Source organism: Actinophytocola sp. (assembly GCF_035762905.1).
GTDB lineage: Bacteria > Actinomycetota > Actinomycetes > Mycobacteriales > Pseudonocardiaceae > DASYTH01.
In genome coordinates, this window is record NZ_DASUCC010000133.1 from 1 (window position 1) to 57,671 (window position 57,671).

A 57,671-nucleotide genomic window follows, 5' to 3' on the forward strand; every position below is an offset into this window, starting at 1 on the left:
GGCTGAGTGAACTCCGTCTCGTTGACCAGCACCGCGTCCGGGCCGTCCTCGCCGGCAAGAAGCACATCGCCGAGCGCCCGGGACAGATGCGGGTCGAGCGCCGCGCACACCTCGTCGAAAGCCGCCCGGAACACCGGGAACTCCGCATACAGCCCGCGCCCCATGCACAGCCGCTGGCTGCCCTGACCGGTGAACAGCATCGCCAGGCGCCCATCGGTGACCCGGCCGGCGATCAGATCCGGATGAGCCCGACCGTCGGCGTGCGCCCGCAACGCCTGGACCGCCTGCGCCGGCCCGGCCGCGGTGATGCCGGCCCGGTGCTCGAGGTGCGCCCGGTGCCGGGCGGCGGTGTGCGCCACGTCGGCCAGGTCCAGCTCCGGCCGGGCCGCCAGGTGGTCGGCCAGCCGGGCGGCGTTGCGGGCGCGGGCCCGTTCGGTCCGGCCGGACACCGTGATCGTGACCGGGCGGCCGGAATCCGGCCGGGCGGCACCGGAAACGGCGGCCCAGTCGACGGCGTGCCCGGCCCGGCTCAGCCGGATGACCAACTCCTCAAGGCACTGCCGGCCCGGCCGGTCCCGCCGGACGGCCGGCAGCACGGTCGCGCCGGTGCGTTCCAGCGAATGCCGGGCGACCGGGTGCGGGGCGATCTCGACCACGTGGGTTCCGCGCGCGGCAAGGGCTTCGGCCGCCCGGTCAGCAACATCGGCTGACACATGTTGCGGGCCCAGTAGCCTGCGTCGAGGTCGGTGCCGGCGACCTCGGTGCCGAGCACGGTCGAGTGGAACGCGACGTCGGCCGGCCGGGTGTCCAGCGGGCCGAGCCGGCGCACCAGTTCCTCGGCCAGGTCCCGCATCAGCGGGCTGTGGCAGGCGTAGTCGATGTTGACCCGCAGCGTGCGCACGCCCCGCCCGGCCAGCTCGCGTTCCACCGCGGCGATCGCGTCCAGCGGACCGGACAGGCAGACCTGGTCCGGCGCCAGGTATCCGGCCAGGTGCACCCGGTCCAGGCCGGTCGCCGCCTCCGGGGCGAGGTCACAGACCAGCAGGGTTCCGGTGCCGGCGGCGCGTTCGGCGACCAGCGCGGACCAGGTGGTGATCAGCCGCGCCCCTTCGTCGAGCGGCAGCGCGCCGGCGACCACGGCCGCGGCAACCTCACCGACGCTCTGGCCACACACGAGATCCGGGGCCGGTCCCCAGGCACGCAGCGTCCGGGCAAGGGCGACCTGCACGGCGAACAGCACCGGCTGGACGACGTCGGTGCGGTGCAACCGGGACCGCCGCTCACCGGCGAGCAGCTCGGCGATCACCGACCAGCCGGCGTGCCGGCGCACGGCGCGGTCGCACTCGTCCAGCGCGGCGCGGAAAGCGGGCTCACCGAACAGGTCCCGGCCCATGCCGAGCCACTGCGAACCGTGCCCGGAGAAGAAGAACGCCAGCGCGGCGGGCTCCCCGGCCGGCACCGTGCGGTCGGGGGGCAGTTCTCCCCTTCGGTACGGCGCCTCCTCGAGCGCGACGTGTGCGTTGGTCCCGCCGAACCCGAAGCTGCTCACCCCGGCGTAGCGGCGGTCCGCGACCGGCCACGGCGCCCGCTCGGTGACCACCCGGATCCGGTTGCGGTCGAAGTCGATCCGCGGGTTGGGCTCGTCGAAATGCAGGCTGGCCGGCAGGATGCCGTGGTGCAGGGCCAATGCGGTCTTGATCAGCCCGAGGACGCCGGCCGCCGGCTCCAGGTGACCGAAGTTCGTCTTGGCCGAGCCGACCCGCAGCGCCTCGGTCCGCCCGGCGGCGAACACGGTGCCGAGCGCGTCGGCCTCGATCGGGTCGCCGAGCGGCGTCCCGGTGCCGTGTGCCTCCACATAGGACACTCGCTCCGGGCCGATTCCCGCGTCCCGCCAGGCTTCCCGGATGACGTCCACCTGAGCCCGCGGGTTCGGTGCGGTGAGACCGTTGGAGGCGCCGTCGTTGTTGACCGCGCTGCCGCGGATCACCGCGTACACCCGGTCGCCCGCGGCCAGCGCATCGGACAGCCGGCGCAGCACCACGACACCGCAGCCCTCCGCCCGGACGTAGCCGTTGGCGCCCGCGTCGAAGGCCCGGCACCGGCCGTCCGGGCTCAGCCCGCCGAACTTCGTCATCGCCACCGTGGTGTTCGGGTGCAGCATGACGTTCACGCCGCCGGCCAGCGCGAGGTCACTCTCCCCGCGCCGCAGGCTCTGCACGGCGAGATGCGTTGCGGTGAGCGAGGAACTGCACGCGGTCGTGACCCCGAGCACCGGGCCCTGCAGGCCGAGCGTGTAGGCGATCCGGGCCGGGATGATCGAGTTGTCCCAGCCGGTGGCCGAGTGCGTGCCGATGGACTCCGGATCGGCGCCGGTGGCCAGGTGGTACTCCTGCGCCATGGTGCCGAGGAACACGCCGGTGCGGCTGCCGGACAACCCGTCCGGGGCGATCCGGGCGTCCTCGAGCGCGGCCCAGGCGACCTCGAGCGCCATCCGCTGCTGCGGGTCCATGTGCGCCGCCTCGGCCGGCGACACCCGGAACAGCCCGGCGTCGAAACCCGCGACGTCGTCGAGGAAACCGCCCCGGCGGGTGACCATCTTGCCCGCGGCGCGCGGGTCCGGGTCCAGCCACTCGGCGGCGTTCCACCGGTCCGCCGGCACCTCGCGGATCGCGTCGATGCCGTCCAGCAGGGCCTGCCACAGCTCCGCCGGGTTCGCCACGCCGCCGGGCAACCGGCAGCCGAGGCCGACGATGGCCACCGGTTCCCGTTCCAGGTCGGCGAAACCGGCCGGCGCCGCCCCGGCCGGCCGGTCGTCCCCGGTCAGGTGCGCGGCGAGGCCGGCAACGGTCGGGTACTGCCAGACCACCCAGTCCGGCACCGGCCGGTCCAGCCACCGCGACAGGAATCCGGCCAGCGCGACGATCCGGGCCGAGTCCAGACCGAGATCGCGCAGCGGTCGGTCGGCGGCCACCGTCTCCGGCGGCACGTCCAGCAGTTCGGCGATGTGGCCGCGGAGCCGGACGGCGAGGTCCTCCGCGCTGGGCCGGGCAGTGCTCATCTACGCGTCCTTGGTGGTCGGTCCGGGCGGGTGGTCAGCGCGCCGGTTCCGGGCTGAGCGGGCCGGTTCCCCCGTACTCCCGGCGCAGCTGCGGGCTCAGCGTGCGGGTACCGGCGATCCGCGCGTAGACGCCGACCGCCTCCGTCGGGGTGCGCCGCATCGTGGCGCGATCCACCGCGTACAGCCCGAACCGCGGCGTGTATCCGGCCAGCCATTCGAAGTTGTCCAGCAGGCTCCAGTGGTAGTAGCCGCGCACGTCGACGCCCGCGGCGCGGGCCCGGCCGATCGCCTCCAGCGCGCGGACCACGAACTCGGCGCGGCGCTTGCCGGACGCCGAGGCGATGCCCGACTCGGTGACCATCAGCGGCAGGTTCGGGAACCGGCGGCCGAAGTCGGTCAGCACCGGGTAGAGGCCCTGCGGGTCGGACTCGTAGTTCATGTCCGGCACGAAGTAGCTCGGGTCGAGTGCCGGATAGCACGGCGGCACCCCGCACACGTTGACGTTGATCACCGGCAGCGTGTTCGGGCCGGGCTCGGCGCCCGGATCGGACACGCCGGTGCGGTCGTAGAGCTGGATGCCGAGCCAGTCGAGGGTGTCGCGCCACTCCGGGTGCCATTCGTCCGGCCGGCCGTCGTAGTCGGCGTCGAACGTGCCGGCCCGCACCGAGGTGAGGAAGCTCAGCTCGAAGAACCAGCGGAACCGGTCGAGTGCGGCGCGGTCCCGCGGCTCGGTGCTGACCCGGCCGTCGCGCACCGCGACGTACTGCTTGACGCTCGCGGTCAGTCCGACGCCGGCCCGCCGGTCCACCGCCTTGATCGCCCGGTACATGGCGGCGTGCGCGGCGATGTAGTTGCGCACCGCGGGCACGAACCGGCCGGCGAAGTTGGCGGTGTTCAGGTCCGCCTTTCCGGGCGGCCCGGCGCCGAACGCGTGCGAGAACAGCAGGTAGATCATCGGCTCGTTGAGCGTGACCCACTCGTGCACCCGGTCGCCGAACCGCTCGGCAAGCAACGTGGCGTGCTCGGCCATCTCCCGGACCACCAGCGGGCCGCCCTCCGGGTGCTCGAGGCCGCACAGGTTGGTGTCGCCGGGACCATCGGCACAGCCGGGATCCTCCGGATCGTCCACCCACACCGGGTTGGCGAAGTGGTGGATGACCACCACCGGCCGGATGCCCCTGGCCAGCAGCGCGTCGATCACCCGGCCGTAGTGGACAAGCGCCGCCTCGTCGATCCGGCCGCGCCGGGGCTCCACCCGCGCCCACTCGATGCCGAACCGGTAGGAGTCCACCCGCAGCGCCGCGAGTAGGTCGATGTCGCTCAACGCCAACGTGTAGCCGTCGACGCCGTCGCCGACGAACGGGCTGCGGCCAAGGCCGCCGTCGGCCGCCGGCAGGGTCCACCGGTACCAGTCGGTGTTGGTGTTGCGGTCCTCGGTCTGGGTCGCCGACGCCGACACCCCGAACCGGAACGAGCCCGCGCCCCACGGTGCGGACGGCGAGCCGATCCGCGGGAAGCTGATCGCCGCCCGGCCGGACCCGGTCTGCTCGTCGGCGCTCACCGGAGTGGTCAGCAGGCCGGGTAACAGGACCACGGCCGCCGCCATGATCAGTCGCTGCACGATGAAATCCAATCGCTAGACGGAAAGGGCGTGCGTCACCCGCCGCCCGAGGAGGGGCGGCCGGAACGGGCCCTGATGGGATCGCGGAAGCGGCCGGGACCTCAGCCGAGGCTGGTCAGCCTGGCCTCCACGGCGTCTGCGGCCACCCGCGGGCCGTCGACCGCACGGATGGCGTCGCGCATCCGGGCGAGGTTCTCGGTGATGGCGGCGTCGCCGGCCACCGCCGCGGCGGCGTTGCGCAGACTGTCCACTGTGGTCTCATCGGCGGCCAGGTGCCGGCCGAGGCCAAGCTCCTGGACCCGCATCCCGTTGGCCTTCTGCTCGTTCATCTGCGGGATCACCACCATGGGCACGCCGTAGTACAGCGCCTCCATGGTGCTGTTCATGCCGCCGTGCGTGACGAACAGCGTCGCGTGCTCGAGCACGTCGAGCTGCGGAACGTGCCGGCGCACCGTGAAGTTCGCCGGCACCGCGCCCAACTCGGCGCTGTCGGCGTGGTCGCCGGCCGCCATCACGACGTCCCATTCGGAGCCGCCGAACGCCGCCATGGCGATCGGGAAGAACTCCGGCCAACCGGTCGCCGCGGTGCCGAGCGAGATGAGCAGCACCGGGCGGTCCGGGTCGGCCGGCCGCCAGCTGCCCTGGAAGGCGCTGCGATCGGTCAGGCACGGGCCGGCGAACACCCAGCGCTCGTCGAAACTGTCGCCCTCGTAGTGGAACTCACGGGGCAGGAAGATGATGTTGTGGTCGGCCACGTCCTGGAAGAAGGCCATCGGATCGGCCGGCAGGTTGAACTCGGGCAGCACATTGGTGAGCTTCCCGAGCATTTCCATGACCTTCTCGTCGGAGAACTGCGCCAGCGGGTAGGTCGCCGCGATGTTGAACTTCTCGTGCACCCCGTAGGTGGGCCAGGTGCGCACGGTCGGAATGTCGTTCCGGGCCGCGAGGAACCGGGCGCCCCAGGCCATGAAATCGTGCACGATCAGATCCGGCCGGTCCTGCTGGTAACCCGGCTCCAACTGCTCGACAACGGTCAGCGCCTCGTCCAGCGTGCGCAATCCCTCACCCTGCAACGCCTCCGCGGTGAACGGGCTGCGGTAGAAATCGCCGAACTCGGACCGGTACCGCACCGGCTCGGCCCCGGCGGCTTCGATCGCCGGCACGAAATGGTCGGTCGCCGTGGCGGTGACCCGGTGCCCCCGCCGGACCAACTCGGCGACCAGGCCCAACGTGGGGTTGAGGTGGCCGACCGCCGGGAAATTGACGAAACCAATGTGCGCCATGACTCTCCTTGACTGTGCTCGGTTCCTTCGCGCGCGGATCGAAGCACTCAGACGTTATCCCGGAGCGGCGCGGAACGCACTTCCGGTCGGTAATCGTAGAAACCCCGCCCGCTCTTCTTTCCGAACAGCCCGCTCTCGACCATCCGGGTCAGCAGCGCGGGCGTCACGTAAAGCGGCTCCTTCGTCTCCTCATAAAGCCCGGCGGCGACCGCGGCGAGCGTGTCCAGCCCGACCAGGTCGGCCAGCCGCAGCGGTCCCATCGGATGGGCGCAGCCGAGCACCATGCCCTTGTCGATGTCCTCGGCCGTGGCGTGGCCGGACTCCAGCATTCGGATCGCGGACAGCAGGTAGGGCACGAGCAGCGCGTTGACCACGAACCCGGCCCGGTCCCGGCTGCGGATGACGTCCTTGCCGAGCACGTCCCGGACGAACGTCTCGGCCCGGGCCAGCGTCCGCTCCTCGGTCAGCAGCGAGCCGGTGATCTCCACCAGCGGCAGCGCCGGAACCGGGTTGAAGAAGTGCATCCCGACCACCTGGCCCGGCCGCTCGGTGGCGGTGGCCAGCTTGGCGATGGACAGCGAGGACGTGTTCGAGGCCAGCACCGCCTCCGGGTCCCGCACGATGGAGTCGAGCTGGGCGAACAGCTTCAGCTTGGTCGGCTCGTCCTCGGAGACCGCCTCGATGACCAGCTCGCGGTCGGCCAGGTCGTGCAGGTCCGTGCTGAACGTGATCCGGCCGAGAATCTCGTCCCGCGCCGCCATGCTGAGCTTTCCCTTGGCCACGGCCCGATTCACCGAGCTGGTCACCCGGGTCCGCCCGGCGGCGAGGGACCGGTCCGAGGAGACCGCGACCAGCACGGTGCGGCCGGGCTTGGCACACACCTCGGCCAGACCGGCGCCCATCAGCCCGCACCCCACCACACCCACCCGGGTGAGCGCCGGAGCAGTGCCCGATGGTTCGGTCACGCTGCCACCTCCCGCACTCCGTACCCGGCCAGCGGCTCGTGCCAGCGAAGGAGGCTGTTGCCCACCGCCATGCCGCCGCCGAATCCGGCCAGCAGCACCAGGTCGCCGTCGTGCAGTGCGCCCGCGCGCACCGCGTGGTCCAGCGTGACCGGCAGCGACGCGGCCCCGGAGTTGCCGAACCGCTCCAGGGTGGTGTGCAACCGGGCGCCGGTCAGCCCCATGTCCTCGGCGAGCCGGGCGAGCAGCACCCCGTTCGCCTGGTGCGGAACGAAATGCGCGATCTCCTCGGGCAGCGTGCCGGTCCGGCGGAGCAGCTCCTTGATCGACAGCGGCACCTCGGCGGAGACGAACTCGGTGACCGCGCGCCCTTTCATCCGCAGGTAGTGCTTGCCGGCGTCGACGGTGGCGTGCGTCGGCGGCAGCTCGCTGCCACCTCCCTCGAGCACCAGCAGGTCCGCCCGGTGCCCGTGGCCGGTCAGGTCCGAGTCCACGATCCCGTACCGCGCGGGCACCGGACCCAACACGGCCGCACCCGCGGCGTCGGCGAGCAGCACCGCGGTGCTGCGGTCGGCGGGGTCGGTGAACCGCGACCACGCATCGGTGCCCACCAGCAGTGCGTGGCCACCCCGGCGCGTCGCCAGCATCGCGTGCGCGACCGCAAGGGCATGCACGAAACCACTGCACCCGATGTTGATGTCGAAACAGGTCGCCCGGTACGCGCCGAGACCGGCCTGCACCAGACAGGCCACCGGCGGCATCGGGCTGTCCCCGGTCGACGTGGCCACCACGATCACATCGAGCTGCTCGGCCAGCAGGCCGGCCGCCGCCAGCGCCCGGCCGGCGGCCAGCAGCGCCATGGCCGACGGCGTCTGGCCGGCGGCCATGTGCCGGCGCGACCGGATCCCGGTCTTCCGCTCGATCCACTCGGTGGTGACGCCGAACCGTTCGGCCAGCTCGGCATTGGTCAGCTCGATCTCGGGCACCTCGGATCCGGTGCCGATGATCCCGAACGCCGCTGTGTGCATCACGCCCCCCTCAACAGGTTCATCTGGTCCTCGCCGATTCGCGCGCGCTTGTCCGGGTCGGTGACGCCGAGGCCCGGCTCGGGCGCCAGGCACAGCACACCGACCTTGCCGACGTGCTCGTTGCACTGCACCAGCCGGGCCGCCTCGCCGATCTCGGCAAGCGGGTAGCTGCGCGAGAGCATCGGCATGATCCGGCCCATGTCGATGAGCCGGTTGCTCTCCCACTGCTCCTGCAGGTTGGCGCCGTGGCTGCCGATCACCCGCTTGAGCTTCATCCACAGGTACCGGTTGTCGTACCGGTGGTGGTATCCGGTGCTCGACCCACAGGTGACGATCGAACCGCCGCGGCGCAGCACGAACATCGAGATGCCGAACGTGGCCGCGCCGACGTAGTCGAACACGATGTGCGGGTCCTCGCCGGTCTCCCGGCGGATGATCGTCCCGAGCCGCTTGCCGGCCGCGATCACCTTGGCCGGGTCGGTGCCGTCGTCCTCGCCGATGCCGAACTCGGCCCGGTTGATCACGACGTCGCAGCCGATCTTTCTGAGCAGCTCGGCCTTCTCCTCCGAACCCACCACGCCGACGGCGATCCCGCCGCCGTGCCGGACCAGCTGCACGGCGTAGACACCGAGACCGCCGGTCGCGCCCCAGATCAGCACGATGTCGCCCTGCTTCATCCGGGCGCCGCGGTCGCTGACCAGCATCCGGTAGGCGGTGCCCGCGCACGCGGTGGTGGACGCCGCCTCCTCCCAGGTGAGATGCGCAGGTTTGGGCACCAGCTGGCTGGCCCGCACGACCGCGTAGTGCGCCAGGCCACCGAAGTTGGTCTCGTAGCCCCAGGCGCGCTGCCCCTCGCCGAGCATCGCGTCGGCCTGCGTGGCCGCCTCCTGGTCGTCCACCTGGACCGGGCTGACCCCGACGTGGTCGCCGATCTTCCAGCGCCGCACGCCGACCCCGGCCCGCACGATCACGCCGGCCGCGTCCGAGCCGAGCACGTGCTGCGGCTGGTCGTGCCGCGCCTCCCAGCGCCCGCGTTTCCCGTACGCCTTCAGGAAGTCGAACGTCGGCAGGGGCTCGAAGGTCCCGGACCACACGGTGTTGTAGTTGATCGAGCTGGCCATGACCGCGACCAGCACCTCGTCCGGCGCCAGCTCGGGCATCGGCACCATGCCGACGTGCAGCGACTTGCGCACGTCCTTGTCCGCCACGTCGAGGAACATGTCGACGTCCTCGACGTGGGTGTGCGCGGCCAGGTACTCGGCGGGGACCGGCAAGGCGGCCAGCTCCTCGGCGGGTGCGCCAAGAAGGACGGCCTCGGACAGCGGATCCATGACAACCATTTCCTTCGTCAGATGGGGATGTCGGTCAGACCGGGGACTCCATGCCGAGCGCGCGCCGGAGGAACACCATCTGGCCGGCGTGAAAGGAGTCGTGCATCTGGGTGAGGGCGAGCGCCTTGCCCAGGGTGCGGAACTGCTCGGCGTACTCGCCCATGTTCTCGTCGGGCAGCATCGCGGTGCGGCGGGCGAAGTCCTCCGCGGCGAGGCCGGCGGCGAACTCCCGGATCCGCTCATGGGCCGCCCGGAAGATCGCGATCATCTCGGCCAGCGGCGGCACCTGCTCGAAGTCGGTGTCGGCGCCGTCGGCGAAGTTGTCCGAGAACCGGTCGGTGACGGCCTTCGGGGTGCCCTGGTGCAGGGTGGAGAAGTAGTCCTTGGCACAGGCCAGATGGCCGAGGAACCAGACCAGCGGCTTGTGCCCGTCCGGCGCCAGGAACGCGGTCGCCTCGTCGAAGCCCTCGGTGAGCGCGAGAACCAGGTCGAAACCCACGTCAAGGGCGGCGACCAGGTGCGCGCCGACCAGCGGCTGGACCGGTGTTGCGGTGGACAGTGTCACGTGCTGCGCTCCTTTCTTCAGTCCGGGGAATGGAAGTCGCTGCGGCCGGGGGCGCGCGCCGCGTCGAGCCGGGCCCGCGCCTCGGCGAAGGTGGGCAGCTCCGACCTGGCCGTCGCGGTCCAGTGGGTGCCCTCCCAGTCGAACATCAGGCCCCTGGTGCGCCGGGCCGCGCGCAGGTGCGCGGGCGAGCGCAGGAACCCGTCCAGCGCGGCCTTGTCCCGCCACAGCACCAGGTTCCGCGACGCGTTCCACGACTTCGCCGACACCGCAAGGGTTGCCGCCAGCAGGCCGTCGCGTTGCCAGAGCTCCTCGAGGATGTCCTTGTTGAGCTGCGGCCCGATCTCCTCGTGCCCGGGCTTGGGCCAGCCGACCGAGGTGGCCACCAGGTAGGACTCGGGCAGCGGGCCGCGCAGCCCGCCGGTCGCCGGGTCGATCGCCGGCCCGGCCCACGGGACGACGACCTGGAGGTCGGACTCGTCACCGGCGGCGAACTCGTGCAGCGAGCTGGGTAGGTTCGACACGGCCGCTCACTTCTTCTTGCGGCGCACGAAAAGCCGCTTCAGCTCGGCGACCTGCAGGTGCAGCACGCCGAGATCCGGGCTGCGCTCGATCTCCAGTTCGGGCAGCACCGGCAGCACCGCGCGCAGCAGGGCGCGCAGCTCCAGCCGGGCCAGGTGCGAGCCGATGCACACGTGCTCGCCCTGGCCGCCGAACGCCACGTGCGGGTTCACCGTGCGGGTGATGTCGAACCGGTACGGGTCGTCGAAGACCTCGCCGTCCCGGTTGCCGGCCGGGAACCACATGGCCAGCGTCTCGCCCTTGCGGATGCGCTGGCCGCCGATCTCGGTGTCCTCGGTGCAGGTGCGCACGGCGCTCACCGCGATCGTGGTCCAGCGCAGGATCTCCTCGGCCGCGCGGTCCACCAGACCCGGGTCCTCGACCAGCATGCGCAGCTGCTCGGGGTGCTCGAGCAGCGCCTGGATGCCGCCCGCGGTCGCGTTGCGCGTGGTGCTGATGCCGGCGACCAGCAGGTTGTGGACGGTGTAGAGGATCTCGTGGAACTCGAGCGGCCGGCCCTCGACGACGCCGGTGGCCAACCGGCTCAACACATCCGTCCCGTTCGGGTCGCCCTCGGCCATCCGGCGCTGGATCAGCGTGGCCACGTACTGGTTGAGCGCGCCGATGTTGCGCCGGAACGCGGCCTCGGCGTCCTCGCCCTCCAGCCAGAACTCCGGGTCGGCGGCGGCGGTCATGCCCTGCGTCCAGTTGAACAGGTCGTCCCAGTCCTCGACCGGCGCGTTGAGCAGCTCGCAGATCGCGGCCACCGGCAGGCGGGCGGCCAGGTACTTGGCGACGTCGGCGCTGCCGTGCTCGTCGATCCGGTCGGTGAACTCCTTGACGTAGGTGGCGGCCAGCTCGGCGAACCGGTCCTCCAGCTCGCTCACCGCCTTGGGGGTGAAGCACGGCGCCAGCACCTTGCGCAGGTGGCGGTGCCGCGGCGAGTCCATCACCGGCAGCACCGACGGGTCGGCCGGATCGTGGCCGAACATCTGGGCCCGCTGCTCCAGTTCCACCTCCAGCATCTCCACCGCCTCGGGGGTGAAGATGGTGACCCGCTGGGCGCTGGAGAAAAGCTTGGTGTGCCGGGAGATCGAGGCGATGTCGGCGTGCCTGGTGACCACCCAGAACGGCTCGAACCCGGGCCGCACGTACCAGAACATCGGCGCCTCACGGCGCAGCAGTTCCCACTCCGGGTAGGGATATCCGTTGGCCGCGTAGGCCGCTTCGTCGGTGATGTCGAGCGTGTCGAGTGAGAGCATGTTCGGTCTCCGTCAGGGTTCGGTGTGGGTGGTCAGAAACGAGACGATGGCGCCGACCGTCTCGGCGCGCTGCTCCGGCTCGGCGAAGTCGGGGTTGAGCGACAGCGCATTCGGTGCCTCGGCGGTGATCCGCTTGGCGAGCAGCTCGGGATGCGCGGCGTCGTTGCCCGGCAGCACCAGCACCGGCGGGCAGCTGGCCAGCCACTCCTCGGGAACCGAGAACAACGCCGACCCGGCCGGCCAGATGCCGTCCCGGAACCGCAGCACCCGGACGATGTACCGCTCCCGCCGCCCGGCCAGGATCTCCTCGCGGAACAGCGGATCGGTGTTCAGCTTGGCGGCGAACGGGCCGGCGCCCGGGTTCTCGGCGAACCGGCCGTCCAGGACGGCCGACTCCAGCACCGCCGCCAGCCCCTCGGCCCGCGGCAGGCGCATGGCCTCGTCGTACTGGCTCAGGTAGGTGCTCAGGCTGTTCACCCCCGACACGATGCCGACCGGCTCCTGGGCGACGATCGCGCGCACCCGCTCCGGGGCGTCGTGCGCCAGCCGCCAGGCCTGGGCGGTCGCGCTGCCGGCGGCGACCACGTGCGCCTCCTCGATGCCGAGCGCATCGAGCACGGCCAGCTGGTCGGCGACGATCCGTTGGTAGCAGAAGGGTTCCGCGGGCGCGCTGCTCCGTCCGGCGCCGCGCTGGTCCAGCGCGATCACCTGGAAGTGTTGGGACAGCTCGGTGACCGGGTGGTAGAAGTTGGTGTCCCAGCTGCCGATGCGGCTGTCCGGGCCGCCAGGTGCCAGCAGCAGGACCGGGAACCCGGTGCCGTGCACCTCGTAGTACAGCCGGGCACCGTCGGGGCGTTCGATCTCAGGCATGGTTCTCCTCGGTGGTGGTGGCGATTCGTGCGATCGCGGACAACAGCTCGGCGGCCATCGCCTCGGCGTTGACGATCGGTGCGGCGTGCGTCCCGTCGATCCGGGCCGGCACGAACGGGCCGGTGGTCAGCTCGCGCCAGACCGCGAGCGAGCCCGCGGGCAGCACCGGGTCGCGGCTGCCCTCGACGGCGACGACCGGCACGCCGAGCGCGGGCCGCCGGAAGCCGTCCAGCGCGGCCCGGTGGCTGTCGGCGAGGGCGGTGTCGGCGCGCAGCCGGTCGACGTACTCGCCGAGCAGTTCGTCGCTGGTGCGCACCTCGTCGGGCAACAGGCCGTCGAAGGCGGCGGCCAGGTCGGCCAGGTCGACCCCGTCGAAGTCGCCGGTCGCCTCGGCCAGCCGGCGCAGCCCTTCGGTCGGTTCGGCCAGCGGCGGCAGCCCGCAGGCGACCACGAGGGCCACCGGCGGCACCGCGGGCCGGTGCGCCAGCCGGTGCGCGATCTCCCAGCACAGCCAGGAACCCTGGCTGTGCCCGAACAGCACGACCGGGGCGTCCAGCCGGCCGGACAGCGCGGCGGTGACGTGGTCGGCGGCGGCCATCATGTCGCGCTCCGGCGCCTCGCCGGCCCGGGCCTCGCGGCCGGGCAGCGCGACCCCGAGCAGCTCGACGTCGTCCGGCAGGTGCCGGATCAGCGGCACGAACCCGCCGGTCGTCCCGCCCATCCCGGCCACGGCGACGATCCGGGCCCGGGGCCGGTCGGCCGGTTTGAGCACCCGCAGCCACGGGTTCGACACCGGCCCGGCGGGGACCGGGTTCGCCATGGCCGGCAGCAGCTCGCCGAGCAGGTGCCCGGCGATGCCCGCGCAGCTGGCCTGCCGCAGGATCACCTCGGTGGTCACCGGCAGGCCGGTCCGGCGGGTCAGCTCGTTGCGGACCGTCACCGCCATCAGCGAGTCCAGGCCGAGCTCGTGCAGCGGCTGCTCGTCCGGGATCCGTGCCGCGGCCAGGCCGAGCACGGCCGCCGCCTCGGTCCGGACCAGCTCGGTCAGCGTGTGCGCGCGTTGCCCGGCGGGTTGGGCGGCGAGCGCGTCGCGCAGCGCCCGCCCGGCCGACGGGTCGGCGGCCGGCACCGGGTCCGGCGCCGCCTCGGCGATCTCGTCGAGCAGCGGCCGGGGCCGGGCCGCCGCGTACACCGGGGCGAACCGCGACCAGTCGATGTCGGCGACGCCGAGCGCCGCCGCCGCGCCGCCGAGGGCCAGCTCGAGCGCGTCCAGCGCCAGCTCCGGCGGCATCGACCGCAGGCCGCGGGACCGGGCGGTGCGCTCGGTGTCCGCGTCGACCATGCCGCCGCCGGCCCAGCCGCCCCAATGCAGCACGGTCGCCGGGAGCCCGGCGGCCCGGCGGTGCCGGGCCAAAGCGTCCAAGTAGGTGTTGGCCGCGCCGTAGCCGGCCTGTCCGGCGCCACCCCACAGGCTCGCGCCGCTGCCGTAGAGCACGAACGCGTCCAGCGGGTGGCCGGCCAGCGCCTCGTGCAGGTGCCGGGCGCCGAGCACCTTCGCCGCCGCCTCGTCCGCCGCGGCCGCCGGGGACAGCGTCGCGATCGGCGCCAGCCGGGACACGCCGGCCAGGTGGGCGACGAAGGTCAGCGGGCCGATCCGGGCGAGCAGCGCGGCCACCTGGGCGCGGTCGGTGACGTCGCACGCCTCGACGGACAGCCGCACGCCCTGGCCGGCCAGCTCCGCGTGCAGCCGCTCGGTCTCGGCGGTCGGGGTGCCGCGCCGCGAGGCCAGCACCACCCGCTCGACGCCGCGGGCGGCGAGCCGCCGGGCCAGGTGCACCCCAAGCGCCCCCTGGCCGCCGGTGATCAGCGCGGTGCCGCTCGGCCGCCAGGCCGGGCCGGGCACCGGCGTCGCCCGCCGCAGCCGGCGCACGAACCGCCCGGCCGGGCGCAGCGCGACCTGGTCCTCGTGGTCCCCGGCGAGCACCGCCGCGACAAGCTGGTCGGCCCAGCCGTCGTGCGGCTCGATCGGCAGATCGACGGTGCCGCCCCAGCGCACCGGATCCTCCAGCGCGGCGACCCGGCCGAAGCCGGACACCAGCGCCTGCCCGGGCCGGGCGACGCCCTCGACGCCGTCGGTGTCCACCGCGCCGCACGTGACCGTCCACACCGGACAGTTCAGGCCGGCGCCGGCCACGTCCTGCAGCAGGGTGAGCGTGGCGTTGAACCCGGCGGTGAGGCCGCCGGCCGCCGGGGTGTCGTCCAGCGAGCCGAAGCCGAGGATCCCGGCGGGCGGGTCCGGCAGCGCGGCAAGCGCCGCCCGGACGCCGGTGCCGGGCAGCCGGCGCACGCCGGCTCCGGCCGCGCGCAGCGCCCGCTCGGCGGCCTCGACCATGCCGGGGTCGCGGTCGGTGCCGGCCAGCAGCCAGACGCCGTCCGCGCGGCCGGCGGGCGCCGGTGCGAGCCGCCAGATGTCCTGGTACAGCAAGTGGTCCGGCCCGCTGCCGGCAGCCGGCCCGGCGAGCCAGAAGCTCCGGCGTTGGAAGGCGTAGCCGGGCAGGTCGGCCACGGCGGCCGGGCCGAACGGGGCCAGCGCGGCGCGCCAGTCCGCGCGGTACCCGTGCACGTGCAGCCCGCCGAGGTTGCGCAGCAGCTCGGCGCGTCCGCCGTGGCCGCGCCGCACGCTGCCGGCCACCAACGCCCGCCCGTCGCCCTCGGTGAGCGGCATGGCCAGCACCGGGTGCGGGCTGATCTCGAGGAACACGTCGTGGCCGGTGTCCAGCAGCCGCCGCTGCGCCAGGTCGAGCCGGACCGGCTCGCGCAGGTTGCGGCACCAGTAGCCGGCGCCGAGCGCAGCGCCGTCGAGCAGGTCGCCGGTCACCGTCGAGCAGAACGGAATCCGGGCCGGTCGCGGCGTGATCCCGGCCAGCTCGGCCTCGATGCCGGGCAGCAGGGCGTCCATGTGGTGGCAGTGCGAGGCGACCGGCGCGGCCAGCTTGCCGCACACCACGTCCTCGTCGTCCAGGGCGAACAGCAGATCCTCGACCGCATCGGGGTCACCGGAGATCGCCACCGAGCCCGGGGTGTTCACCGCGGCCACCGAGATCCGCCCGGCATACGGGGCGATGCGCTCCCGCACCGTGTCCAACGGCAGCTCCACCACGGCCATCGCGCCGACGCCGGCCACCCGCTGCAGGGCGGCGGCGCGCACCGCGATGATCCGCGCGCCCTCCTCAAGGGTCAGCGCGCCGGCCACCACGGCGGCGGCGACCTCGCCCTGGCTGTGCCCAAGCACGGCGTCCGGGTGCACGCCCAGCTCCGCCCAGGCGGCGGCGAGCGCGACGTACATGGTGAACATCAGCGGCTGCACCACGTCGAGCCGGTCCAGTTCGGCCTCGTCGCCCTCGGCGAGCAGCGCCGCCACCGAGCGGCCGGTTCGCGGGCCGAATGCCGCGTCGCAGGCCCGGACCGTCGCGGCGAAGGCAGGCGACTCGGCCAGCAGGGCCCGGCCCATGCCGGCCCACTGCGCGCCCTGGCCGGGGAAGACGAACACGGTCCGGCCCCGGGCGACGGCGCTGCCCCGGATCAGGTCGGCGTGCGGGCGGTCCGCGGCCAGCGCCCGGAGTGCCTCGGCCGCCCGGGCCGGGTCATCGGCGTGCACCACGGCCCGCTCGGCGAACTGCGCACGCCGCACGGCGGCGGTGTGCGCGACGTCCAGCACCGGCACCTCCGGCCGGCGCTCCAGCCAGCCGGCCAGCGAGGCCGCCGCCGCGCGCAGGGCCGCGCCGTCCCGGCCGGACAGCACGATCGGCAGCGCACCCGGCACCGGCGACACCGGCGCGACCGGCGGGGCCTGCTCGATCACCACGTGGGCGTTCGTGCCGCCGATGCCGAACGAGGACACCCCGGCGCGGCGCGGCTCGTCGCCCGCCCAGGCCCGCCGCTCGGTGTTGACGAAGAACAGGCTCGGGTCGAGACCCAGCTCCGGGTTGGGGTGCTGGAAGTGCAGGCTCGGCACCAACTCGCCGTGGTGCACGCACAGCGCGGCCTTGAGCAGCCCGGCCAGGCCCGCGGTGGCGTCCGCGTGCCCGATGTTGGTCTTCACCGAGCCGAGCGCGCACGGCTCGTCCCGCTCCGCCGCGCCGAACACCTGCTGCAGCGCCTGCACCTCGATCGGGTCGCCGAGCGCGGTCGCCGTGCCGTGCGCCTCCAGGTAGCCGATCCGCTCCGGGCCGACACCGGCCGCCGCCTGCGCCGCCGCCACAGCCGCCGCCTGCCCGGCAACGCTCGGCGCGGTGAACCCGGCCTTGACCGCGCCGTCGTTGTTGACCGCGCTGCCCCGGATCACGGCATAGATCCGGTCCCCGGCGGCCTGCGCGTCGGACAGCCGGCGCAGCACCAGCGCGACCACGCCGCTGCCGAACACGGTGCCGTTGCCCTTCTCGTCGAACGCCCGGCACCGGCCGTCCGGCGAGACCACCAGCCCCTCCTGGTGCACGAACCCGGCGACGATCGGGATGGTCAGCGACGAGGCGCCGACCAGGGCCAGGTCGGACTCGCCGCGCAGCAGGCTCTCCCGGGCCAGGTGGGTGGCGACCAGCCCGGTGGAGCACGCGGTCTGCACGGTGAGCGCCGGGCCGCGCAGGTTGAACCGGTGCGCGATCCGGGTGGCCAGGTAGTCGTTCCTGGTGCCGATCATGGTGCGGTAGAAGGACGACATGTCGGTCGCCTCGGCCTGCGGGTAGCCGCCGTAGCCGGTGCCGGCGAACACCGAGACGCTCCCGGCCACCTCGCCCGGCACGATGCCGGCGTTCTCGAAGGCCTGCCAGGACACCTCGAGCAGCAGCCGGTGCTGCGGGTCCATCGCCTCGGCCTCGGCCGGCGAGTAGTCGAAGAACTCGGCGTCGAACTCGTCGGCCCCGGCCACCACGGCCCGGGCCCGGACGTAGTCGGGGTGGGTGATGTCGTCGCGCACCCCGGCGGCGATCAGCTCCGCGTCGGTGAAGTGGGTGATCGACTCGACGCCGTGCACCAGGTTGTCCCAGAACGCCGCCACGTCCGGCGCGCCGGGCAGCTTGCCGGCGACGCCGACGATGGCGACCGCGTCCCCGGCGTGGTCGGCGGGTGCCGGCGCCGGCATCGGTCGCTCGGTGGGCGTGCCGCGCAGGTAACCGGTCAGCTGCCGCACGGTCGGGTACCGGAACAGCGTGGACAGCGGGAACTCGCGGCCGAGTTCGGCGCAGATCCGCTCGTGCGCGGCCAGCGCGGTCATCGAGTCCGCGCCCAGGTCGAAGATCCCCTTGTCCGGGTCGATCGCCGGCCGGCCGAGCACGCCGGCCCAGGCGCCGGTGACGATTCGCTCGAGGTCGTCGCCGCCGGAGGTGCCGGCCGGTTGCGCCGCCGGCAGCGGGAGCCGGGCGACCGCACCCTTGTCGATCTTCTTGTTCGGCGTGTGCGGCAGCTCGTCCAGCACGATCAGGTGCGCGGGCACCATGTAGCCGGGGAGTCGGTCGGCGAGCAGTTCCCGGGGACCGTCGGCAGGGTCCGCGCCCGGCACCGCGGTCCAGTACAGGAACAGGGCGGGCTGGCCGGCGGCGTCCGGGCGGACCACGGCGGCGCACTCGGCCACCGCCGGGTGCTCGCCGGCGACCGACTCGATCTCACCCAGCTCGATTCGGTGCCCGTGCAGCTTGACCTGGGAGTCGGTCCGGCCGCAGAACTCCAGGGTGCCGTCCGCCCGGTGCCGCACGATGTCCCCGGTGCGGTACATCCGGGCGTCCGGGTCGCCGGCGAACGGGTCCGGCACGAAGCGCTCGGCGGTCAGCTCGGCGCGGCCGAGGTAGCCGCGGGTGACCGCGCGCCCGCCGATGTGCAGCTCGCCCCGGAAACCCCTGGGCACCGGCCGGCCGGTGCGGTCCAGCACGTAGAGCCGGTTGCCGAACAGCGGCTGGCCCAGGCTGACCTCGCCGGGCCGGACGGTCCATGCGGAGGACCACACGGTGGTCTCGGTCGGCCCGTACATGTTGGTCAGCTCGCCGTCCAGCAGCCCGGTGAGCTTGCCGGCCAGGCCCCGGTCCAGGGGTTCCCCGCCGACCAGCATCCGGTCCAGGCCGCGCACCAGGGCCCGGCCGTCGGCGTCGGCCAGCAACATCCGGGCCAGCGAGGGGGTGCATTGCAGGTGGGTCGGGGCCAGGTGTGCGTAGCGGGCCCACTCGGCCGCGCCGCCCTCGGCGATCACCACCCGGTAGCCGCGGGTCAGGGTCCACAGCAGCTCGAGCGTGGAGATGTCGAACGACAGGCTGGTGACCGCCAGCCAGGTGTCCCCGGGTCCGCCACCGACCCGCTCGTCCATGGCCCGGCAGAAGGTGGCGAACTGGTCGTGCTCGACCATGACGCCCTTGGGTTTGCCGGTGGACCCCGAGGTGTAGATGACGTAGGCCAGGTCGCTCGGCGCCGGGCCGGTGCGCTCCGGCGGCGGCCCGGCGACCGCGCCGTCCGGTTCGACGACGGCCACGCCGAACACCCCGGTGTCCTGGGAGATGACCACGCGCACCCCGCTGTCGGTGACCACGTGGTCCAACCGGGCCTGCGGGTAGGCGGGATCCAGCGGGACGTAGGCGGCCCCGGCGAGCCAGGTCGCCAGCACCGCGACCACCAGGTCGGCCGAGCGCGGCAGGTGGATGCCCACCAGGGACCCGGCGCCGACGCCCCGCTCGCGCAGCCGGCCGGCCAGGCCACCGGCCAGCTCGAGCGTCTCCCGGTAGGTCAGCAGGCGCTCGCCGGCCACCAGCGCCACCGCGTCCGGCGTGGCCCGGGCCTGGTCGAGAATGCGGTGCACGGCAAGGGGTTGCGCGCCGTCGGGTTGGGCCGCCTGCCGGGTCCAGCGCTCGAAGGCGGCGCGATCCTCCGCGCCGAGCAGCTCCAGCTCGGCGATCGGCCGGGCCGGGTCGCGGACCAGATCGGCGAGCAGGGTGGCGAAGTTCTCGGCCATCCGCCGGGCCGAGTCCGCGTCCAGCACGTGGTCCCGGTACTCCAGCTCGCCGGCCAGCCCCGGGCCGTGCGGCGCGAGGGTCAGGCCCAGCTCGGCCTTGGCCACGCCGCGCGGGGTGCCGGTGATGCTGGTGTCGTCCGACGGCACCCAGGCGTCCGGGCCGGTGCCGAACGCCGGCAGCTCGGTGGCCCGGAAGTTGAACAGCACCCGGAACAGCGGGTTCTCCTCGCCGGTGCGCGCCCCCGCGGCCGCCCGCACCACCTCGGTGAGCGGCACGTCCTGGTGCTCGGCCAGCCGCCGGACCCGGGCTCCGGTGGCCGCGAGCAGTTGCGCGAACGTCGGGTTTCCGGTCAGGTCACAGCGCAGCGGCAGCGTGTTCACCAGGAACCCGACCAGCTCCTCGGTTCCGGCGAGCTCCCGGTTGGCCCAGATGGTGCCGAGGCCGAAGTCGTCGCTGCCGGTGCTGCGGGCCAGCAGCACGGCGAACGCGCCGGCGTAGACCGCGAACGGGGTCACCCCGGCTCGCCCGGCCAGCTCCTCGAGGTCGCGGCGCAGCCGCGCGGGCAGGGTGAAGCCGACCGTGCCGCCGCCGGTGCCGGTCTGCTGCGGCGGCAGGTCGATCCGGCCCATGCCGGCCAGCTCGGTGGCGAAGTAGGCCATCCCGTCGGCGAACCGGTTGTCCCCCATGGCCCGCCGCTGCCAGGCCGCGTAGTCGCCGAGCTGGCGGTCGGCGGGTTCGGTGGCCGGCGTGCCGCCCGCCGCCAGCTCCCGGTAGAGCGCGTGCAGTTCGGTCAGCAGCAGGATCAGCGACCAGCCGTCGCCGATCGCGTGGTGCAGGGTCAGGCAGAGCAGCTGCCCGGCACCGGGGACGTCGAGCAGCAGCAGGCGCAGCAGCGAGTCGCCGGACAGGTCGAACGGCGCGCGTTCCTCGGCCCGCACCCGGTCGCGCACCGCCGGGCCGGCGGGATCGGCCGCGGACAGGTCCTCGTGCGTGAACGGGACGGCGAACTCCTCGTGCACCACCTGGACCAGCTCGCCGTCCCGGGTCTCAAGGCCGGTGCGCAGCGCCTCGTGCCGCCGGATCAGCAGCGTGAGCGCCCGGGCCAGCAGGTCCGGATCGAGCGGCCGGGCGACCCGCAGCGCCGCCGGGGCGTTGTACTGGGCGCTGCCCGGCTCCATCCGCTCCAGGAACCACAGCCGGCGCTGCCCCTCGGTGGCCGGCCGGACCGGACCCGGCTCGGCGCGCTCGAGCCGGGGCGGACCGGCCGGATCCGCCGCGCCGCGCAGCCGGCCGAGCAGGTGGCCGGCGATGTCCTGCGCGGTGGGGTGCGCGAAGGCCAGGTTGGTGGGCAGCACGATCCGGGCCAGCCGGCCGAGCCGGTTGCGCAGCTGCAGACCCATGATCGAGTCCAGGCCCAGCTCGGGCAGCCGGGCGTCGGCGGCGACGTCGGCGCGGCCGAGCAGCGCGGCGGCCTCCCGGCAGACCAGACCGGTCAGCTCGGCACGGGCGTCCGCGGCGGGACCGGCGGCGAGCCGGGCGGGCAGGTCGGCCGCTTCCTCGGTGTCCTCGGCGATCTCGGTCGCGGCGGCGGTCAGCGGGGCGTCGAACCAGAACCGGCGGCCCTGGAACGCGTAGCTGGGCAGCTCCGGCAGGTGCCGCCGGTCCCGGGCACCCAGCACCCGCTCCCAGGCCACCTCCTGCCCGTGGGTGTGCAGGATGGCAAGGGACCGCAGGATCTCCGCGATCGTGCCGCGGTCCCGGCGCAGCGTGCCGACCACCACCCCGCCGGCGCCGGCCGTCGCGCCGGTGAGCGGGACGCCGAGCACGGGGTGCGCGCTGATCTCCACGAAGACGCCGAAGCCGGCGTCGACCAGCCGGTCCAACGCCCGGTCCAGCCGCACCGGCTCGCGCATGTTGCGGCACCAGTACCCGCCGTCCAGCGCGGTGCCGGCCAGCACGTCGCCGGTCACCGTGGAATAGAAGGGGATCGTCGCATCCCGGGCCTCGACCCCGGTGAACCGCTCGGCCAGCCCGGGCAGGATCGGGTCGACGTGGGCGCAGTGCCCGGCGGCGTCGGCCTTGATCCGGCGGTGGAACACGTCCCGCCCGGCCAGCCCGTCGAGCAGCGCGTCCACCGCCGCCGGGTCGCCGGCCACCACGGTGGAGCCCGGACTGTTCACGATCGCCACGGACAGCGCCGCGCCGAACGGGGCGATCAGCTCCTCGACCTCCGCCGCGGGCAGCTCCACCACGGCCATCGCACCCCGGCCGCTGCACTCGCGCAGCAGTGCCTGGCTGCGCGCCACCACGATCATGGCGGCGTCGTCGAGGGCGAGGGCGCCGGCCACCACGGCCGCCGGCAGCTCGCCCTGGCTGCTGCCGACCACGGCGGCCGGCTCGACACCGAGCGAACGCCACACCGCCGCCAGGCCGACGGCCATCGTGAACAGCGCCGGCTGGATCACGTCAAGGCGGTCGAACGGCAGCTCCGGCTGCTCGGCGCCGGCCAGCAGGTCGCGCACCGACCAACCGGTCCACGGCCGAAACGCCGCGTCGCAGGCGGCGACGGACTCGGCGAACACCGCGGACTCGGTGAGCAGCCGGGCGCCCATCTCCCGCCATTGGCTGCCGTGGCCGGGAAAGACGAAGACCACCCGACCCAGCTCGGCGGCCTCCGCCTCGGTCAGGTCGTCGTGCGGCCGCCCGTCGGCCAGCGCGCGCAGGGCAGCCACGGCGTGCGCGCCGTCGCGGGCCAGCACCGCGGCGCGCGCGCCGAGGTGGGTGCGGGACAGCGCCGCCGCCCGGGCGGTCTCGAGCACCGGCTGATCCGGTCGCGCGGCGAGCTGGTCGGCCCACCGGCCCGCCTGAGCGCGCAGCGCATCGGGATCGGCCGCGGACAGCAGGATCGGATACGCCGGGGCGGCCACCGGTGCGGGTGCGGCATCCGCGCCGGGCTCCGCCGCCGGCGCCTCCTCGACGATCAGGTGCGCGTTGGTGCCGCTGATGCCGAACGAGGACACCCCCGCGCGGCGCGGCCGGGTCTCGTCGTGCGGCCAGGGCTGCGAGTGGTCCAGGAGCCGCAACCCGCTGCCCGCCCAGGCGATGTGTGGGCTGGGCTCCTCGGTGTAGCGGGATCGCGGAAGCTGCTCGTGCTGCAGGGCGAGCACCAGCTTCAGCACGCTGGCCACGCCGGCAGCGGCCTGGGTGTGCCCGATGTTCGACTTCGCCGACCCGAGCAGCAGCGGCCGGTCGCCGGGCCGGTCCGGCCCGAACACCTCGGCCAGCGCGCCGGCCTCGATCGGGTCGCCGAGCGGCGTGCCGGTGCCGTGCGCGTCGACCGCGTCGATGTCGCCGGGGGTGAGCCCGGCGGCGGCAAGCGCGGCGCGCACGACGCGCTGCTGCGCCGGGCCGTTCGGCGCGGTCAGGCCCTGGCTGCGGCCGTCCTGGTTGACCGCCGATCCGCTGACCACGGCGAGGATCCGGTCGCCGTCGCGGCGCGCTGCGGAGAGCAGCTTGAGCACCACCAGGCCGCAGCCCTCCGCCCAGCCGCCCCCGTCGGCCTGCGCGGAGAAGCTCTTGCACCGCCCGTCCGGCGAGAGCGCCCCGAGCCGGCTGGACTCGACGAACAGCACCGGCGAGCTCATCACCGTGACGCCGCCGGCCAGTGCGGTGTCGCACTCCCCGGTGCGCAGCGCCGCGCACGCCAGGTGGATGGCCACCAGCGACGAGGAGCATGCGGTGTCCACCGTGATCGCCGGCCCGCGCAGACCGAGCTGGTAGGACAGCCGGCCGGAGACGACGCTGCCGGAGATCCCGGTGCCCTGATAACCGTCCAATGTGGTCAGTCCGGCCCGGCCGGTGCCGTAGTCGGAGCGCATCGCGCCCAGGTACACGCCGGTTCGGCTGCCGGCAAGCGATCCGGGCGGGATCGCCGCCCGTTCCAGCGCCTCCCAGGCGGTTTCCAGCACCAGCCGCTGCTGCGGGTCCATGGACCGGGCCTCGCGGGCGGAGATGCCGAAGAAGCCGGCGTCGAACCGCTCGAGATCGGCCAGGAATCCGCCCTCCCTGGCGTAGCTCTTGCCGGCCGCGCCCGGATCCGGGTCGTACAGATCGAGATCGTCCCACCGGGACGGGAACGGGCCGATCGCGTCGCCGCCGTCGGCCAGCAGGTCCCAGTACGCCTCCGGGGTGTCGATGCCGCCGGGCAGCCGGCAGGCCATCGACACGATCGCGACCGGCTCGCTGTGCCGGTTCTCCAGTTCCGCGTTGCGTTGCCGCAGTTGCAGGACCGCGGCCATGGCGCGGCGCAGTCGCTCCTCGCTGGCTGGTGCGTTCATCTCTGCCTTCAGTGCTCGACGATGACGGCCATGTACGGCGGGAAGCCCGGCACCCGGGCACCGTCGTGCTCGAGCACGCGGATCTCGCCGTTCGCCGCGATCTCCCGGAAGCCGGCGAACTTGTAGGTGACGAACATGGCGCGGTTGCGGTCGGTGGGCACGAACTCGGCGCGCAGCGGCACACCCGCCGCGTGCGCCCGCTGGATCAGGTAGTTGAGCAGCACGGTGCCGACGCCGCGGGACATCACCCGGCAGGACATCAGCAACAGCTTGACGGTCCAGCATTCCCGGCCGCGTTCGACCAGGGCCAGGCCGATCTTGCCGTAGCCGCCGTAGGTGTCGGTCAGCTCCGCGACGAACAGATCATGGTCGGGCGAGCGGCGAAAGGCGTCCAGCTCGTCGTAGGAGTAGGTGTACCCGGTGGCGTTGAGCTGGTTGGTGCGCACGGTCAGTTCCTCGGCCCGCTGCAGATCGCGCTCCCGGGCCGGCGCGATCCGGAAGCACATGTCCAGTGCGGCGAGGAACTCCTCGGCGGTGCCCTGGTGCGTCTGCTCGGCGTCCCGGCGCCGGGCGTCGGACCTGTAGAGCTGCCGCCGCTCCCGCGAGTCGGACGTGACGAACCGCGGCCGCATCCGTGGCATGTCGGGGATCCGCTTGGCATCGACCGCGTCGATGCACAGCACCGCCGGGTGGGCGAAGGAGACCTCGTCGCGCTCGAAGGCCTGGTCGTCGACGAACGCCAGCGCGTCGATGCCGATGTTGATCGCGTCGGCGACCGCCCGCACCGAGTCGGACTTGTTGCCCCAGTTGATCTGCGGGTACAGGAAGTACTCGGCGAGGTCGAGTTCCTCCAGCTTGGCCATGGCCGCGCCGTGATCGTTGCGGCTGGCGATCGAGTTCAGGATGCCGCGCTCGTCAAGGGTCCGGATCACCTCGACCACCTCGGGCCGGGGCGTGACCGCGCCGTCCTCGAGCAGGATCCCGTCCCAGACGGTGTTGTCCAGGTCCCAGACGACGCACTTGACGGTCCCGGCGCTCATCGGTGCCTCCTCGACGCGTGGTCCTGGAACGCGTACTCGACCAGGCCCACCTGGTGCAGTTGGGCGCTGCCCTCGATGACCTCCATGACCCGGGAGTCGCCGAGGTAGCGCTGGACGGGGTAGTCGGAGCCGCACCCGTTGGCGCCGTGGATCTGCACGGCGTCGATCGCGGCCCGGCCGGCGGCCCTGGCGGCGAAGTACTTCGCCACCGAGGTCGCGGCGAGCGCGCCGGGGTCGCGCTCGTCGCGCAGCCGCCCGGCTTCCAGACAGAGCAGCCGGGCCGCCCGCGCGGCGGTGAACATGTCGCTGATCATTCGGCGCACCAACTGGTGTTCCTTGATCAGCGTGCCGAACTGCTCGCGCTGCCCGGCGTAGTCGACGGCGGCCTCAAGGCAGGCGTCGACGATGCCGACGCAGCCCCAGCCCACCGTGTAGCGGCCGAGGTCGAGCGCGGCGCCGACCACATGGGACACCCCGAGTCCGGGCCGGGCCAGGATGTTCTCCCCCGGCACCCGGCTGGCCTCCAGGTACACGTCGGCGGTCATCGAGGCGCGGATGCCGATCAGGTCCTCGATCGGCTCGGTGCGCACGCCCGGGGTGTCCCGCTCGACCAGCAGCGCGGTGGGGCCGTCCGCGGCGGAGCCGAGCACCAGGAACAGGTCGGCGGTCTCGCCGTAGGTGATCCATCTCTTGTGGCCGTCGATGATCCAGTCGTCGACGTCGCGGACCAGCCTGGTGGTGATCGCGGCGGCGTCACTGCCGACGCCCGGCTCGGACACGGCGAGCGCGGCGATGCGTTCGCCGCGGGCCAGCCGGGGCAGCCAGTTCTCCTTCTGCGCGCGGCTGCCCCAGCGCGCGATGGCGTGCGCCACCATGGTGTGCACGGTGAGCAGGCTGCGCACGGACGAGCAGGCCCGGCCCAGTTCTCCGGCCAGCAGGCCGAGGGTCACCGCGTCAGCGCCGCCGCCGCCGTACTGCCGGGCGATGGGCAGCCCGAGCAGCCCTTCGTCGGCGAGCAACCGGATGATCTCCGGCGGGGTGCGCTGCGCCCGGTGCCAGGCGTCGGCGTGCGGTGCGATGTGGCGGTCGGCGAACGCCCGGAACTCCTTCTGGGCGACGGCCTGTTCCGCGTTGAGTGCTCCGGTCATGATCCTCTTTTGCCTCGCCTACTGCGGGACCGCCTCGGTCAGCTTGCGCGTGACGAACTTCTCGAGTGCGCCGATGGATCGGAAGTTGTCCAGCTCCAGGTCCTCGTTCTCCACGGTGATGTCGAACTCGTGCTCGACGAACGAGACCAGTTGCATGGCGAACATCGAGCTGACGAAGCCGAGCTTGAAGATGTCGTCGTCGTCATTCAGGTTCTGCACCGGAAAGAACCGGGAGAGATAGTCCGCGATCCGGGCCCTGTTGTCCGTGTTCATGCGATCGTTTCCGTTCTGTCGTCTCACCGGTACCGGTGGAAACCCGCGCCGCTCTTGCGACCGAGCACGCCCGCGGCGACCATCTTCTTGAGCAGCGGGGCCGGCCGGTACTTGTCGTCGTTGTAGCTGTCGTAGAGCACTTCGACGGATTTCAGGATGGTGTCCAGGCCGATCAGGTCGGCCGTCTCAAGTGGACCCATCTTGTGGCCGAAGCAGGTCTTGAAGATCCGGTCGACGTCGGCCGGAGCGGCGACCCCGTCCTGGACGAGGAAGACCGCCTCGTTGATGGTGAGCATGAGGACCCGGTTGGACACGAAGCCGGGCATGTCCTCGACCACGATGCAGTCCTTGCCCATCCCGGCGAGGAAGCGCCGGGCGGTGTCGATGGTCTCCGCGCTGGTGTGGTAGCCCTGGATCACCTCGACCATCGGCTTCATCGGCACCGGGTTCATGAAGTGCATGCCCACCACGCGGTCCGGGCGGTCGGTGACCGCACCGACCCGGGTGATGGAGATCGCGGAGGTGTTGACCGCGAACACCACCTCGGGCCGCACGATCCGGTCGATCCGCCGGTACACCGCTTCCTTGATGTCCCAGTCCTCGGTGACGTTCTCGACCACGAAGTCGGCCTTGGCGAGCAGCTCGTAGTCGGTGCTGAAGTCGATGCGGTCGAACACCGCGGCCGGGTCGACCGCGGCGTCGCGGTTGAACAGCGTGTAGGCGCGGAGGCCGTCGCGCAGCTCGCGGCGCGCGTTGTCCAGCACCTCGTCGGAGATGTCGAGCAGAACCACCCGATGGCCGGTCTGGGCCAGGTTTTGGGCGACGCCGACGCCCATGACGCCCGCGCCGATGACTCCTACGGTCGTGAATTCCATGTCTCGTCCGAATCGTCAGCTCTCGCCGCGTACGGCGTAGATGTTGTGGATGTCCGTCCCGACGTACAGCTCGTCCTGCTCGACCGTGACGCTGAAGCCGCGGCCCTCGAGCAGTTCGACCAGGCGCCCGACCGCGCCGTGCGCGTCGTGCGCCTCCAGCACCAGTTGCCGGATCTTCGGCCAGTCCTCGTCGGCGATGCCGGCGACGACCTGGCACTCGCTCTTCTGCACGTCGATCTTGATCAGATCGATGCGGTCGATGCCCTGCTCCCGGATGACCGCGCTGAGCGGGCGCAGCCGGGCGGTGAACTCGATCGCCTCGAAGCGCACGTCCAGCAGTTCCTCCGAGCCGGCCAGCGCACCGATCTCCGCGCCGGCCTGCTGCTGGTTGGCGATGATCGTGCGCAGGTTGTGCCGCTCCTCCGCCTCGTCCGGGTGGAACGAGGACATGCCCGAGCTGCGCGGGTAGAAGGTGAAGTTCGCCTCGGTCTCGGTGTCCGAGACGCCGATGTTGAACAGCGTGGCGTTGACGCCGTGCTCGGCGACGTTGCGGCGCAGCAGTTCGAACAGCGGGGGTGCCGGCTCGAACGTGTACAGCCGCACGTCCTTCGCCTCGTGGTGGGCGAACAGCGTGAACAAGCCGATGTTGCCGCCGACGTCGAGCACCGTGGCACCATCCGGAATGGAGATTCCGTTCTTGGCGTAGGTGCGGTGGGCGAAGATGTCCTCGTAGAAGTGCCGGGTCTCGGCCTCGTTCTGGTGGGCGACCAGCATTCCGTTCGGTAGCCGGAAGGTGGCCTGAGAACTCCCGGTGTGTGAGGACGCCGCCGCCGCTTCCAGCCGGCCCCCGGCGCGCAGCGTGTCGATCGCCGCCGCCATCCGCACGATCGTCGAGGTCCGGTAGACCTGACTCAGCGACAGCTCGACCCCGAAGGCGCGCTTGACCCGCAGGGTCAGCCGGGTGGCGAGCAGCGAGTTGCCGCCAAGTTCGAAGAAGCTGACCTCGGGCGGCAGGGCTTCGGTGTGCAGCAGTCGCGCCCAGATGTCGTGCAGCTCTTGCTCGGTCGCGGTGAACGTGTGCGCGCCGGCCGGCCCGTTGTCCGGTTCGCCCGAGGGGAGATCGGTCCAGTGCACCTGCGCGCCCGCGAGCCAGAGCCGGTTCAGCGCGGTGCGCGCGACGGCGGAGTCGGACCCGGGTTCCAGCGGGTGCCGCATGGACGCGACGACCGTGTCGGCCCGGCCCCGGATCGCCGTTGCCATGCTGGACAGCGTCTGGCCGGGGCCGACCTCGAGCAGCAGGGTGGTCGGGGCCAGGCCGCGCAGCCCGTCGGCGAACCGGACCGGGCTGACCAGATGCCGGGCCCAGTACCCGGGATCGGTGGCCTGCTCGGCGGTGATCGGCTGGCCGGTCACGTTGGAGACGAAGGGAATGCGCGGCGGGTTGAGGGCGAGCGGGCGGACCAGCTCGGTCACCCGGTCCGCGATCGGCTCCATCATCGACGAGTGGAAGGCGTGCGTGGCCTGGACCCGGCGGCAGATCACCCGCTGCTCGGCCAGGACGCGCTCCAGCGCCTCGATGTCGGCGACCGGGCCGGCCACCACGCAGAACTCCGGTCCGTTGACCGCGGAGAGCGAGAGGTCCGCGCCGAGCAACGGCAGCACCTGCTCCTCGGGCAGCAGCACGGCGAGCATGGCGCCGCGCGGCAGCGTGTCGATCAGCGCGGCGCGCCGGGCGACCAGCAGTAATGAGTCCGAAAGGGACAGTACGCCGGCCAGCGCGGCCGCCACGTACTCGCCGAGGCTGTAACCGATCATGATGCTTGGCCGGGCGCCCCACGACTCCCACAGCCGGGCCAGCGCGTACTCGATGACGAACAGCGCGGGCTGGGCCAGCCGGGTCTGGTCCAGCCGGGACTCGTTCGCGCCGCGCGGGCCACCGTCCCGGCCGAGCATCCGGCGCAGGTCCAGCTCGGGGGCCGCGGTGTCCTCCCGGCGCGCCGCCGGCCCGGGGAAGACGATCCTGCGAAGGTCCAGGCCCAGCTCCGGGCGCAGCAGTTCGGCGCAGTCGTCCACGATTTCCCGGAACACCGGGAAGTCGTGGTACAGGTCCCGGCCCATGTCCAGGTGGTGGTCGCCGAGACCGGGGAACATGAAGGCCACCGGCACCGTGCCGGCCGTACCGACATCGTGCGCAGCAACCGAACCGGCGGTGTGCACGGCTTCGCTCGCCAGCTCGCTCATGCCGGCACCCCCCAGCGCAGCGCGGCGCCGCCCCAGGTCATGCCGCCGCCGAGGGCCACCATGAGCAGCACGTCGCCGTCGGCCACCCGGCCCGCCCGCACGGCGTCGTCCAGGGTGATCGGAACCGAGGCGGCACCGGTGTTTCCGTACCGGTCGACGGTCCGGTGCATCTGTTCCGGCCGCAGCTCGAGGATCTCGCACAGCTCCTGCAGGATCACGCCGTTGGCCTGGTGCGGCACCACCAGGTCGACGTCGCCGAGGTCCAGCTCGGCCGACTTGAGCAGCCGGCCGACCACCTCGGGCAGGATGCGATCGGCGAACTGCCGGACTTCCTTGCCCCGCATGGCGAAGAAGTGCTGGCCGGCCTCCAGGGTGTCCACACCGGCCGGACGGCGGCTGCCGCCACCGGGAATCTGCACCAGGTCGGCCAGCGTGCCGTCCGACCCCAGCGTGCTGGCCAGCACGCCCTGCCGGTCCCGGCTGCGGCCGAGCACGACCGCGCCGGCGCCGTCACCGAACAGCACGCAGGTGCGCCGGTCGTCGTAGTTCAGCACCCGCGAGTAGGTGTCCGCGCCGATCACCAGCGCGGTGCGCGATGCGGAATCGGCGCACAGCAGGCCGTGCGCGGTCACCAGTGCGTAGATGAAGCCGGTGCACACCGCGTCCACGTCGAACGCCGCCGCCCGGTTGGCACCAATGTTCGCCTGCACCGTGCAGGCGGTCGCGGGTATCGGCTGATCCGGTGTGGACGTTGCGACGATGAGGAAATCCAGGTCGTTCGCGTCCAGTCCGGCCGCCCGCAACGCCCGTCGCGCGGCCGCGGTGGCCAGGTCGGAGGTGGCCTCGTCGGCCGCGGCCACCCGTCGCTCCCTGATGTGCGTTCGGTCGACGATCCACTGTTCGCCCACCCCCAACCGGTCGCCGAGTTCGGCGCTGGTCAGAACCTTTTCGGGTAGGTAGGACCCGGTGCCAAGAATGGCGGTACTCACAATTGCCGCCCCTCACTTTCGTCCCCATTTCCAACCGCTGCCGACGCTATTCGCCGCAAGCGGAATCGACCTCAAGCCTGGCAAGCGGTGCACCGGACGCCCGGAACACCGGCGGACGAACCGGTTTTGTTCGAAATTTCGGACTCTGTACGGAAAGTCGCACGCGCGGTACGCTGGGTGAGCTACCGGCGCGCTTCTCCACCGACCCTGCAGGGAGGAACGGCGATGGGGCACGGGATCTCCACGGTCCGGCGGCGGACGGTGCTGACCGCGGCGGGCGCGGCGGCCATCGGGGGCACGCTGGCCACCGGGACGGCCCACGCGGACATGACGGTGGTGGTCGACCCGACCGCCGACTTCGGCCGCTGGGAGGGGTGGGGTACCTCGCTTGCCTGGTGGGCCAACGTGTTCGGGGACCGCGACGACCTCGCCGACATCTGGTTCACCACCAGGACGGTGACCTACCGGGGTGCGCCGGTGCCGGGGCTCGGGATGAACATCGCCCGCTACAACCTCGGCGGGTGCGGCTTCAACACGGTGAACGGCGAACGCATGGCGGTCTCACCGAACATCCCGGCGTTCAAGCAGATCGAAGGCTTCTGGCAGGACTGGAACAACCCGGACCCGAACTCGGCGGCGTGGAACTGGGCGGCCGACGCCAAACAGCGCGCGGCCCTGGTGAAGGCCACCCAGCGCGGTGCGATCAGCGAGCTGTTCGCCAACTCCCCGATGTGGTGGATGTGCCTCAACCACAACCCGTCCGGCGCGGCGAACGGCGGGAACAACCTCCAGTCGTGGAACTACCGCCAGCACGCCGCGCACCTGGCCGAGGTGGCGCTTCGGGCCAGGACGAGCTGGGGGGTCACCTTCCGCACCGTGGACCCGTTCAACGAGCCGGCCGCCAACTGGTGGCGGGCCGACGGCACCCAGGAAGGCTGCCACATCGATCCTGCCATCCAGCGCACGATCCTGGCGCACCTGCGCACCGAGCTGAACCAGCGCGGGCTGTCCGGCACGATGATCTCGGCCTCCGACGAGACCAACTACGACGTCGCGCGGGCCACCTGGGCGAGCTTCGACGCCACCACCCGGGGCCTGGTGAACCAGCTCAACGTGCACGGCTACCAGGGCTCCGGCGGGCGCCGCGACCTGCTCTACAACGACGCACGGGCGGCCGGGAAGATCCTGTGGAACTCCGAGACCGGGGACAACGACGGCACCGGGCTGTCCATGGCGCGCAACATCCTGCTGGACTTCCGCTGGCTGCACCCGACCGCCTGGGTGTTCTGGCAGGTCATGGATCCCACCCCGGCCTGGGCGCTGATCCACTACGACCAGGGCACGCTGCAGTCCGGCGCCGTGCAACCCAAGCTGTTCGTGCTGGCGCAGTTCAGCAGGCACATCCGGCCCGGCATGCGGATCCTCGGCACCGTGGCCGACAACGCGGTCGCCGCATACGATCCGGCGGCCCGGCGGCTGGTCCTGGTCGCGGCCAACACCGGGGCGGCCCAGACGATCACCTTCGACCTGTCCCGGTTCGGCACGGTGCCCAGCGCGACCATCCCGCGCTGGACGACCGTGCCGTCCGGATCCGACCGGTACACGCAGCGAACCGATCTACGCCCCACCGGCAAGCTGCTGCCGGTGCCGTTCCCGGCCGGATCGGTGCAAACCGTTCAGCTCGACGGCGTCGGCTGACCGGTCAGTGCGTCACCTGCCAGGTGCTGTTCGGCGTCTGCAGCGTGAAAGACAGGCTGTAGCAGCCGAAGTCGGTGCTGCGCACGTCGCCGGTGTGCGGCACCGAGGAGTTGGCCGGGGTCAGCGTCTGCCAGGTGGAACCGAACTTGACCTGGATGTTCGTCGCGAACCACATGGAACCGTAGGTTTCGGTGCAGTAGTGGCCCTCGCCGGTCGCCGGGTTGTACTCCGTGTAGACCTCGAACATGTCCCAGCCGCCGTGCGTCTCGGTGAGCTTGCTGGTGTTGGCGCTGGTGAACAATTCGTCCCAGGAACCGGTGTTGTGGTTGAACAGATACGCGGTCCACGAGTTGGTCACCGGGTTGGTCTGCACATCCCGGACGGTGTATGCGGGCTGCCCCTGGAATGGTCGGGTGTAGGTGCTGATGAAGTTGGCGTCGATCCAGGCGACGGCGGCGAACCCGGGTTGTGCGGCGCACCAGTCCCAGGCACCCACGCCGTTTCCGCCGTTGAAGTAGAACGTGGTCACCTCGATGCAGGTCTTTCCGCTGGGATCCAGCGTCGGCGCGTAGATCACGTCCGGGTTGTTCGGCGAGAGCCGGATGCCCGGATTGATCGTGTGCGTCGCCTGCGCACCGATCGACGCCTGGTGCGGAAACACGCCCCACACGGTGTGCAGGGCCCCGGTCCATGGCGTGATGTCGTTGGTGCGCGCCGGTTCCGTGCCGTTCCGCGCCATGGCGATGTCCCGGTACCTGTCGGTGACATGGGAACCCGCCGCGGCGTCCGCCGCCGCCCCACGCAGGGCCGGCACCAGCCGGCCACTGACCGGTCCGTCCGGACCGAAATCGTTCTGTGCGGACTCGGCGGCCGCCGGTGCGGCCAGTGGAGCGATCACGACCGAGGCCGCGACGACGAGCAACGCCACCGTGCTCATGGATCTGGATCTGCGGCCGAGCGTTCGGCCAAACGATACTGACAAGGTGAGTCCCCCTATTCGACAAAGCGAATACGAACACCACGGAGAAAGGAGACGGCGCGGTCGGAAACTCCCCCGTCCCCCCAGTGGACCGCGGCACCGCCACCCTACCAGCGCGTGATCACCAATGGCACCCGCTGCCGGTCACAGAAAGTTTCGGTGCCGCGGACACGCTCGCCTCGGTGGCGGCCGGGCTGCGGCCGACCACGGTCGCCAGGTCGCCGATCCCACCGCACGCGCCTGAGGCGGGTCACCGAACACGTTGCGCCGAACGCGGTCTTGTCGCCGCGTCGGTCGGGCGGGACCGTTTCCAGGAATGGAAAGGGGACGACCGATGATGCGAAAACTGTTCAGGCTCGGCGTGGTGCTGACGGCGGCCGCGGCCGCGGTGCTCGGTGCCGGCCAACCGGCGACCGCGGCGCCGACCCTGCGGGTCTCGGTGAGCGGCGCCCAACTGGCGCCGGGCGGCCTCCAGGTCGTGCTGTCCGGCCGGTACGTGTGCGGCCCGTTCGCCCCGGGCTCCGACGGCGTGGTCGACCTGACCGTGGTGCAGGCCGGCACCACCGGCTACGGCTATCTCTTCGTGACGGTGTGCGACGGCAGCGCCCAGAACTGGTCCGCGCCGGTGGACAGCGTCGGCGGTCCGTTCGTCCGCGGCCGCGCCGAGGTCACCGGCTCGGGCTACGCCTGCGACCGCGGTCCGGCCGGCGGCTGCGTGTCCACCAGGTTCGGCCCGACTCTGATCCGGATCCGCTGAATCCATCCACGTGGGACGGCCCGGTTGTGCGGAGTTGTTTGTGCGGCGGCGCTGCGGACACCGCACAACCGGGGATCGGCTAGACCTGGACTCCGGAACAGGGGATACCGAGGACCCACGGAGTCGGCATCGAGATCGAGTTCAGGCTGCTCGGCCCGGTGGAAGGCCGAGCGGGCGGCAGGCCGGTCAACCTCGGGCCGCCCAAGCAGCGCCTGGTGCTGGCGGCGTTGCTGCTCGAGGCCAACCGGCCGCTGTCCACCGCGCGGCTGGTGGACCTCACCTGGCCGGACTCGCCGCCGCCCTCGGCCAGAACGGCCATCCACGGCCGCATCTCCCGGCTGCGGATGGTGTTGGCCGACGCGGCCGGGGACGAGGTGGCGCTGGTCAGCCAGGGCTCGGTGTACACGCTGCGGATCGACCCCGGTGCGGTGGACGCGCACCGGTTCACCGCGTTGCTCGCCGCGGCCCGGGCGGCGCCCACCGACGAGCTGGCGGCCCGCCGTTACGACGAGGCGCTGGGACTGTGGCACGGTCCCGCGCTGGACGGCGTGACCACCGAGTCCGTGCGCCGGGAACTGTGCGGAAACCTCGAGGAGGCCCGGCTGCAGGCGGTCGACGAGCTGGCCGACGTACGACTGCGCCTCGGCATGCACCGGGACCTGGTCGAGCTGCTCACCGGTCATCTCGCCGCGCACCCGACCCGGGAGCGGACCGCGGGCCAACTGGCCCTCGCCCTGTACCACAGCGGGCGGGCGTGCGACGCGCTTGCGGTCTGCCGGCGCACCCGGCGGCGGCTGCACGAGGAGCTGGGCGTCGAGGCGGGCCCGGAGCTGGGTGCCATCGAGGTGGCCATCCTGCGCAACGACGAGTCGCTCGCGCCCGCGGTCCGTCCGGCGGTGCCCGCGCATCTCCCGGCCGAGGCGGCGGGGTTCACCGGTCGCGCGGCCGAGGTGCGGCGGCTGACCGAGCTGCTCAGCGACACCGACCCGACCGCCCTGCCGGTCGCGGTGATCTCCGGGCCGGCCGGTGTCGGCAAGAGCGCGCTGGCCGTGCGCTGCGGCCACGAGCTGGCCGGCCGGTTTCCGGACGGTCAGCTGCACGTGGACCTGCGTGGGTTCGACACCGGCGAACCACTGCGGCCGATGGCGGCGCTGATGACGTTCCTGCGCGCCCTCGGCCTGCGCGGCACGCGGCTGCCGGCCGACCAGGACGAGGCGATCCTGACCTACCGCTCGATGGTGGCCGGGCGGCGGATCCTCATCGTGTTGGACAACGCGGCCGGCGCCGAGCAGGTCCGCCCGCTGCTGCCCGGTTCACCGAGCTGCGCGGTTCTGGTCACCAGCCGGGACGAACTGCTCGGTCTGTGCGCCATCGACGGCGCCCGGCCGCTGAGCCTGGACGTGCTCACCCCGGCCGAGTCGCTGATCCTGTTGCGGCGCTTGGTGGGCACCGACCGGGTGCGCCGGGAACCGGACGCGGCCGCGGAGTTGACCCGGCTGTGCGGCCACCTGCCGTTGGCGCTGCGCATCGCGGGTGCCCACCTGGCGGCGCGCCCGGCCGAGCCGCTCGAGGAGTACGCGCGGGAGCTGGCCGGCAGCGACCGGCTCGGCACGCTGGCGATCTCCGCGGACCCGAGGGCACGGCTCGGATCCGCCTTCGACCTGTCCTACCAGGCGCTCGCACCGGCCACCCGGCGGGTGTTCCGCAGGCTGGGCCTGATCCCGGGCCCGGACTTCACCCCGGCCGCCACCGCGGCGCTGTGCGACGTCGCGCTCCGCGACAGCGCGGCCGAACTGGACCGCCTCGCCGCGGCCCGCCTGATCCGCGAGCACGCGCCGGGCCGGTTCCGGTTTCTCGACCTGCTCCGGCTCTTCGCCGCCGGGCGCGGGGAGGTCGAGGATCCGCCTGCCGAGCGCGAAGCCGCGCTGAACCGGCTGTATCTGTTCTATCTCCGGCACGCCGACGCCGCCGCGCGCCTGCTCCGCCCGCACCGGGTGCGGCCGGCACTACCCGAGCCGGAGCCGACCGGCTTCGCCCGGCCCGCCGACGCGCTGGCCTGGCTGGCGGCCGAGCTGCCCAACCTGACCGCGGCGGTGCACCAGGGAACCCGCGGCCGGCAGCGGCACATCGCGTGCCTGCTCGGCGAATCCCTCTGAGCCTGTTAGTGATCTGTTAGCGGCCTGCTGTTGGGTTGGCCCGCGCCCGTTGGAGGCGCGACCGACTGGAGGAACCCGATGGCACAGGTCAAGATCAAGGTCAAGGTGCGCAAGCTCGAGAAGCTCGAGACCACCGCGGTGCGCGACAACTCCGAGGGCTGATTCACGGTGCTCGCCGGGCCGGCCTTGCACCGGCCCGGCAGGCCGTGACGCTCGCCAGAACCGAAGGGATCGGCCGTGCTCCGACCGCGGATCAAGGATGTGCACTGCCCCGTCGTGCTGCCCGGAAACCGGATTCGCCTTGGGCTGGGACAGTACGGCATCGCGGCGGAGATCGAGGACGAGAACGGGGCGATCGAACGGATCCTCGTGCTGATGGACGGCACCCGGGACCGCGCCGGGATCCGCGCCGGTGTGGCGGAAACCCATCCGGACATCGAGGCGGACTCGGTGGACGAGGCGGTCGACGACCTCATCACGGCGGGCTTCGCGGAGGACGCGGCGGCGCCGCTGCCCGCCACGCTCACCGCGCTGGAGGCCGCGCGCTACACCGCGCCCCGGCACTTCTACGCGTGGCTCGACGACACCCCCCGCACGTCACCCTACGAGGTCCAGGCCCGGCTGAAGAGCGCGTCGGTCGCGTTGCTCGGACTCGGCGGCACCGGTTCCGCCGTCGCGCAGGGCCTGGTGGCCAGCGGCGTCGGCGCGTTGCACTGCGCCGATTTCGACGTGGTCGAGGAGCCGAACCTGTGCCGGCAGCTGCTCTACACCGAGCACGACATCGGCGCTCCGAAGCTGAAGCAGGCACTCGAGCGGCTGCGCGCGATGAACTCGTTCGTCGACGTCACCGGCGAGGAACGGCACGCGCGCGGCCCCGCCGACATCGCCGCGCTGATGACCGGCCGGGACGTGTTCGTGCTGTGCGCGGACACGCCGCAGCCGGACATCATGCGCTGGGCCAACGAGGCGGCCCTGGCGACCGGGACGCCGTGGTACACGGCGCTCTACACCGGACCGATGGCCGTGGTCGCCGGTTACCTGCCGGGCGAGACCGGATGCTGGGAGTGCGGCCGGCGCGACTTCGAGGCGCAGGAGCATGTTCGGGACGGCCGCAAGCTGAATTCCGGTCAGCGGCCGCACGCGGTGGTGCCGGCGAGCGCGAACGTCACCGGGCAGCTGTGCGCGCTCGAGGTGGTCTACCACCTCGGCGGTCTGCCGACGCAGGTGCGCGGGCGGGTACTGCACTGGAACCTGGGCCGCTGGGACCATCAGTACTTCATCGACGTGGCACGGTATCCGGACTGCCCGGCCTGCGGAACGCCGTGATAGCCCAGGATTCGGTGCTGCGGCTGCACCCGCTGGCGTTCCGGGACGGTGACGACTCCGACGACGTGGTGATCGGCCGGCCGGAGCTCGGTGAGTTCGTCGAGCTGCCTCGGCTGGGGGCGGTTGCCGTCCGGCTGCTCGGCGACGGCCTGGCGGTGCGGGCGGTCGAGGACCGGATCGCCCGCGAGCACGGGGTCGAGCTGGACGTCGCGGATCTGGCCGAGGCGTTGGTGGAGCTGTCCTTCGCGGCCTCCGTCGACGGCACCCCGCTGCCCGACCCGGCCGGCGAACGGCCCGGCTCGCACCTGCCCTGGCTGCGCGCCGAGCACGTGCGCTGGCTGTTCGGCCGGACCGCGACCGCGGTCTGGGCCGTGGTGGTCGCCGCCGCGCTGCTCACCTTGGCCCGCCGCCCGGACCTGATCCCGACGGCGAGCGACTTCTTCTGGACCCCCTACGTCGGTCTGGCCATTCTGGTCGGCACGCTCATGTTCTCGGTCAACGTCAGCGTGCACGAGCTGATGCACCTCGCCGCCGCCCGCTCCTACGGTGCCCCGGCCCGGATCGGCTTCTCCACCCGGCTGCACTACCTGGTGGTGCAGACCGACGTCACCGCCATCTGGACCGTCTCCCGGCGCGGCCGCCATCGCGTTTACCTCGCCGGCCTGCGCTGGGACGCCTTCACGGTCTGCCTGTGCACGCTGGTCATCGCCTACGCCGACCCGGCGCCGCTGCCGGCCGGGTTGCTCGGCGCGCTGGCCCTCACCGTGCTGCTGAGCATGATCGCGCAGGCCCAGGTGTACCTGCGCACCGATCTCTACTACGTCCTGATGGAATGGCTCCGGGCGAAGAACCTGTACCCGGACGGCATCGCCTACGTCCGCCACCTGTGGCACCGCGCCCGTCGCCGCCCGACCACCGACCCGCTCACCGATCTCCCCACCCGCGAACGCCGCGCCGTCCGCGTCTACGCGGTGGCCATGGCCATCGGCTGCACCGCCGCGCTCACCTCGTTCGCGTTGTTCGGCCTGCCGATCCTGGTTCAGGCCTTCGTCACCGCCTTCCACGGCCTGGCCGCCGGCCTCGCCCCGGGCGCAAATCCCTTGCGCACCCTGGACAGCGCCCTGGTGATCCTGGTCGAGGGGACCCTTCAGGTGCTCTTCGTGATCACCTTCATCCGGAAGCGACTCAAGCCGGCCGGACGCTGGTAACTGGGAGCGCCGCTTGGCCCTAGGTCGGGACATGTCCGTGACCTAACGTGCGAAGCATGGTGGGTCGAGGTGTGCTGGCGGCCGGGCTGGTCGGACTGCTGTCGGGGCTGCTGGTGGCGCCCGCTTCGGCCGCCCCACCGGGGTTCCTCGTCGCGGACGGCGTCAGCCAACCCATCCACGCGTTCGCCGACGCGGTGCGCGAGACGGTGTGGGTGGACATCGGCCTCGACCTGGACGGCAACGGGGTCGGTGACCGGGTGGCGACGGACATCGTCCGGCCGGACACGCCCGCGCCGGTCCCGGTGATCATCGATGCCAGCCCGTACTACGCGACATCCGGGCGGGGCAACGAAAGCGAGCGCAAGACCTACGACTCGGCCGGCGTGCCGGTCAAGTTCCCGCTGTTCTACGACAACTACTTCGTGCCGCGCGGCTACGCGGTCGCGCTGATCGACTTCAGCGGGTCGTCCCGGTCCACCGGGTGCATGGACACCGGCGGCCGGTCGGAGGTGGCCTCCGGCAAGGCCGTGATCGACTGGCTGAACGGCCGGGCCACCGGCTACTCCGCGGCGTCCGGCGGGACGGTGGTGACCGCCGGCTGGTCCACCGGCGCGGCCGCGATGATCGGAAAGTCCTGGGACGGCAGCATCACCCAGGGCGTGGCGTCGACCGGAGTCGCCGGGCTGCGCACGATCGTGCCGATCGCGGCGATCAGCTCCTGGTACGACTGGTTCCGGTCGGACGGTGTGTCGTTCCGCGGCTTCGGCACGCCGACCAGCCTCGCCGGCAACTTCGAGAACGCCAACGCGCGGTCCCGGTGCGCGGCGGTGCGATCCGAGATGACCGCGGGTGCTCCGGCCAACGGCGACTACACGGCGATGTGGCAGCAACGGGACTACGTCCGCGGCGCGGCCAACGTGCGCGCGGCGGTGTTCTCCGTCAACGGACGCGCCGACCTCAACGTCAAGCCGATCAACTGGGGCCAGTGGCTGGACGCGCTGCCGCCGTCGGTGCCGCGCAAGCTGTGGCTGTCGCAGACCGGGCACATCGACCCGTTCGACTTCCGCCGCGCCACCTGGGTCAGCACGCTGCACCGCTGGTTCGACCGGTGGCTGCTGGACATCCAGAACGGAATCGAGAACGAGCCGCGGGTCTCCGTCGAGCGCGGCGTGGATCAGTGGAGCGACAGTGCGACCTGGCCACCCGCCGGAACCCAGCAGCAGACCATGCACCCGGTCGCCGGCTCGGTCGCCGGCGTCGGCACGCTGGCGACCGCACCCGGCCCGGCGGCCACGTCCTCCTTCACCGACAACGGTTCCGGAACCCCCGCCGGCTACATCGCCACGCCCAACGCGACCTCGAGCCGCCGGGTGGTCTACAGCACCGGCACGCTCACCTCGGATCTCCGGGTGGCCGGGCTGTCCCGGATCACGGTCGCCGCGACCCCGTCGACCTCGACCGCGCACCTGTCGGCCTACCTGGTGGACTACGGCTCGGCCACCTCCCGAGGCACGACCGGCGAGGGCATCCGCACCTTGACCACCGAGTCGTGCTGGGGCGAGGACCGCCCCGGCGACGACGCCTGCTACCGCGACACCGTGCCGACCACCGCAGGCGTGGACGCCCAGATCATCGCCCGCGGTTGGGCCGACCTTGCCAACCACGCATCGCTGTCCACCCCGCGCACCCTGACCCCGGGCACCAAGTACACCATCACCTTCCGACTGTCCACAACGGACTGGATCGTCCCGCGTGGTCACCGGCTGGCCCTGGTCATCGCCGGCAACGACAGCAGCATGACCACCACCCCGTCCCGGCTGCCCCGGATCACCGTCAGCCTGGCCGAGACCACCGTCGTGATCCCCGTCGTCGGCACCGTACCGGCGGTCCCGTCCGGGCCGGCCCCACGAGCCACGCTGGTCCAACCGGACCCGGTCCCCGGCCGCCTGGACGGCTGACCGCCCGGACCACCGGCACGGCCGCGCCTCCGGCCGCACCGGTGCTCCGGGCGCGGTCGGCTCAGACGCCGGCCACCGAGCGGATGAAGGCGCGGTAGCGGGTGACGTTGGTGTAGAACGTCCGCCGGTCGCGGTCGCTGGTCGAGGCGATGCCGACCTGCTTGCCGTCGCTGAACATCGGGCCGCCGGAGTCACCGCCGGCCGCGATCCCGTCGATGCGCCGCGCACCGATCGCGATGCCGCCGAACGCGTCCTCGCCGTCAAGGGTCTGGACCCGCACGTCGGCGACCTTCAGGAACTGGGACTGGCAGTTGATCTCCGGCTGGTCGGTGCAGGTGGCGCCCCAGCCGTAGATCTGGACCGTGTCCCGGCGTTGTACGTCGGAGACCCGGCCGAGCCGCGCGTAGGTCGCGGCCACGCCGCGGTCCAGCTTGGCGACCGCGAGGTCCGCGACCGGATGGCTGCTGACCTCGACCGCGGTCGCCAGGGTGCCGCCGCTGGTCTGATCGAGGCTGCCGATCCGGAAGGTGTACGTGGCCGGCACATCGAAGCAGTGCTTGGCGGTCAGGATGTAGCGCGGCGCGATGATCGTCGCCGTGCAGAACTGCGAGCCGTCGCGAAACAGCCGGGCGGCCCACGGCGCGTCGGTGGCCAGCTGCCCGTCGATGATCATCGGGGTGAAGCCGGGCTCCGGGTCGGACGGCGGCGGAGCGGCGGACGCGGTGGGGGCGATCAGCGGCAGGCTGAGCAATGCCCCGGCAATCGTCAGAGCAAATCGGAACCTCTTCATCGGCGATTTCTCGATTCTGCGGCTGACGCCGCTACCGGAGGTGAATCGGGAAGCGCCACCCTGGCACCCGAATGAGCCGTCTCGCAAGACCGAGAAGGCGCAAGAATTCGCGAACGGGCGTTTCCATTCCAAGGTATTGAATGCTTCGGAGTACGCAGTTCGGCTGAACGGTCCCGTCGGATGGTTCGGTAGGCTCGATCCCGGCAGAGTTCAGGCAGGTGGCACGGACCGGTTCAGTGGCGTGTGCATGAGGTAGGCCGGACAGTGACATGGTTGGCCACACCGTGGGCAGTGCCAGTTCTCGGCCAGCGATTCCTCGGTCCAGTAATCGGGGATCTCGGCGACGATCGTGGACGCTCGCCGGTGCGCTATTTCCCGGGCCCGCGCCAGGGACCGGGGATTCCACAGCGGCGCATAGAAATCGGTGACCCGCCGGCCGCTCAGCCAGCCGTTGACATGATCCTGCAGGGCCCGCCCGATCCCGCAGCCGCGCGTTTCCGGCCGCACCGACACCTCATCGCCGTGGGCGACCCGCCGGCCCCGGCTGGACGGTGCCGCCGCCGGCACGATTCCGGTCAGCGACTTGCTTGCCTGCCACCGGGCGTAGCCGTCATCGTCGAAGACCCGGACGATCGCCGCCGCGAGCACGGTGTCCGTTGCGGTGGCGTGCACGGTGAAAACGCCGTGCTCGGTGTCGTGAAGTTGGCGCAGCAGTCGCTCCGGCCGGCAGCTACCCTGACCCAGCGCGTCGTTGATCAGTTCCGCTATCTGCGTCACGAACCGGGAACCGTGCGAACCGAGTCGGGCGATGCGGTACTCGGGCATGACCACAAGTAAAGTCCCCCACCGGTTCCGGCGAATTAGCCCGTTCGTGTGGGGTTTAGCGGTTACACCGGTGGCACGAGGGTGAAGTAGCGGTCGACCATCGCGGCATCACCGGTCACGGCCAGGCGATCGGCGACGATCCGCTGCCAGACGAACAACATCAGGTCCGAGGCGGTGCCGGCCAGTTCGACATCGCAGCCGCTACGGCCCTCCTCGAGGTGGACCTGCGCGCCGTCGAAGTGCACGACCCAGTTTCCCGCGCCGTCGGTCTGCCGGAACCGCATCCGTTCCCCGGTCCCACGACCCGATCACGAATGATCCCGGAAATCAGCCGGTGCACCCCACCCAGGTGCAGCACCAGATCCGCGACCGACCACCCAGGGCAGGACGGCACGATCGGCGCACCAGCCGACCCCAAAGCCCGCCGCACAGCCGCCTCGAACGCACCGACCTCACGCGCAAAATGCGCAACGTAATCCACCACCCCACTGTGCCACTCAGCGGCAGGACAATCTCGTCGCCTGGTTGTACCCCTACGGGGTGAATCAGGGCCTTCTCAGGGTTGACTCTGATTCTGAATGGTCGGATTGATGCGACCATACGGCTGAATGGCTTCCGTGACGTGTCGAGGGGACGTGCACATGGGGACGGGATTCAGGACATTCGTCGTTGCCGCAGGGGTGTTGGCCGGCGTCGCGGCGTGCGGGGCCACGCCACCGGCGGCGCCGCCGTCCGGGGGTGCGAGCGAGAGCAGCAGCCACGGCCACGGTGGTCCACCGCCCGCGGCGGCGCCGCTGCGGGCCGGGGAGCGGTTCCAGGAGGTGGGCCTTGGTCAGCCGTACCGGCCGGTGCCGCCGGAGGGGGGCACCGACGAGTACCGGTGCTTCCTGATCGACCCGCGGCTCACCGAGCCCGCATACCTGACCGGCAGCCAGTTCCTGCCGCAGAACGCCGAACTCGTGCACCACGGCATCTTCTACAGCATCCCGGCTTCCGCGGTCGCCGCGGCCAACGACGTCGACGCGCGGACCGAGGGCGACGGCTGGCAGTGCTTCGGCGGCAGCGGTCTCGACGACGGGGCGAACGCCGGCGGCGACGACCCGTCGAGCTACATCGGCGCCTGGGCGCCGGGCCACGCGGAGACGCTGATCGGCGAGCGCACCGGCTACCGGTTGGAAGCGGGCAGCCGGATCGTGCTGCAGGTGCATTACAACCTGTTGTCCACCAAGGGAAAGCCGGGTCCGACCGACCAGTCCTCGATCCGGCTGCGGATGCTGCCGGGTACGGCGGAGGTGACCCCGCTGGTGGGCAGCCTGCTGCCGGGCCCGATCGAACTGCCCTGCACCCCGCAGGAGTCCGGCCCGCTGTGTGACCGCGAGGCGGCGATCGCCGACCTGGTCAAGCGCACCGGAGCCGACGCCCGCGAGGAGGTCGACGGGCTCAACAAGCTGTGCAACCAGGGCCGGCCGCCGGTACCCGGGGACACCCAGCACTGCGACCACAAGGTCCCGCAACCCGTGCTGCTGTACTCGCTCGCGCCGCACATGCACCTGCTCGGCCGGTCGATCTCGGTCGAGCTCAACCCGGGCACGCCGAACGCGCGGATGCTCCTGGACCAGCCGGGGTACAACTTCGACGACCAGTCCGAACAGGTGCTGCCGGAGCCGGTCCGGATCGACGCGGGCGACACGATCCGGGTCACCTGCACCCACGACGCGTCGCTGCGCTCGAAGCTGCCGCAGCTCAAACCGCTTCAACCGCGCTACGTCGTGTGGGGTGACGGCACCAGCGACGAGATGTGCCTGGCCATCCTGACCGTGACCGGAAAGTTCTGACCCCACATCGGGTCCGAGCGCCTGGTGCCCGTCGGCACCAGGCGCTTTCCCGTTCCGGCGCACGGAAGTTGTCATGAGACGTGGGGTGATTCTGGGTAGTCGGAGGGCCGAGCCGGACTTATAGGATCGTCGCGACCCACACATCGGTCCGCCGGCGAGATGAGGCCTTGGGTATGGGTTGGCAGTTCGGCCATTACCGGATGGAAGAGGTGATCGGCCGCGGCGGCATGGGCACGGTGCATCGTGCCTACGACACCCAGCACGACCGGGTGGTCGCGGTCAAGCTGCTCGCCGACCATGCCGCAGGCGACGAGGAGTTCCGGCGGCGGTTCGTCCGGGAGGCGCGGGCCGCTGCCCGCCTGCGCGAGCCCCATGTCATTCCCATCCATGCCTACGGCGAGATCGACGGCCGGCTGTACCTGGACATGCGCCTGGTGGAGGGCAAGGATCTGCGCGCGATGCTGGCCGACCGCGGTCCGATGCCACCGAGCACGGCGGTCGACGTGATCAGCCAGATCGCCAGCGCGCTCGACGCGGCTCATGCCGAGGGCCTCGTGCACCGCGACGTCAAACCGTCGAACGTGCTGCTCGATTCCGGCGGCTTCGCCTACCTGGTCGACTTCGGCATCGCTCGCTGGCTGGCCGCGACCGCCGACATCACGACGACCGGCATGCCGATCGGCACCGTTGCCTACATGGCGCCGGAGCGGTTTCGCACCGACGGTTCGGTGGATCACCGGGTGGACGTCTACGCCCTCGCCTGCCTGCTCTTCCAGTGCCTCACCGAAGTTCCGCCGTTCCATGCCGAGAACGCGCTGGCTCTCGTGCACGCGCACGTCCACCAGGCACCGCCGATGCCGACGGCGCTGCGGCCCGACCTGCCGCCGGACTTCGACCGAATCATCGCCACCGGCATGGCGAAGTCCCCCGAGGATCGGTTCCCGAGTGCGGGAGCGTTGGCGTCGGCGGCCAGACAAGCCCTGACCCGACCGGCGCCGAACCGGCCGCCGACGTTACCGATACCGCACCTGGGACCCGCGTCCGCGGCGGAGCCGCCGGCCAAGGCCGGAGGCCGGGGAGCGCTCATCGGCGGCATGGCCGTGATCGTGGCCGTGCTCGCGGCGGTGGCGGTGCTGATCTGGTCGCAGGCGAACCGGGCCGGCGAATCCGGGAAGCAGCAGATCAGCACCAGCACCCCGCCCGGCACCGCGGCACCGAACGCCGACCTGTCCGTCTCCGTTCCGCTCAGCACGCCGGCCTGCGACGGCAGCTACGTCCTCATCGTGGGCTCCGCGATCACCCCGCAGCAGTACCAGCGCACCGTCCAGACATTCCTCGACCAGTACCCCGGTGCGCGCTACTTCCACGCCCCCTCGACCGGATGCCGATCTCTGCGGCACCAACTCGACGGGGCCGACATCTACTCCATCTACTACGGCCCCTTCCCGGACAAGGAAACCGCCTGCGCCAGGCGCGCGACCACGGGTGGCGACTCGTTCGTGCGTCGGCTCGACAACAGCTCGACACCCGAGCGTGCCGTCAGCTGCGACTAGCCGGTCAGTGGGTAAATGGCGCCGGGACCGGTAGCGTGCAGGGATTGATCACTCAAAGGCGAGGAGATCCCCGTGCGTCGCTCGTCGTTGGTTCTGGCCCTGCTCGGCGTGCTGCTTGTCGCGGCCGCCGCCGTCGTTCGCCTTGTCGTCGTGCCTGGTGTCACCGACCTGCCGTCGGATCTGGATACCACCGCGCACTACGCGGGCAAGGGCACGCTGCTCAATACGTCCGCCCTGATGTCCGGCGACCTGGTCAACGTTCTGGCCCGGGACGTCGATGTCACCAGTGACCAGCATGTGTTCGTCAGCAAGACCGAGGGCGACACCGCGGTGGTGCACGTCGAGTCGACCCTGACCGCCGGGCAGACCAAGCTCGACCAGAAGCACGTCTACGCGCTCAATCGCGACACCCGCATGGAGGCACCCGCCCCCGAGGGCGAGACGGTCGAGCCGCACACCGGCCTGACCATCGCCTTTCCCATCGACCCCAAGGCCGACAACTCCTACACCTTCTACGACCCGACCAGCCAGACCAGCGGTCCTCTGAACTTCGTCGGCACCGAGACCAGGGGTGGCCGGGAAACCCACCACTACACCACCGAGATCACCGGCCCGGTCAAGGATCCCCAGCTCACCGCGACGCTGCCGCCGGCACTCCCCAGGGCGTTCGCCGGCCAGATCCTGCCGCTGCTGCCGCCCGACATCCAGGCCAGGTTCCAGCCACTCGCCGCCGCGCTGCCCGACGTCATCCCGCTGTCCTACACCGTGAAATCGACCTACGATCTCTGGGCCGACACCGAACTCGGCGCTCCGCTGGACAGCACGATCAAGCAGACCATCACCGCGGCGGCCGCCATCGCCGGCCAGAACCTCGAACTGCTGGCGGTCCTGGACCTCTCCCTCAACCAGACTCCCGCATCGATCCAGGAATACGCCGACCAGACCGACTCGGCCAGCACCCAGCTGGCCCTGCTGAGCATCTGGCTGCCCGTCGCCCTCCTCGCGATCGGCGTGGTGCTCATCGTGTTCGCGATCCTCCGCCGCAAGCCCACGGCCACCGCCCCGGCCGACTCGGCCGCGAATCAACCACCCCATTTACCCTCAGGTGGTCCGGAACCCAGCTAGTCGATGAGCAACAGTTCTTCCTCCGCCGCGGCACTGTCGTCGGCGGTGCCGGGCAGCGTGTCGAACGCCTCGGGGTCGATTCGGTCGACCGCCCCGGTGCTGACGTCGTTGAGCATGCGCATCAGTCCGGCGATCACCGCGCGGGTGAAGTGCACGCGACGTTGCTGGCCCAGCGTCTGGGTCTGGCCGCGCACCTCGAACAGCACGGTGCCGGTGCCGTTGAGCGCGAACGAGCAGCGGGCCTGGCCGGGCAGGTCACGGGTCGGCGCGTGCGGGTAGCGGGCGCCGATGAACCCGGCTTCGGTCATGCCGTTGAACGCGCTGATGGCGAGCTGGCGGGACTCGTCCTTGGTGTAGACCTCGGCGTACCTGGCGTACTTCTGCCCTGGTTCGAAGAACGCGTCGGGCAGCGGGGGGTAGTCGACGGCCACGTCGAGGAACCGGTTGGTGCCCTCCTGGCGCACGCAGGCGGCCTGATGATGCAGGTCGACGTAGACCTCGGGCACCCGGCCGCGCTCGGCGGTCAGGTCGAGATAGACATCGCGCAGGGTCTGCCCTTCCGGGGTGAGGAACCAACCGGGCCGGTCGGGACTGCCGGGCACGTCCTCCGGCCGCGGCAGGTAGTCCAGTTCGGGGTTGAAGTCCCGGTTCACGTCGAATCCGGGCCGGGTGCGGTAGTCGTCGCCCTGCTGCTGGCCGTCGATGTAGTTCCAGGCCGGCGGGCGCCCGGCGAGTTGGGGGAACTGCCGCTGGACGTCGGCCCAGCTCTGGTCGTTACCGCGCCGGTCGAGTTCGGCGCCGTCGACGTTGAGCTTGGGCACCGCGACGAGGGTGATCGTGGCGCGCAACCGCCTGGCCTCATGGGAGTTCGAGGTGCCCAGGTAGCGCAGGATGTGCAGCAGCGCGTCGGTGCCGGTCTTCTCGTTGCCGTGAATCTCGCTGGTGACCAGGAAAACCTTCGGTCCGGTGCCGACCACGGCGCGGTAGATCGGCCGGCCCTGGTTGGACGTGCCGACCTGGTCCACGTCCACCCGCCCGCGGCTGGTCCGCGCGATGCGGTCCAGCTCGCGTTGCAGCTCGCGCAGATCGGTGAATTGGTCGATCGGCAGGTCACGGGGTTCCTCGCTGCACGGCCGGACGTCCCCGGGGACGTCCGGCGCAGCCGCCGCGACCGGTGGCGCGAGGCCCATCAACAGCGGAATCCCGACGAACCCGGCGAGCACGTGCCGAACTGGCTTTCCCATGACAACTCCAGTGGTGTCAACCTGTGGAAGGCCAATCCAACGCTAGCGAGTCCGCCGTTCCCTGTCGAGGGTACGTCCACAATGGACAAACCGCGATCAGCTCGAGATCTGCCTGATCTCGATCTCGATGTTGTAGACGCCGGTGCCCCCGTTGATGAGCTGAAGGGTGGCGCTCAACGGTTGGCAGGGCAGGACCACGTCGCCGATCTCGTCGTTGAACACCGGGTCGTCCTCGATCACCCGGAGCCGGATGGCGCCGGCGAAGGTCCGGGTCGGGTTGTCGAAGGCCGACGCGGGTCTGCCCTGCCCGACGAAGGTGAACGGCACGGTGCCGCTGAGCGGGAAGTTCTTGTCGTTGAGCTCCATCCAGATCTCGTCGCCGCCGTTCTCCTGAAGTTCCAGGACCTGGATCTCGTCGCCGATCGAGCCGTCGATGTTCTTGACGGTCAACACGCAGGTCGCGGCCGCTTGTGCCGGAGCCGCGGTGGCCAGGCCGGTGGTGCCGCTGAGCATGAGCAGGCCGAGGCCGGCCGACAGTGCTCGCCGTAGTCGCATGGTGGTTCCTTCCGTTCGACCGCCACCGGCAGCACCGCCGGTGGGCTTCGGAAGAACAAGCTAAGGAGGCCGGACCGGCCGGGGCATGTAGCGAATTCGGTATCTCGCGCTGTAGCCGCCGGTGGGAATGCTGTATCTGTACCGCCGGCCGCGGCTCTCGTTCTGTGGGGATCCGGGAGGGTGATGTCGGCTTCGGATGTCCGGCACAACTTGCCGGCGGACATGTGCGGCCTGGTCGGCCGTGAGCGGGACGTGGTCGAACTTGTCGACGTGCTGCGCGGTTCCCGGCTGGTCACGCTGAGCGGGATCGGCGGGATCGGAAAGACCCGGTTGGCCCAGCGGGTCGCGGCGGAACTGGCGAAACCCCGAGACTTCGCCGACGGGGTCTGGCTGGTACCGCTCGCCGATCTGCACGATCCGGCGCTGCTGGACGAGGTCCTCGCCGCCGCGATCGGTGTGGTGGAGGAACCCGCCCGCCCACTGCGGGACACCCTCATCGATGCGCTGCGCTGCCGCGAGTCGCTGATCGTGCTGGACAACTGCGAGCACCTGGTGGCCGCATGCGCGCGGCTCGCCGAAACCCTGCTCCGCACCGGTCCGCGCCTGCGGATCCTGGCCACCAGCCGGGAACCGCTCGCGATCGTGGGCGAGGTGGTGTGGCGGGTTGCTCCGCTGACGCCGCCGCCGCCCGGAGTCGACGACGCCGGCACGGTGGCCGCCCGGCCCGCGGTCCGGCTGTTCACCGAACGCGCGGCCGCCGCGCGGCGCGGGTTCGCGGTGACGCCCAACAACGCCGCCACCGTCGCGGCGATCACCCGGGCCCTTGACGGTCTCCCGCTGGCCCTCGAGCTTGCCGCCGCGCGCGTCGCCGTGCTCACCGTCGAGCAGATCGCCGAGCGCCTCGATGACCGGTTCGCACTGCTCACCCAGGGCAGCCGCACCGCGCCGGCCCGGCAACGCACGCTCCGCGCCACCATGGACTGGAGCTTCGAGCTGCTCACCGACGACGAGCGCGTGCTGCTGCGCCGGCTCGCGATCTTCGCCGGCGGCTGGACCATGGACATGGCCGCCGACGTGTGCGGGGACGGCGACGACGTGCTCGAGCTGGTGTCCGGCCTGTTGACCAAATCACTGGTCGTGCTGGACGGGACGGTCGGCGCCACCGCGCGGTACCGGCTGCTCGAAACGATCCGGGTGTACGCCGTCGAGCGTCTGACCGAGGCCGGCGAGCACATCGACGTGGCCCGCCGGCACCTGCGGCACATGCTGGAACTGGCCGGGCGGCACCAGGACACCGGCTGGCTGAACCCGGCCGTGACCTGGGCGGACCGGCAGGCCGCCTACCGTCGGGTGGAATCGGAGCTGGACAACCACCGGGCCGCCCTGGCCTGGGCCCTCGGTCATGACGAGATCGACACCGGGCTGCGGCTGTGCGTCGCGCTGCGCTGGTTCTGGTTCGTCCGCGGCCACATCGCCGAGGGCCGATCATGGCTCAACCGCTTCCTGTGCCGGGCGGATCGCGGCGGTCGGGCGGTCGCGGCGGCGCTCATCGCGCACGGCGACCTCGCCTTCGAACAGGGCGCCCTCGACCAGGCCGCCGGCCTCGCCGAGGAGAGCCGCGCCGCCTTCGAGGCGGATGGCGACAAGTCCGGCATCGTCCAGGCGCGTAGCCTGCTGGCCAGGATCGACATCCGGCACGGCCGGGCCGCGCGGGCGCGGACCGCCCTCGAGGAGATCCGCACCCTTTCCCAGGCTGCCGGTGATTCCTGGACCGAGGCCGCCGCGGTCGGCTGGCTCGGCACGGTGGCGTCGCGCACCGGTCAGTTCCGCCACGCCGCCCGCTGTTACGAGGAAAGCCTCGCGATCTTCCAACGCATCGGCCACCTCGGCATGGCCGCGAACATCCTGATGGGTCTCGGCCTCGTCGCCCACGCCCAGGGCGACCACGACCGGGCCCTTCGCACCTATACGAAAGCCCACGCGATTCTGTCCGATATGGACGCTCGGCCGCAGTTGGCCCGATGCCTCGCCGGAATGGCCATGGTATCCCTCGACCTTGGCGACCTGGCCCTGGCCGACCGCCGCCTCACCGAGAGCCTCGCCCTGAACCTCGCCACCGGCCAACGCCTCGGCCTCGCCCGCCTGCTCGACGCCTTCGCCGACCTCGCAGCGAAGTCCGACTCCCCTGCCCGCGCCATCCGCCTGGCCGGCGCCGCCGCCGCACTGCGCGCGGCCGCCGGCATCCCCACCGACACGAGCAGCGCCAAGGGCCAAACCCGCCTCACCAAAGCCCGGGCCACCCTCGGCGCCCCCACCGCCACCCAACTGTGGACCGAAGGCGCCACCATGCCGCTCGACTCGGCGATCGCCTACGCCCTGAACCACCCCGGCCCGCCACCCCACGATCCCCCGCCGGCCAACACGATCAGCGGCCCAACCACCATCTCACCCCGCGAACGGGAAATCGCCGCCCTCATCGCCCGTGGCCTCACCAACCGCCAGATCGCCGCCGAACTCGTCATCAGCACCGGCACCGTCGGCCGCCACGTCTCCAACATCCTCACCAAACTCGGCTACTCGTCCCGCACCCAGATCGCCATGTGGATCACCCACGCGACCAATCACTCGTAGAGCCGAAGATCGGCGATGCTCCACCAGTTTCCGGCGGCGGCGGTCGAGGTGATGCGTAGGTGACGGGCCTTCGTGCGGGGCAGGTCGATGTTGGTCAACTGGCCGGTGCCGGCACCCGTGGCGAGCGTGCGCCAGGTGGTGGCGTCGTCGCTGACCGCCAGTTCCCAGCCACGGGCGTAGTCGCCGAGCTGGCCGCCGCTGTCGACGGCTACCCGGCGAAACGCCGTACGGGCACCGAGATCGACCTGCAGGTACTGGCCCGGTTCCTGGGCCGCTGCGCTGGTCCAGCGGGTCGAGGCGTCCCCGTCGACCGCCAGTCTCGGGCTCTCTCCGGCCGGTCGGGCGGTTGCCGTCGCACCGCGCAGCGGCACGGCGTCGAGTCGGCTGCGCAGCCCCTTCGGCCAGGTCATGGTGGCCACGGCGCCGCCGGGCAGCGTGTACTCGAGCAGATTCTCGCCGACCGCGACGGCGAACGATCTCGGGTCGTCGTTCTCGTTGTGCACCACCAGAACCGTGGAGCCGTCCGGATTGCGGAAGGCGACGTCCATGATCTGGCCGTTCCATCCCGTGGTGCCGAACGAGGTGCTGGCCACCCGGACGGCGCCGGACCGCACGAACTTCGACAGGTGCCCGATGGTGTAGTACTCCGCGTTGGTGGTGACGCTGCCGTCGGGTTGCAGGGTGACCAGGGCGGTACAGGTGTCGCAGCCGCCGTTGTGCGGGCCACCGGTGCTGTCCAGCGCGATGTTCCAGTTGACCACCGATTTCGCCCAGTTGCGCGTGGTGCCGATGGCGAGGTTGCGGGCGTGCCACACCAGGGTGTCGCGGAAGAACTGCTCGGGCGGGTCGGCCGGGCCGTGCGAACCGGAGCATTCGGTGAACCAGATTCCCTTGTCCGGGTGGGCATCGTGCAACGCGGTCTGGGCGCTGGGATCCCCGGAGTAGCAGTGGTAGGCGGTGCCGGCGACCCAGCGGGCGGCCGGACCGGCGAGAATCTGGTAGGGATAGTCGGTCTCCGGGCTCTCCCCGGGCGGCGTGCTGCCGATGTCGCCGGGATGCGTGGCCCAGTTGTGGTCGTAGGCCAGGATCTTCGTGCCCGGGCTCGCCGCGCGCAGCAATGGGCCGAGCGCCTCGATCACCCGGGTCTGCTGGCGCACGGGCAGGTCGGTGCCCGGGTAGCCGCTCGGCAGCCGGTTCTGCGGCTCGTTCTGCACCGACAGGTAGTCCACCGGCACCCCCGCCGCGGCGTAGGCCCGCACGAAGGCGACCAGGTAACGGGCATAGGCGTCGTAGACGGCCGGGTCGTCCTTGAGCCGCCCGCCGACCAGCGTGCCGGTGGTCTTCATCCAGGCCGGCGGGCTCCACGGGGTGGCCATGACCTTCAGCTGCGGGTTGAGCTGCCGCGCCCGCCGCAGCAGCGGCAGGATTCGCGCCTCGTCGTGGGCGATGCTGAAGCGCCGCAAGGCGAAGTCCGTCTCGCCCGCGGGCACGTCGTCATAGGTGTAATGGCTGGCCTCGGCGGTGAAGTCCGACGAACCGACCGGCTGACGCAGGAAGCTGACGCCGATGCCGCGCCGCGGGTCGAACAGCCGGCGCAGGGTGTCCTCCCTGGCGGCCGGACTCAGCCGGTACAGCACCTCGGCGGACGAGTCCGTGATCGACGCGCCGAAACCGTCCATCCGCTGGTAGGTCTGCTCCGGATCCACCACGATGGTCGGCAGCGTCGACGAACCCCGGTGAAACGCCACCGGAACCTGCTCCCGCATCAGCTGCGACCGGTCGACGGTGGTCAGCCAGATCCTCGCCGTCACCCGCGACTCCGCGGCCGGACCGGCCGCCGTACTCGTCGTCAGCGCCGCGACCGTGATCAGCACGCCCGCAATACGCACAATTGCCCGCATCGCTCACCTCGGTTTGCGACCGACCGCTCCCATGATGCCGATGCGCGCGGGGTCGTCGCCGACGTCCCCGGGTGCCTCGGGTCGCCATTGTGGTACCCAGACCAGACCGGGTTCCACCAGTTCCGTGCCCGCCATCAGATCCATGACCTCGGCGTGGTTTCGGCTGATGAACGGCGTCGTCGTATTGTCGTAGGCCCGCTCGGCACCGGCCGGCACGTCGTCGAGTCCGGCAGTGCTGCCGTGCGAGACCACGAAGTAGCTGCCGGGTGCCATGGGCCCCAGGTAGCGGGCGACCGAGGCACGCGGCTCGGCGGAGTCGGGGACGAAGTGCAGCACCGCGACCATCAGCAACGCCATCGGTTGCTCGAAGTCGATCAACCGCGCGACCGAGTCCGAGTTCAGGACCGTGTCCGGGTCGCTCAGATCCGCGTGCAGGACGGCCGCGTTCCGGTTGTCCTCAAGAATCGCCTCACTGTGCGCCACCGCGACCGGCTCGTTGTCCACGTAGACGACCCGGCACTCGGGCGCCAACCCCTGGGCGATCTCGTGCACGTTTCCCACCGTCGGAATACCCGAGCCGATGTCGAGGAACTGCCGGATTCCGGCGTCGACGCAGAACCGGACGGCCCGGCCAAGAAAAGCTCGGTTGGCCCGAAACGACCGGTCGACGTTGGGCACAATCTTCAGGAACTGCTCGGCAAACCTGCGGTCCGGCTCGAAGTTGCACGCGCCACCAAGAAGGTAGTCATAAATTCGAGCCGCGTTCGGTTTCTCCACATCAATATCCTGTGGTGCCCACGACGGTCGCTCAGCTGACATGCGCAGATCATACCGACCCGCCAGGGACCGCCACACATGATCAACCCGCACCCCGGTTCACTGCCCGGCCCGACCCACCCGGTGCTGGTTGCGGCGGCACCGGATCGTCCTCCTCCCTGGGAAAGATCGCGATCGAGGCGAAGACCAGGACGGCACCGAACGCCGCATGGACCGTGAGGTTCTCGCCGAGGATCAGGATCGCCGTGCACAGCCCGAAAACCGGTATGAGATTGACGATGGTTGCTGACAGACCCGCGGAGATCGACGCGAGCGCGTAGTTGTAGAGCAGGAAGCTTCCGGCGAAGCCGCCGACGCCGATCAGAATGGCGAGGATCCAGGACTGCCATGGGACCGAAAGGTCGAAGCGCTCCTCGCCCGTGCCTCACAGATAAGCGGTGAACGGCAGGATGAACAACAGTCCGGCGAGGAACTGATGTGCGGTCATGGTCAGGGTGTCGAGGTCTCTGGCCAGGTCGCGCGTCACCAGCACGTGGACCGCGGCGCTCAGGGTGCCGAGGAGTACCAGGAGATCGCCCAGGTTGACGCACAGTGGTGAACCGGTGCACCGTGGTCGGCAAGTAGTCAGGCCGAACCGAGCCACCCCAGATTTCGGCTTGATGATCGGCGTACATGTTCTGGACCAACAAGCCCTTGCTCCGCCGATTGTCAAACTCGGCGAAGACACCCTCAGTACTGTCGCTGAACGGACAGATATCTCCTGACCGAGAACATGTCGATACGGCCGAACGGCCTAATGTCCATTCCCCCAGTCGCACGTACCACGGAAGGTCGCCCGTCCCCACCCGTGCCAGGGTTGCCCGGCGGTCCTCAAGGTTCGCGCTTCACCAGGATCAGCGGTTCATCTCCGCCGGGTCGATCAGTTTGTCGGCCGGGGGCGCGGTAACCGATACGGGTTTGCCGAAGTTGGTCAGCCGCAGCTCGATCGTGGTGGTCAGGCCGTTCGGCGGCACCTCGACGCCGGCCAGCTCCATGATCTGTCGCATGAGGTCGGTCGCGTCCAGGCGCATGCTCTCGATTCGGCCCTGAGCATCGGTCACCGCCTCGAACGAGACCTCGCCGGTGAGCTGTTCGACGTCGATCTGGCGGCGGGCGAACATGCGCATCGCCGCCGTGCCCAACACTCCCACGGCCTCCGGTGCCGGCACGGTCAGCCGGAACGTCGATCCCGCCCGGGACACCGTCGCATCCGCACTGTCGATCAGGGCGAGCAGCCGCGACGGCGAGCGCGGGTCGTCACCGAGTTGCACGCCCTGGCCCGCCAGCATCGTCGCGGCGTCGTCCAGGGTCATCGGCAGCCACCGGCCGCGCAGGTTCTCCGGCCAGGCGCGCAGGGTCAGATACAGCTTGTCACCGACCCGTGACACCTCGGTCGTCAGATCCTCAAGCGCCATACCGGATCCGCCGGTGAGCATGCGTCCGAGCTCGGGCGGATCAGCGGAGAACGCGGTCACCACCCGATAGTTGCCGGATGGACCGTCGAAATCGGCCGTCGAGGTCCACTCGAAGGTCCCCTCGGCGCCGATGCCCATCACCTGCCGTTCGACCAGCTCGCCGGTCGTGGCCAAGGTCTTGGTCACCGCGGCCTCGACCTCATCGAGCGTCGCCGCCTGCGCGGGCGGCCCGGGTGCCGCGGACGGCCCGGATGCCGCGGGCGCACCGTCCGAACACGCGCTGGTCACCAGTAGGCCAGCCAACAGAACCCATCCGAACCGAGCGAGAACCGATTTCACGACCGCCCCCATCCGCCCCTGCCGGCGCAGGCACGTGGCGAGAAGCTACACCGACGCGCGGCCCGAGCTCCACCAGCCCACACGGAACCGAGACCGCCACGTCGTCCCAACGCCGGCGGCACCCGCCCGTCTGCTGATTTTTTCGCGGTGATGTCGAATGGCGCCGAGCGTGTTCGTAGCCAGGGTGAGAGGCCGGTAACGGGCCGGTCGCCACTCACCGGAGGCTCACGATGTCCGTCACCACCGCCGCTACCGCGAAGCCAAGGACCGACCGGCCTGCGGCCGACCAGGAGACCGTCAGCGCCACCCTGACCATCGCCGCGCCCGTCACCAGGGTGTTCGCGCAGCTGGCGGACCCGACCACCCATGCGGCGATCGACGGCACCGGCTGGGTTCAGGAAGCCGCCGACCGGGCGCCGCTGACCGAAGCGGGGCAGATTTTCCGGATGGACATGCACCACGCCAAACATCCGGACGGTGACTACCGGGTGGTCAACAAGGTCGAGGTGCTCGAGGCACCGCGCGCCATCGGCTGGCTGACGGGGCAGGAGAAGGCCGACGGCCAGCTGGAGTTCGGCGGCTGGATCTGGCGCTACGACCTGGTGCCGCTCGGCCCGTCGGAGACCCAGGTCACGCTCAGCTACGACTGGTCGGCGGTGCCGCAGCACATCCGCGAGTACATCCAGTTCCCGCCCTTCGGCCCCGAGCATCTGCCCAACTCGCTGCACCACCTGGCCGAGCTCGCCGCATAACCACATTCGAGGAGACCCCATGACCGCGACCTACACCTTCGACGTCTTCTCCACCCTCGACGGCTACGCCTCCTACGACAGCACCGGAGATTGGGGCGGCTACTGGGGAAAGCAAGGCCCGGAGTTTCTCGACCGCCGCCTCGCCCAGTACAGCCAGGACCAGCGCCTGGTCCTCGGCGCCAACACGTACCGAGAATTCGTGCAGGCGCTGGGCTCCGGTACCGAGGGCGCGAAGCTGCACGACCCGATCAACACCCGGATGCGGAACATGCCGACCACGGTGGTGTCGACGACCCTGGTCGGACCCCTGGACTGGCCGGACGCGACCCTCGTCCCCGGCGACGCCGTCGACGTCGTCGCCCGGCTCAAGGAGGAGTCCACGGTCCCGTTGCGCTCACACGGCAGCCTGTCGATGAACCGGGCACTGATGGCCGCCGGCCTGGTCGATCGCATCCAGGTGACGATCTTCCCGGTGATCACCGGCCGGACCGGAGCGGACCCGATCTTCCACGGTGCCGCCGACTTCGACCTCGAACTGATCGAGAGCCGCACGCTCGACGGCCACACCCAAGAACTCATCTACCGCCCCACCCCGCATTACTGAGCCCGCTCGTGCAGGCCGTGATGATTTGCCGGTCACCTCGCAATTGGCGAGGTGACCGGCATTGCGGCGTCAGCCCAGAGGCATCCAACCGGTCCAGAGGGTCAACTGGTCGGGGTGGCCGCCGTGCTCGACGGGTCGAATGTCTGTTCGAGCTTGACGCAGCTGGGCGCCTTTTTCGAGGCGTCGTCGAGCTCCTTGTTGGCGTCGAGCTTGGCCAGTGGGTCCCCGATGGCATCCATGTCATCGGTGATCTTGTTCATCGCCGCTTCCAGCGCGGCCGGATCCGTGGCCAGAGCCTGCTCTGCCGCGGCTCGATCATCGTCGAGCGTCTTCTTCGCCGCATCCAGCGCGGCGGTGGTCTCGTCGAGCATCTGCTGCCCATCGGCCGTCGGCGGCGGACCGGCCTCCCGCATCGCCTGGGACAGGGTCCCAAGGGCGGTCGCCATGGTGCCAACGTAGGCGAGCAAATCGGACACCGCCTGCTCCGGGTCGGACAGGTCGAGCTCCGGGGTGGCGGTGAGCTTCATGAAGTCGGCCCCGGCCGCCTGACACACGCGCTCCATCCAGGCTGTCGCGGCGTCACCCGAGGTCGTGCTCGACGTCGGGCCGGAGCCGGATGCCGATCCAGAGTCCGACGAGTCCGAACAGGCCACCAGGGCGAGCCAAGCCGTGGCCACCACCATGGCCGTCCTGATCCGACCCGGCACGCCAACTACCAGCAGCATCCTCATGGATGCGGAGCGTGACACGCATCGGGTGCCCTCACAACTCGGC

41 protein-coding genes and 2 pseudogenes are annotated in these 57,671 nt (G+C 71.6%); 13 read left to right on the forward strand and 30 right to left on the reverse strand.

Annotated features, from left to right (window positions below; translation table 11 throughout):
- From VFV67_RS36880 to VFV67_RS28730, 18 genes and pseudogenes are all read right to left on the reverse strand, one after another.
- Nucleotides 1-647 (reverse strand): annotated as a pseudogene (locus VFV67_RS36880) (hypothetical protein); the annotation flags it as partial.
- Nucleotides 530-3,058: a beta-ketoacyl synthase N-terminal-like domain-containing protein gene (locus VFV67_RS28650; protein ID WP_326473787.1), complete on the reverse strand. Its 2,529-nt coding sequence runs from the start codon at nucleotides 3,056-3,058 to the stop codon at nucleotides 530-532. The pseudogene VFV67_RS36880 and the gene VFV67_RS28650, both read right to left, overlap by 118 nt.
- Before the next feature lie 34 nt (nucleotides 3,059-3,092).
- Complete coding sequence (locus VFV67_RS28655; protein WP_326473788.1) at nucleotides 3,093-4,679, reverse strand: glycoside hydrolase family 1 protein; 1,587 nt, start codon at nucleotides 4,677-4,679, stop codon at nucleotides 3,093-3,095.
- Between the two features lie 101 nt (nucleotides 4,680-4,780).
- On the reverse strand, nucleotides 4,781-5,962 hold the full coding sequence (locus VFV67_RS28660; RefSeq protein ID WP_326473789.1) for a macrolide family glycosyltransferase: 1,182 nt from the start codon (nucleotides 5,960-5,962) through the stop codon (nucleotides 4,781-4,783).
- A 47-nt stretch (nucleotides 5,963-6,009) separates the two neighbouring features.
- Entirely contained in the window at nucleotides 6,010-6,927 is a 918-nt protein-coding gene (locus VFV67_RS28665; protein ID WP_326473790.1) for a 3-hydroxybutyryl-CoA dehydrogenase, read from the reverse strand.
- Nucleotides 6,924-7,952 carry a ketoacyl-ACP synthase III gene (locus VFV67_RS28670; RefSeq protein WP_326473791.1) on the reverse strand — a complete coding sequence of 343 codons (1,029 nt, stop codon included), beginning with the start codon at nucleotides 7,950-7,952 and terminating at the stop codon, nucleotides 6,924-6,926. Before VFV67_RS28670 ends, VFV67_RS28665 begins: the two co-directional genes overlap by 4 nt.
- Nucleotides 7,952-9,283 (reverse strand): crotonyl-CoA carboxylase/reductase, encoded by a 1,332-nt coding sequence (gene ccrA / locus VFV67_RS28675; RefSeq protein WP_326473792.1) that lies wholly within the window; start codon nucleotides 9,281-9,283, stop codon nucleotides 7,952-7,954. Before ccrA ends, VFV67_RS28670 begins: the two co-directional genes overlap by 1 nt.
- Nucleotides 9,284-9,317: 34 nt before the next feature.
- Entirely contained in the window at nucleotides 9,318-9,848 is a 531-nt protein-coding gene (locus tag VFV67_RS28680) for a DinB family protein (protein WP_326473793.1), read from the reverse strand.
- A gap of 17 nt (nucleotides 9,849-9,865) precedes the next feature.
- Entirely contained in the window at nucleotides 9,866-10,369 is a 504-nt protein-coding gene (locus VFV67_RS28685; RefSeq protein ID WP_326473794.1) for a hypothetical protein, read from the reverse strand.
- 6 nt (nucleotides 10,370-10,375) lie between these two features.
- Entirely contained in the window at nucleotides 10,376-11,668 is a 1,293-nt protein-coding gene (locus VFV67_RS28690; RefSeq protein ID WP_326473795.1) for a cytochrome P450, read from the reverse strand.
- A 12-nt stretch (nucleotides 11,669-11,680) separates the two neighbouring features.
- The gene (locus VFV67_RS28695; RefSeq protein ID WP_326473796.1) at nucleotides 11,681-12,538 is read right to left on the reverse strand and encodes an alpha/beta hydrolase; all 858 of its coding nucleotides are present in this window, start codon (nucleotides 12,536-12,538) and stop codon (nucleotides 11,681-11,683) included.
- Nucleotides 12,531-23,864 (reverse strand): non-ribosomal peptide synthetase/type I polyketide synthase, encoded by an 11,334-nt coding sequence (locus VFV67_RS28700; RefSeq protein WP_326473797.1) that lies wholly within the window; start codon nucleotides 23,862-23,864, stop codon nucleotides 12,531-12,533. The genes VFV67_RS28695 and VFV67_RS28700 overlap by 8 nt, the downstream gene beginning before the upstream one ends.
- Nucleotides 23,865-23,872: 8 nt before the next feature.
- On the reverse strand, nucleotides 23,873-24,904 hold the full coding sequence (locus VFV67_RS28705; protein WP_326473798.1) for an HAD-IIIC family phosphatase: 1,032 nt from the start codon (nucleotides 24,902-24,904) through the stop codon (nucleotides 23,873-23,875).
- Nucleotides 24,901-26,052, reverse strand: a complete 1,152-nt coding sequence (locus VFV67_RS28710; RefSeq protein WP_326473799.1) for an acyl-CoA dehydrogenase family protein — start codon at nucleotides 26,050-26,052, stop codon at nucleotides 24,901-24,903. Before VFV67_RS28710 ends, VFV67_RS28705 begins: the two co-directional genes overlap by 4 nt.
- Before the next feature lie 18 nt (nucleotides 26,053-26,070).
- The gene (locus VFV67_RS28715; RefSeq protein WP_326473800.1) at nucleotides 26,071-26,325 is read right to left on the reverse strand and encodes a phosphopantetheine-binding protein; all 255 of its coding nucleotides are present in this window, start codon (nucleotides 26,323-26,325) and stop codon (nucleotides 26,071-26,073) included.
- Between the two features lie 23 nt (nucleotides 26,326-26,348).
- On the reverse strand, nucleotides 26,349-27,200 hold the full coding sequence (locus VFV67_RS28720) for a 3-hydroxyacyl-CoA dehydrogenase family protein (protein WP_326473801.1): 852 nt from the start codon (nucleotides 27,198-27,200) through the stop codon (nucleotides 26,349-26,351).
- Nucleotides 27,201-27,215: 15 nt separating this feature from the next.
- On the reverse strand, nucleotides 27,216-29,441 hold the full coding sequence (locus VFV67_RS28725) for an FkbM family methyltransferase (RefSeq protein ID WP_326473802.1): 2,226 nt from the start codon (nucleotides 29,439-29,441) through the stop codon (nucleotides 27,216-27,218).
- Nucleotides 29,438-30,430, reverse strand: a complete 993-nt coding sequence (locus VFV67_RS28730; RefSeq protein ID WP_326473803.1) for a beta-ketoacyl-ACP synthase III — start codon at nucleotides 30,428-30,430, stop codon at nucleotides 29,438-29,440. Before VFV67_RS28730 ends, VFV67_RS28725 begins: the two co-directional genes overlap by 4 nt.
- A gap of 225 nt (nucleotides 30,431-30,655) precedes the next feature.
- Here VFV67_RS28730 and VFV67_RS28735 point away from each other — a divergent pair, with 225 nt between their 5' ends.
- Nucleotides 30,656-32,128, forward strand: coding sequence for a glycoside hydrolase (locus tag VFV67_RS28735; protein ID WP_326473804.1), 1,473 nt, complete (start codon nucleotides 30,656-30,658; stop codon nucleotides 32,126-32,128).
- A 4-nt stretch (nucleotides 32,129-32,132) separates the two neighbouring features.
- On the opposite strand, the gene VFV67_RS28740 is transcribed toward VFV67_RS28735, so the two are convergent.
- Nucleotides 32,133-33,065, reverse strand: a complete 933-nt coding sequence (locus tag VFV67_RS28740) for a carbohydrate-binding protein (protein ID WP_326473805.1) — start codon at nucleotides 33,063-33,065, stop codon at nucleotides 32,133-32,135.
- Between the two features lie 376 nt (nucleotides 33,066-33,441).
- Here VFV67_RS28740 and VFV67_RS28745 point away from each other — a divergent pair, with 376 nt between their 5' ends.
- The 6 genes from VFV67_RS28745 to VFV67_RS28770 all read left to right on the forward strand — a co-directional run bounded on the left by VFV67_RS28745 (nucleotide 33,442) and on the right by VFV67_RS28770 (nucleotide 40,512).
- Nucleotides 33,442-33,864, forward strand: coding sequence for a hypothetical protein (locus VFV67_RS28745; RefSeq protein ID WP_326473806.1), 423 nt, complete (start codon nucleotides 33,442-33,444; stop codon nucleotides 33,862-33,864).
- Between the two features lie 158 nt (nucleotides 33,865-34,022).
- Nucleotides 34,023-36,020, forward strand: a complete 1,998-nt coding sequence (locus VFV67_RS28750) for an AfsR/SARP family transcriptional regulator (protein WP_326473807.1) — start codon at nucleotides 34,023-34,025, stop codon at nucleotides 36,018-36,020.
- A 30-nt stretch (nucleotides 36,021-36,050) separates the two neighbouring features.
- The gene (locus VFV67_RS28755) at nucleotides 36,051-36,182 is read left to right on the forward strand and encodes a hypothetical protein (RefSeq protein WP_326473808.1); all 132 of its coding nucleotides are present in this window, start codon (nucleotides 36,051-36,053) and stop codon (nucleotides 36,180-36,182) included.
- Nucleotides 36,183-36,257: 75 nt separating this feature from the next.
- Nucleotides 36,258-37,346, forward strand: a complete 1,089-nt coding sequence (locus tag VFV67_RS28760; RefSeq protein ID WP_326473809.1) for a ThiF family adenylyltransferase — start codon at nucleotides 36,258-36,260, stop codon at nucleotides 37,344-37,346.
- Nucleotides 37,343-38,554 carry a hypothetical protein gene (locus VFV67_RS28765; RefSeq protein ID WP_326473810.1) on the forward strand — a complete coding sequence of 404 codons (1,212 nt, stop codon included), beginning with the start codon at nucleotides 37,343-37,345 and terminating at the stop codon, nucleotides 38,552-38,554. The genes VFV67_RS28760 and VFV67_RS28765 overlap by 4 nt, the downstream gene beginning before the upstream one ends.
- A gap of 56 nt (nucleotides 38,555-38,610) precedes the next feature.
- Nucleotides 38,611-40,512 (forward strand): Xaa-Pro dipeptidyl-peptidase, encoded by a 1,902-nt coding sequence (locus VFV67_RS28770; RefSeq protein ID WP_326473811.1) that lies wholly within the window; start codon nucleotides 38,611-38,613, stop codon nucleotides 40,510-40,512.
- A 61-nt stretch (nucleotides 40,513-40,573) separates the two neighbouring features.
- On the opposite strand, the gene VFV67_RS28775 is transcribed toward VFV67_RS28770, so the two are convergent.
- The 4 genes from VFV67_RS28775 to VFV67_RS36885 all read right to left on the reverse strand — a co-directional run bounded on the left by VFV67_RS28775 (nucleotide 40,574) and on the right by VFV67_RS36885 (nucleotide 42,611).
- Entirely contained in the window at nucleotides 40,574-41,302 is a 729-nt protein-coding gene (locus VFV67_RS28775) for a S1 family peptidase (RefSeq protein ID WP_326473812.1), read from the reverse strand.
- A 210-nt stretch (nucleotides 41,303-41,512) separates the two neighbouring features.
- Nucleotides 41,513-42,127, reverse strand: coding sequence for a hypothetical protein (locus tag VFV67_RS28780; protein ID WP_326473813.1), 615 nt, complete (start codon nucleotides 42,125-42,127; stop codon nucleotides 41,513-41,515).
- 62 nt (nucleotides 42,128-42,189) lie between these two features.
- Nucleotides 42,190-42,372, reverse strand: a complete 183-nt coding sequence (locus tag VFV67_RS28785; RefSeq protein ID WP_414636366.1) for a hypothetical protein — start codon at nucleotides 42,370-42,372, stop codon at nucleotides 42,190-42,192.
- A complete protein-coding gene (locus VFV67_RS36885; RefSeq protein WP_414636367.1) occupies nucleotides 42,288-42,611 on the reverse strand; it encodes a maleylpyruvate isomerase N-terminal domain-containing protein in 324 nt (107 codons plus the stop codon). The genes VFV67_RS28785 and VFV67_RS36885 overlap by 85 nt, the downstream gene beginning before the upstream one ends.
- Nucleotides 42,612-42,768: 157 nt before the next feature.
- Between VFV67_RS36885 and VFV67_RS28790 the strand changes: the two genes are divergently transcribed.
- The 3 genes from VFV67_RS28790 to VFV67_RS28800 all read left to right on the forward strand — a co-directional run bounded on the left by VFV67_RS28790 (nucleotide 42,769) and on the right by VFV67_RS28800 (nucleotide 46,640).
- Nucleotides 42,769-43,962, forward strand: coding sequence for a hypothetical protein (locus tag VFV67_RS28790; RefSeq protein WP_326473815.1), 1,194 nt, complete (start codon nucleotides 42,769-42,771; stop codon nucleotides 43,960-43,962).
- Nucleotides 43,963-44,162: 200 nt separating this feature from the next.
- A complete protein-coding gene (locus VFV67_RS28795; RefSeq protein ID WP_326473816.1) occupies nucleotides 44,163-45,515 on the forward strand; it encodes a serine/threonine-protein kinase in 1,353 nt (450 codons plus the stop codon).
- Between the two features lie 72 nt (nucleotides 45,516-45,587).
- Nucleotides 45,588-46,640: a porin PorA family protein gene (locus tag VFV67_RS28800; RefSeq protein ID WP_326473817.1), complete on the forward strand. Its 1,053-nt coding sequence runs from the start codon at nucleotides 45,588-45,590 to the stop codon at nucleotides 46,638-46,640.
- On the opposite strand, the gene VFV67_RS28805 is transcribed toward VFV67_RS28800, so the two are convergent.
- Together VFV67_RS28805 and VFV67_RS28810 are read right to left on the reverse strand one after the other, a co-directional pair.
- Nucleotides 46,637-47,884 (reverse strand): M14 family zinc carboxypeptidase, encoded by a 1,248-nt coding sequence (locus VFV67_RS28805; RefSeq protein WP_326473818.1) that lies wholly within the window; start codon nucleotides 47,882-47,884, stop codon nucleotides 46,637-46,639. The genes VFV67_RS28800 and VFV67_RS28805 overlap by 4 nt on opposite strands.
- 96 nt (nucleotides 47,885-47,980) lie before the next feature.
- Complete coding sequence (locus tag VFV67_RS28810) at nucleotides 47,981-48,439, reverse strand: hypothetical protein (protein ID WP_326473819.1); 459 nt, start codon at nucleotides 48,437-48,439, stop codon at nucleotides 47,981-47,983.
- Nucleotides 48,440-48,622: 183 nt separating this feature from the next.
- Here VFV67_RS28810 and VFV67_RS28815 point away from each other — a divergent pair, with 183 nt between their 5' ends.
- The gene (locus VFV67_RS28815; protein ID WP_326473820.1) at nucleotides 48,623-51,070 is read left to right on the forward strand and encodes a LuxR C-terminal-related transcriptional regulator; all 2,448 of its coding nucleotides are present in this window, start codon (nucleotides 48,623-48,625) and stop codon (nucleotides 51,068-51,070) included.
- Here VFV67_RS28815 and VFV67_RS28820 read toward each other — a convergent pair.
- From VFV67_RS28820 to VFV67_RS28830, 4 genes and pseudogenes are all read right to left on the reverse strand, one after another.
- The gene (locus VFV67_RS28820; protein ID WP_326473821.1) at nucleotides 51,061-52,971 is read right to left on the reverse strand and encodes a discoidin domain-containing protein; all 1,911 of its coding nucleotides are present in this window, start codon (nucleotides 52,969-52,971) and stop codon (nucleotides 51,061-51,063) included. The genes VFV67_RS28815 and VFV67_RS28820 overlap by 10 nt on opposite strands.
- A gap of 3 nt (nucleotides 52,972-52,974) precedes the next feature.
- A complete protein-coding gene (locus VFV67_RS28825) occupies nucleotides 52,975-53,790 on the reverse strand; it encodes an SAM-dependent methyltransferase (RefSeq protein WP_326473822.1) in 816 nt (271 codons plus the stop codon).
- A 40-nt stretch (nucleotides 53,791-53,830) separates the two neighbouring features.
- Nucleotides 53,831-54,139: pseudogene (locus VFV67_RS36890) on the reverse strand (DMT family transporter); the annotation flags it as partial.
- 502 nt (nucleotides 54,140-54,641) lie between these two features.
- A complete protein-coding gene (locus tag VFV67_RS28830; RefSeq protein ID WP_326473823.1) occupies nucleotides 54,642-55,505 on the reverse strand; it encodes a hypothetical protein in 864 nt (287 codons plus the stop codon).
- Between the two features lie 266 nt (nucleotides 55,506-55,771).
- Between VFV67_RS28830 and VFV67_RS28835 the strand changes: the two genes are divergently transcribed.
- Both VFV67_RS28835 and VFV67_RS28840 read left to right on the forward strand, forming a co-directional pair.
- Nucleotides 55,772-56,293 carry a polyketide cyclase gene (locus VFV67_RS28835; protein ID WP_326473824.1) on the forward strand — a complete coding sequence of 174 codons (522 nt, stop codon included), beginning with the start codon at nucleotides 55,772-55,774 and terminating at the stop codon, nucleotides 56,291-56,293.
- A gap of 19 nt (nucleotides 56,294-56,312) precedes the next feature.
- The gene (locus VFV67_RS28840) at nucleotides 56,313-56,897 is read left to right on the forward strand and encodes a dihydrofolate reductase family protein (protein WP_326473825.1); all 585 of its coding nucleotides are present in this window, start codon (nucleotides 56,313-56,315) and stop codon (nucleotides 56,895-56,897) included.
- A 101-nt stretch (nucleotides 56,898-56,998) separates the two neighbouring features.
- Here the strand turns inward: VFV67_RS28840 and VFV67_RS28845 are convergent, their stop codons facing one another.
- Complete coding sequence (locus VFV67_RS28845) at nucleotides 56,999-57,628, reverse strand: hypothetical protein (RefSeq protein ID WP_326473826.1); 630 nt, start codon at nucleotides 57,626-57,628, stop codon at nucleotides 56,999-57,001.
- Nucleotides 57,629-57,671: the final 43 nt, after the last annotated feature.

Excerpts from the sequence above, each read along its gene's own strand:
- VFV67_RS28700 (WP_326473797.1), bottom strand. The coding sequence starts at position 23,864 with ATGAACGCACCAGCCAGCGAGGAGCGACTGCGCCGCGCCATGGCCGCG.
- VFV67_RS28745 (WP_326473806.1), top strand. The coding sequence starts at position 33,442 with ATGATGCGAAAACTGTTCAGGCTCGGCGTGGTGCTGACGGCGGCCGCG.
- VFV67_RS28720 (WP_326473801.1), bottom strand. The coding sequence starts at position 27,200 with ATGGAATTCACGACCGTAGGAGTCATCGGCGCGGGCGTCATGGGCGTC.
- VFV67_RS28835 (WP_326473824.1), top strand. The coding sequence starts at position 55,772 with ATGTCCGTCACCACCGCCGCTACCGCGAAGCCAAGGACCGACCGGCCT.
- VFV67_RS28670 (WP_326473791.1), bottom strand. The coding sequence starts at position 7,952 with ATGCACACAGCGGCGTTCGGGATCATCGGCACCGGATCCGAGGTGCCC.
- VFV67_RS28695 (WP_326473796.1), bottom strand. The coding sequence starts at position 12,538 with ATGCCTGAGATCGAACGCCCCGACGGTGCCCGGCTGTACTACGAGGTG.
- VFV67_RS28660 (WP_326473789.1), bottom strand. The coding sequence starts at position 5,962 with ATGGCGCACATTGGTTTCGTCAATTTCCCGGCGGTCGGCCACCTCAAC.
- VFV67_RS28790 (WP_326473815.1), top strand. The coding sequence starts at position 42,769 with ATGGGGACGGGATTCAGGACATTCGTCGTTGCCGCAGGGGTGTTGGCC.
- VFV67_RS28810 (WP_326473819.1), bottom strand. The coding sequence starts at position 48,439 with ATGCGACTACGGCGAGCACTGTCGGCCGGCCTCGGCCTGCTCATGCTC.
- VFV67_RS28805 (WP_326473818.1), bottom strand. The coding sequence starts at position 47,884 with ATGGGAAAGCCAGTTCGGCACGTGCTCGCCGGGTTCGTCGGGATTCCG.
- VFV67_RS28780 (WP_326473813.1), bottom strand. The coding sequence starts at position 42,127 with ATGCCCGAGTACCGCATCGCCCGACTCGGTTCGCACGGTTCCCGGTTC.
- VFV67_RS28650 (WP_326473787.1), bottom strand. The coding sequence starts at position 3,058 with ATGAGCACTGCCCGGCCCAGCGCGGAGGACCTCGCCGTCCGGCTCCGC.
- ccrA (WP_326473792.1), bottom strand. The coding sequence starts at position 9,283 with ATGGATCCGCTGTCCGAGGCCGTCCTTCTTGGCGCACCCGCCGAGGAG.
- VFV67_RS28815 (WP_326473820.1), top strand. The coding sequence starts at position 48,623 with ATGTCGGCTTCGGATGTCCGGCACAACTTGCCGGCGGACATGTGCGGC.
- VFV67_RS28725 (WP_326473802.1), bottom strand. The coding sequence starts at position 29,441 with ATGAGCGAGCTGGCGAGCGAAGCCGTGCACACCGCCGGTTCGGTTGCT.
- VFV67_RS28775 (WP_326473812.1), bottom strand. The coding sequence starts at position 41,302 with ATGAAGAGGTTCCGATTTGCTCTGACGATTGCCGGGGCATTGCTCAGC.
- VFV67_RS28840 (WP_326473825.1), top strand. The coding sequence starts at position 56,313 with ATGACCGCGACCTACACCTTCGACGTCTTCTCCACCCTCGACGGCTAC.
- VFV67_RS28795 (WP_326473816.1), top strand. The coding sequence starts at position 44,163 with ATGGAAGAGGTGATCGGCCGCGGCGGCATGGGCACGGTGCATCGTGCC.
- VFV67_RS28735 (WP_326473804.1), top strand. The coding sequence starts at position 30,656 with ATGGGGCACGGGATCTCCACGGTCCGGCGGCGGACGGTGCTGACCGCG.
- VFV67_RS28825 (WP_326473822.1), bottom strand. The coding sequence starts at position 53,790 with ATGTCAGCTGAGCGACCGTCGTGGGCACCACAGGATATTGATGTGGAG.
- VFV67_RS28770 (WP_326473811.1), top strand. The coding sequence starts at position 38,611 with ATGGTGGGTCGAGGTGTGCTGGCGGCCGGGCTGGTCGGACTGCTGTCG.
- VFV67_RS28705 (WP_326473798.1), bottom strand. The coding sequence starts at position 24,904 with ATGAGCGCCGGGACCGTCAAGTGCGTCGTCTGGGACCTGGACAACACC.
- VFV67_RS28715 (WP_326473800.1), bottom strand. The coding sequence starts at position 26,325 with ATGAACACGGACAACAGGGCCCGGATCGCGGACTATCTCTCCCGGTTC.
- VFV67_RS28690 (WP_326473795.1), bottom strand. The coding sequence starts at position 11,668 with ATGCTCTCACTCGACACGCTCGACATCACCGACGAAGCGGCCTACGCG.
- VFV67_RS28845 (WP_326473826.1), bottom strand. The coding sequence starts at position 57,628 with ATGAGGATGCTGCTGGTAGTTGGCGTGCCGGGTCGGATCAGGACGGCC.
- VFV67_RS28820 (WP_326473821.1), bottom strand. The coding sequence starts at position 52,971 with ATGCGGGCAATTGTGCGTATTGCGGGCGTGCTGATCACGGTCGCGGCG.
- VFV67_RS28710 (WP_326473799.1), bottom strand. The coding sequence starts at position 26,052 with ATGACCGGAGCACTCAACGCGGAACAGGCCGTCGCCCAGAAGGAGTTC.
- VFV67_RS28740 (WP_326473805.1), bottom strand. The coding sequence starts at position 33,065 with ATGAGCACGGTGGCGTTGCTCGTCGTCGCGGCCTCGGTCGTGATCGCT.